Consider the following 56478-nt stretch of genomic DNA (forward strand, 5'->3'; position numbering starts at 1 on the left):
TTGCGGGTCACGCGGGATGATCACGTCGTGGCTGAAAGCCTGAACCATGACCTGGTCTTCGTGACCTTCCTGATAGGTGTTGCCAACGGAGTCGGCGGTGAATGCGCCTGCAGTGATCAGGCCTTGTTTTTCGCCGGTTACCGACATGTACGCTGGTGTAGCCATGGGTGTGCTCCTTGCTGAATAAATAAGAGTGCCCGGGAGGCGAAATCGCCCGGTGGGTGCCTGACAGTTATCAAGGAGCGTGCCAGGTTCGGCGAAGTCCCCGGCGGGCGTTGGGTAAAGCTGCTCTGGCCTGCGAATGTGAGGGTTTTTTACTGGGGAGCGAGGGCAAAAGTGCGCAAGAAGTTGCGCAGTACTGCGCAACTTCTTGCGCACTTGGCTACAGGCCACGTGGCGTATGGTCTGTAGCGCTTCCGATGGGTGTTTTATTATGGGGTGCTGCGCAACTTCTTGCGCAGTATGGCTAAATGATGGCGCTTTCGTTTTCGAGCGCGACGGGTACTCGAAACCGGACTGAAAATCGCGCATTCACGTGAAATCCACATCTGCTGACGTGTCGATAAATGTCAGATTTAAACCAAGCTAGCAATGACCGGCAGCTATGGGTCGATTGCTGCCCGTCACGAAGGGCTGAAAACCACCCAAAGCGGTCCTTCAGTCCAACCATGAAGCGAAGCCCGTTCAAGGTTAGCTTCGTTGCTACTGCGTCATAAGATCCCGTTCGTTCAAAGCGTCGTACTTTCGGATATCGGCTCGCACCAACCCCTGCCATCGGTTTACGAACTGCACGGTGTCTACGGCATTGAGATGAGCGCTGAGGGCGGCTTGATCAGCCCAGCGCTCGGAAAGAATGAGTTTTCCGGATTGTGTGTCTTCTATGGCGGCGTCGTAGGAAATGTTCCCTTTACGTTTTCGTGTGTCGACAGCAAGGGTTTGAAACTCGGTTCGGAATCGCTCGATATGAGCGGACGAGATGTAGAGGTAGCCAGTCACTATGAGCATTTTTGCCATCCTTTCGGTGTAGGCCCCCGACTACCGAATTGCTCGGAAATCGGTGGCAGTGGTCACTCAGACGATAAGCACGATTTTGCCTTGAATGCTGCTTTGTGAAGCTCGGTGGTGCGCATCCGACGCCTGGGCGAGTGCAAACGTACTGTCGATCACCACGCGGACAGTGCCGTCATCCAATAAGCGGCCAGCCTCTGCCAGTTGGGGACCGTTGGAGCGCACCTGCGTTGAGGAAACGGTGATGCCCAGATCAGTTGCTTCTTTATGTCGGCAGAAACCCATGGGGTTGACCAGAAACAGGGCACCGCCTGGTTTGATGACGTTCAGAAAGCGTTCCATATTCGCGCCACCGACGGCATCAATCACCAGATCCACATCCTTTGCGACGTCTTCAACGGCCGTCTTTTTGTAATCGATGAATGCCTCAGCGCCTAGGTCGCGAAGCAGGCTCTCATGCTTACCGGAGGCGACCGCAATCACGCGTGCGCCTTTCCATTTGGCAACTTGCACCGCTAGATGCCCCACGCCACCGCCGGCACCATTTACCAAAACGGTCTTGCCTCGCAGCGGGACTGGCGCGTGTCGGAACGACTGAAATGGATTCGGCTCGTCATGCCCCAGGTCAATCAGAAACTGCCAGGCCGTGAGCAGCGACATGGGCGCACCCGCGGCCTGAACGTGGTTTATGCCGCTGGGTTTCAACGCTAACTCGGTCTCATGGATGCATATGTATTCGGCGTAGGCGCCGCTACCAGTCATCAGATCTCTCGGAAAACGCACCATTGCGTAGACTTCGTCGCCCACGCTGAAGCTGCCAGTTCCGTCGCCAACGGCTACAACCTCCCCGGATACATCTGTGCCCAAAACCAGCGGGAATGTTGGATTTGGCCACCACTCAGGTGGTAAAGCCCTATACCCGTCTCGCAGATAGAAGTCAGGCGGGTTGAGACTGGCTGCATGTACACGTACGAGCACTTCGCCGCGTTGGGCGACAGGTCTGGACGCATCCTCATAACGCAGCACTTCGGGACCGCCAAATTCGTGCAATTGCACCGCTTTCATCATGTCGTTCATCACAACCTCTTTAGTATCGATGGGGATGACTTAAGGTAACTGGCGGCAGCGAGGTTGATAATCAGGTTGGATTTCGTTTCAATGGTGCCATGAAGGAACCAATCGGATTCGAACGACTGAGCGGGATGATTGCATTCGCCCGGGCTGGCTCTCTGGGCAGCTACCGGGCTGCGGCCCGCTCGCTGTCCATTTCACCCTCGGCGATCAGTAAAAGTATCCAGCGGCTGGAACGTCATTTCGGCGTGTCGCTGTTCACCCGCACCACACGCTCGCTGACCCTCACAGTTGAAGGACGCGATATTCATGAGCGTGTGTTGCAGCTGTTGCGCCAGGCAGAAGAGATCGAGCAAGTAGCTAAATCAGCGCGATCCGAGCCTGCTGGCACGTTACGGATTGCGACGTCACTTCCCATCGGGATGCATATTATCGCGCCCGCCATCACCGAGTTTCGTAAACGCCACCCCAAGGTATTGATCGACCTGCGGCTAAGTGACCGGATTGTGGACCTGGTCGAGGAAGGCATTGATCTTGCGGTAAGGATCGGTGAGCTTTCGGACTCATCGCTCTTGTCCCGAAAGCTCTTGCCATACACGCTCTGTTGTTATGCCTCTCCAGACTATCTGGCCAGGTGCGGCACGCCCCGACATCCTGATGAACTGGCCGAGCACGAAACGGTGAACCTGCGTTATCAAAACTCCGGTCAAACCTTACGCTGGCCATTTCGCATCGCCGATAAGGAAATCGAAATAGTGCCGTCATCGCCTGTCGTCGTTGATGCAAGCGAGGCTATTCTGGCAGCGATGGCAGCGGGCGCGGGTATAGGCATAGCCGCGAGTTTCATGGCCGCTGCGAGGGTGAAGCGGCAAGAGTTAGTCCCGATCCTGGCCGAGTTCGCAGTGCAGAGGGACAACATCACGGCTATCTGGCCAGAGAGCCGTCGCACCAATCCAGCTGTGCGCGCTTTTCTCGATATGCTGATCGAACTTCGCTGAGGTCGGTTACGGTTCGGTGTGTCAGCTTGTGATAAAGCTTGTCAGTTCCTCTGGTCTGCCCGTGGGAAAAGCTTCTTTCAAATACTCGAGAAATACAGATACGCGGGCGCTCAATAACCGCCTTGATGGATAGAGCGTCCAAAGCGCGACTTCCGGCCCTTCTACATCCCCCCAGTGCACCATCTGTCCATTGAGCAGATCACCGGCTACCAGCGAAACGGGAAGGCGTGCGACCCCAACGCCTGCTCGGACTGCATCACGGACCATGAACATCGAAGACAGGCTCAGGACGGCTGCCACGTTTATCTGGGACCTGCCACCTGGCGTCGTGATATGCCACACCGGACTTCGGTCGCCTGCCCCTCGAACCACAGACGGTACAGCCACATCACCCTCGGGACGCACGAAGGCAGGACTGGCTACGACGACCAGTCGGTCACGCAGTAAGACGCGACCGATAAGGCTCTCGTCAGGCGCCGGATTGACCCGAATGATCAAGTCATACCCTTCCTCAATCATGTCGACAATGCGGTCCTCCGTGGTGACCTCTAATCGGACCTCCGGATATTTCAGTGCAAAGCCTGCGGCGAGCTTTCCCATCGCCGCCTGGGCAAAAAAGAGAGGCGCACTGATGCGCAGAGTGCCCCGTGGCCGCTCCCCACCTGAAGCGATGGCGGCAACGCTCTCGTCCAGTTCATTTAGCAACGCTGCCGTTCTTTCGAATAATGCTCGCCCTTCCTCTGTGAGCTTGAGTGCGCGCGTCCCGCGCTCGAACAGACGCAGCTCAAGGCTGCGCTCTAAATCTGCGACGCGACGCGACAACGTCGCCTTCGGTCGCCCGCTGGCACGTGCGGCGCGGCCGATCCCTCCATGACGAGCAACAAGATTGAAATCGGCGAGCGCGAGTAGGTCCACGGGTTTACCTATGAGGTGGCGGAGGCAGCGGGCGTTGCACAGACCTCTAGTCGCTTAACCCGACTGCGCGGCATGCTCAACGCTCGAAATTTGCTGTTCCATATGCGGAACACAGTGTGCAAATTTGAGGGCTATCGCAGCATTTTGTAAACACCGATATTAGCGCTGTCGTTCAAATCCCTACGGAGAATAACCATGACCATCCTCGTTACTGGCGCAACCGGCAGAGTCGGCCGCCAAGTTGTTGAACAACTCCTTAAACGTCATGCTGCCGTGCGCGTTCTCGTCCGCGACTCCTCCAAGGCTGACTTTCCGCCGCAGGTTGACGTGGTGCAAGGTGAGATGATGGACATTGACTCGCTGCGCCGCGCCTTCACCGATGTCTCCAGTTTCTTTCTGCTCAATGCGGTGGCTGCGGACGAGTTCACCCAGGCTCTGCTGGCGCTGAACATTGCTCGAGAAACGGGCGTGGAACGGGTCGTCTATCTCTCGGTCATTCATGCCGACCGCTTCGTGAATGTGCCGCACTTCGCGGTCAAGTCCGGTGCCGAACAGATGATCAAACAGATGGGCTTCAGTGCCACCATCCTGCGCCCGGCCTACTTCATCGACAATGAAGTGATGGTCAAGGACGCCATCTTTGAACACGGCATCTACCCGATGCCAATCGGCGGCAAGGGCATTGCCATGGTCGATGCCCGTGACATCGCAGAAGTGGCAGCCATTGAGCTGATGCGCCGCGACCAGGCACCGGGCAAGCTGCCGGTTGAAACCATCAACCTGGTAGGACCCGATACGCTGACCGGTTCAGATGTTGCCGCGATATGGACCGATGTGCTGGCACGTCCGGTCATTTACGGGGGTGACGATCCGAGCGGCTTTGAACAGACCGTGGCCAATTTCATGCCTAAGTGGATGGCCTATGAAATGCGCCTTATGGCCGAGCGTTTTGTCAGCGACGGGATGATCCCCGAGGCTGGCGATGTCCAGCGCCTGACCACGATCCTTGGGCGTGAACTGCATAGCTATCGAGACTTCGCCGCCCGTCTCGCCGGCGCGATCTAACTGAAAGTGCAGGGCGAACGCGGTCACAGAGCCCCTCGTTCCCCTGCACCACAGGCTACCTTTGAAAACAATACAGATTACCGGTTGCTTCAGGCTTTGGTCTGGCCACCGCTAACTACTTCCTCGAACGAGGGTGGAACTAATAAGGTTCATCGCCCAAACGGACCTCGAATCGTCCAGCGTCGAACGCCACCCTCCACGCAGGCAGCCACACGCTAAAACCAAAAAACCGCAGAAAAAACCTGACGGTCATCAATTCGACACCTTCAAGGCACACCATGGTCAACGGGTTACTTCGTGCTTGACCTGGTATCAAATGGAGGGCGCCGTTCATGGGTCATACGATCGCCGCAGCAAAGCAAAAGGATCTGAAAAGACGCGCCACGGTGATCTATCGGCGTGACGAGGAAATACTGTTCGTGCGCAAACGCCACGCGAAATGGAATTTGCCCGGTGGCCGCATCGAAGAAGGTGAGACGCCTCTTCAAGCCGCCCTGCGCGAGATGGTAGAGGAAACTGGACTGACCTTTAATCAGCTCTCCTATATCTCCGAATATGAAGACAGCAGGGTCACTCACTTTTTATTCGAAGCTTCGTTGGCAGGGCAGCCCAAGCCTCGCCCATGCAACGAAATCGATGACTGTCGCTGGTTCTCAACAAAAGACCTGGACAAGCGCAGTGTCCGAGGCTCCGTCAGGACATTGCTCAAGCATTGTCGGCTTGAGCCGGTGGTCGATCGGTCGGCTTAAGTTGATTGAACCGGTAGCTTTGCGACGCGCAGCTTTCTCAACATCGGGCGTTTCTTGTCATGATGGCTTTGCATGCGTTTGAGCAGGTCGTCCAGGGTATTAACGGCCTTGAGGATGAATGGCCCTTTGTTCAGCATCACGCATTCGGCCCGGATGCCCATGGCCGCGTCGGTGATTTCTGCTCGGGTAGGGGCGCCTGTCTTGGCCAGGGACTCAAGAACCTGCGTCGCCCAGATGACGGGGACATGCGCGGCCTCGCATAAGCACAGCATTTCTTCCTGCAGCTCGGCGGTGCGTTCAAATCCGGTTTCAACCGCGAGATCACCGCGGGCAATCATGACACCCAGCCGTGGACTCCTCATTCCGGCAAGCAGTAGCTGCGGAAGATTGTCGAAGCCCTGGCGGGTTTCAATTTTCAACACCACGCCTAAATGCTCGGCATCCAGGCGGTCCAGATGCTGGAAAAGTGCGAGCACATCGTCTGCTCGATTAACGAATGAAAGTTGCACGATGTCGGCGTGCCGGGCGGCAAATTCAAGCGCTGCGACGTCGTCGATACCCAACGCCTTCAGACCAAGATCCGTGTTCGGAAGATTGATGCCTTTGTCAGCCTTGAGCTTCACGCCGCCCGGTGCATGGAGAATTTCAATGTGCAGCGCATGGCTGCTTTTGGATAACACCTCGCCGCCGATTTTTCCATCGTCGAACCATATCGGGTCGCCCGGTTTCGCAGCCTGAAAGACCGCTTCCGATGTGCAGCTGATGTGTGCGTGCGTAATCACATTGCCTGCCTCGTCTAACGTCGCCGGAGCCCCTTCATCAGGGTCCAGGGTGAGCGTCAGAACGTCACCCTCGTGCAGCTTGATGGTCTGAGGCCTTGTGGGCACAGCGATGACTTTCCCCGAGCCCTTGCGACCGGCGGGATTTTGAAGTTTCAACTGCAGACCGGACATCAGATAGGTCGTCTTATCGAGCTCTACCAGAACACCTTGAGCCTGTTTTTCAATGACTCGCAGCGTGCGTCTGGAGAAGCGCGCATCACGGCATTTCAGCTGGTCACCTACCTCGATAGGCTCCAGCCAGTCAGCGGGTAACTGGATGGCATCAGACGCCTGAGCTGAGTCCGACGTCAGGTAAAGTCTTGCAGGTTTCAATACGTTGCCCGTTTCGTCACGGTGCGGCCGGATCTTGAGTATTGGCTTGCCGTCAGCAATAGGGCCGGTACGAAGCTTGGGCCCCGGCAGATCCATTGCCACCTGACAGGGTTTACGTAGCTTGAGGCTGGCCCGGCGCACGTGATCGATCATCGCCAGCCATTGCTCCGGCCCATCGTGCGCGCAGTTGATGCGTTGGCAGTTCATGCCCGCCGCGACCAGGCGTTCGACAAACTCATAATCAATGGCGGCTTCAGTCGGCATGGTGACCATGATGCGAACTGCTCTGTCGTGGTCGTGGCTACCGAAGAGCGCTTCGCCGTGTTCAACCAACGACCTTGTATTTTTCATCGCAGGCGTATTCGGCCCCTCGTTCCCGTTAGTCGCCGCATGTGAGCTCATCCGCTCAAGCACGTTAAGCACGCGGTCTATCGAGCCGAGGACATCGCGTTCGCACCGCCCAAGTGAAGATAAACCCAATGCCGTCAATTGAGCCTGCAATGGGCGAATGTCGTGGCGTCTGAGGGCCAGGTAATCGAGGAGGTTTGCAGCGCTGTCGCGATAGCTTGGATGGATGCGTGACAGATCAAAATGAGCAGCCGCTTCGCTGCCCATCTTTTTTCGCAAAGCCACCAAAGATTTCAGTGCGGCGTGCACTTCATTTTCGGCGTCTGCTAGCTGTCCTGAAGGGAGCGGGGTGGTCATGGCGTGCACTCGAGAGAACGGCGGGGCGCCTGTCTGCAATAGTGGTTCGCGTATATGACGTTTTTTTTACGATGATGGGCCGGGCGTCTGACGTATCTCACTGATGTGTTGCAGCACATTAATGAGCGGGAAAATGTCAGACGCATTGACGCTCAGGAAGAAAAAACTTCCGGCCGTTGCTGCACGGTTCCCACCGACCATTCTGTGCAGGTCCCGCATCCCGCGCATGACCTGCTGCGCGAAAACTAAAATTGCGAAGGTTTAGGAATAAAACCAAGACTTTCGGCATTCGTAGTCTCGACAGAGCTGAAACTTTAGGTTACCGAGCAAAATTGACCGACGTCCGTGTGAACCACAAGCTCCCCGGCTCGACATGAAGTGATACAGGGACTTGTCATGAACAAGGACAAAACAAAGCACCCTTTCGACGATAAATGGAGCCGGAATCTTCCGAATGGCGGCGCCTCTTGGGCTGCGTTTAATCCACCCCCTGAGCCAAAGCCAGTCGCCTACGTTCCAAAAGATGAATGGACCACACCCAAGCCTCGCGACGACCTGGTCTTTGCTAAGTCATGTGTGTCTCAAAACTGGTGCAGCACTGAGCCGGGCACGGCCACCGTCCCCGCCTCAGACTTTGGTAAGGTCATGCTAGTCGCGCCCATGCCTGTACCCTCGTCAATCGAAGCGGTTGGACTCGCGGTAGGCTTCGACGCGGTGCTGGGATCGACGGTTATCCGACTGGCGAGGACGTTGAAACCGACGACCGTATTCTTGTGTTCCCCGCAGACACCGGTCTCAGCTCGCTGTACCTGGTGTTCGCTCGACCTGTTGGCGGCGACCACAGCTATCACCCGCCCCCGAAGGGACTGACCGCCTTCCCTGATGCTGTGAAGGACAAGTCCAAGAACTCTGTAAAGGGCGGGGGCGGCTTGCGTAAACGCTGGAAAGATCGCAAGGGCCGGATCTATGAATGGCACTCTGAGAACGGTAGGGTTGAGCTATACGACAAGCAAGGCAAGCATCTCGGGGAGTTCGACCCCAAGACGGGAGAGCGGACGAAAGACGCTGAGCCAGGCAGAAAGACGCCAAAGTAATCCAGGGGAAAATCATGCACCTATGCATCACAGGTTTTTTAGCAGGCGACAGCGACGATACTTCGCTGAAATACGAGCTGGACGTGCACTCAAGCTTTGAAAAAGCTGTGTTGGAGGTAATGGGGTGGCAAAGCTTTGCAGAAAGCCCAGAAGGAGAATGGTTGCTAACTGGCGATCAGTCCGAGCGAATTGCGACCGTGATTAGTGAGCAGCTACCCCGCGATCTGGATCTCTTCATAGGCGTAGAAGCCTAACCATAAATGCCAGATTGCTCGCGATTCCTCATGAGCAGACTCCTCCACGCTTCAAGCCGCGCTGCGCGCGGCTCTGTCCGGACATTCCCCAAGTATTGTCGGCTGGAGTCGGGCGCTGGATCAGTCACCCTGAATGCCTGGATCAGGAAGAAAAAACTTCCGGACGTTGCTGCACGGTTCCGGTGTATCTGCGCGATTGTTGCCACGCCAGCTGTGCCTGAACATCAGCGGCAGCCTTCAAGACTTTCTGCGCCCAGTGTTCATCTTGCGGATCGACGACAACAACGCGAAAACCGTGATCATGGCCCTCGCTCCGAACGCCCTCGGAATCATCGACATGCAAGTCGATATCGAAGGCTGGCGGAAATTTCGAGGGGGAGTTTGCTAGCCCGTGAGCCTCAAGCGCACGGTTATGCACAACACTGTTGACCACACCGTCAACGTGGATCCCGTACAACATCAGCCAGCGGCGGATGTAAGCCGGCGTTCGCCCGGACGACGTGTAGACCCAGATGCTGCAGCCCTGGCGACGCAACTCTCGAGTCAGCGAGCGGGTGCCGAGACGCAGCGGCTCACCCAGCAAACGGTGAACAAAGGCTGGCAGTCGGCTTGGCTCGACGTCGCAGTGGTCCAGTTGGCAGGCCAGCGTGTCATCGATATCAAACGAAATGCGTACGCGCGGTGTCTGGCGCCTCAGCAGGGCGCGCTGAACGGCTTCGCCGGCACGGCTGAGCGAGGTCTGGAATTTGGCGAACACTGAAAAGTCGTTCATCAATGGCCTCCTTGATAAGCAGCGAGGGGCTCATCTTTGAGAAAAAACTTCATCGGGTCAGGTGCCTGTTCTTCCAGGAAATGTGCATATTTTTTCTTGATCTTGGGCAGCTCGTACAATGCCTTCACCCCGTGCTTGGCGGAGTTGCGTATCACCGATGAAGGGTTGAAGTAGCCCTCGGCGTTCTCCAGGCTCAACACGAACGGCGGCAAACCTGCGCGCATGAGCAAGTAGCTGACGATGAGCGAGCCACTGCGATTATTGCCTTCGATGAACAGTTGCGGCTTGCTAAGGATTCGTACATAGACGCCGGCCGCACGCTTCCAGACGGATTCGCTGTGATACGCGCAGTACCAGTTGTACAAGTCTTTCACCCCGCCCTCGACGTTGTTGAAGAAGTGCTCCTCGGTGGCCACCAGATGCTGAGCATATTCCAGTCGGCGCGCCGGGTCTCGCCCGCACAGCACGGTGGCATTGATCTCCAGCATCAGGTTGAGTTGCTGCAGGTCAAACAGGTCGACGCCACGTGCGACATAGTCGTCAACCAGCGCATAACCTTCCAGCATATTGTGTAGCACCTCGTCGGTCAGGGGATCACGCGGCTCGGTAAAGTGCTGGCTGAGCGCTGCAAAACGGCTCTGCACCTCACGCAATGCGCGTTCAATCGCTGGTAAATCAAGACGACGTGTTGCAGACATTGGCTTTCCTGAATAACGCTGGGTACTAAGGTAATGCGACCGTATGTCCGCCAGAGCCTGCCTGGCGGCATGCGGCCCTGAGCGGATGTGCGTTGATCAGCTGAACTTGCCGCTGATGTAATCGCCGGTCATTTGTTCGCGCGGGTTGTCGAAAATTTGTGCAGTCGGGCCCATCTCGACCAGATAACCAGTGCGCGTGCCCTGGGAAATATCCACCGAGAAAAAGGCCGTCGTGTCAGCGACGCGGATGGCTTGTTGCATGTTGTGCGTGACCAGGGCGATGGTGTAATCCTTTTTCAACTCGACCATCAATTCCTCGACCCGGCGGGTGGCGATCGGGTCGAGTGCCGAGCAGGGCTCATCCAGCAGCAGCACTTCTGGCTCGGTCGCGATGGCGCGGGCGATACACAGCCGTTGTTGCTGGCCGCCGGACAGGGACAGGCCGCTGACCTTGAGCTTGTCCTTGACCTCATCCCACAGCGCGGCGCCTTGCAGGGCGTGCTTGACGCGGTCGCCCAGATCGCCTTTGTAGCGATTGAGGCGCAGGCCGAAGGCGACGTTGTCAAAGATGCTCATCGAGAACGGATTCGGCTGTTGGAACACCATGCCGATGTAGCGGCGCACGACCACGGGATCTACACCCTTGCCATAAACGTCCTGGCCGAGGAAATGCACATGGCCCTCGAAGCGAAAGCCTTTGACCAGGTCATTCATGCGGTTGAGGCTGCGCAGCACGGTGCTTTTGCCGCAGCCCGACGGACCGATGAAACCGGTGATCTTGTTTTTTTCGATCGGCACGTGGCTGTCACGGACCGCCAGGAAATTGCCGTAGAAAATCTTGTCCAGCTTGCAGTCCATGACCACAGGTTCCTGGGTGACAAACGGAGCGGCTATTTGCGCAGATGATACGTTCAAGATTCAGGTGCTCCCGTTATCAATACTTGGGCTTGCCGAAAATACGGCTGACAATGTTCACGACCAATACGATCATCACCAACACCAGCGAGGCCGCCCATGCGAGCTCGAGCTGGTTGTCGAACGGCATACCGGAGAAGTTGTAAATCAGGACGGCAAGCGATGCCGTCGGATTCATGACCTCCAGGCTACCTTCGTGGTAGATCCAGTAATTGCTGAACAACGCGGTAAACAGCAGTGGGGCGGTTTCGCCTGCGGCGCGTGCCACGGCCAACATGACGCCGGTCAGGATGGCCGGCATGCCGGTGGGCAAAACGATTTTCCAGATCACCTGCGAGCGGGTGCAGCCCATGCCGTAGGCGGCGTCCTTCATGACCTTGGGCACCATCCTCATCGACTCTTCAGCGGTGAGCACAACGATCGGCAGCATCAGTACCGCCAGTGCAACGCCACCCGCCGGTGCCGAGTAGGTACCGGTGGTCATCACCACCAGGGCGTAGGCAAAAACCCCGGCCAGAATCGACGGCAGGCCCGTGAGCATCTTGGCGGCAAAGCGTGAAGCGTTGGCCAGTTTGCTGTCCGGCCCGAGTTCGGCCAGGAAGATCGCCGCCATGATGCCGACCGGCACCGCGATGGCTGCCGCGATGCCAACCATGACAAAGGTGCCCGCCATCGCGTTACCGAAACCGCCGCCCGTCTCGAATCCGGTCGGTGGCAGTTGGGTGAAAACTTCCAGGCTCAGGCGAGCACCGCCGCGCGTTATCAGCATGTAGAGCACGGAAATCAACGGCACGCTGGCTAACAGAGCGCCAGCCCAGACCAGCGTGGTCAGCACCAGGCTGCGCAGGGCGCGGCCTTCGAACTTGCGCTGCAGGCTTGGCATGGCGGTGATAGGGGAGGTGAGGTTAGTCATTATTTGGTACCACGTTGGGCATAAACCATGATCATGGAACCGAGGATGTTCACCAGCAGCGTGATCACCATCAGCACCAGCGCGGCGTACATCAACACTTCGATTTCGTTGGGGCCGGCTTCGGGGAAGTTCAGCGCCAGCAGGGCCGCCAGCGTGTTGGCCGGAGCAAACAGAGAAAGCGAAATGTTGTTCGCGTTGCCGACGAGCATGGCCAGGGCCATGGTTTCACCCAGTGCTCGGCCGAGGCCCAGGACCAGGGAGCCGAAGATGCCGGTGGCAGCGGAAGGCACCATGACCTTGAGAATCGCTTCCCAGTGGGTGGTGCCCATGCCATACGCGGCCTGTTTGGTTTTCATCGGTACGCCGGTGAGGGCGTCCTGGGAAACGGCGGCGATGGTCGGCAGAATCATGATGGCCAGTACCAGCGCGGCCGGGAGTAAACCCGGACCGCTCAAGGACGTGCCGAAAAACGGGATCCAGCCCAGTTCAGTGTTCAACCAGGTGGTCAGCGGCCGAATGGCCGGGATCACTACGTAAATCCCCCACAGCCCATAAACGACGCTGGGGATTGCCGCGAGTAATTCAACGATGGTGCGAAAGACGGCTGCCAGTTTCGCGGGCAGGAAATCCTGAGTCAGGAATATCGCCATGCTGACGCCAAAAAAGCCCGCGATCAGCAGCGCGATGAAAGCGCTGTAGAGCGTGCCCCAGATGGCCGGCAGGATGCCGTACTTGCCTTGGTTAACGTCCCAGACGCTGCCGAACAGCACGTCAAAACCGTGCTTTTCCATGCCTGGAAGTGCCTTGCGTCCCACCTCGAACACCAAGGCAAATACCACCGCCAGAATCAGTATCACACCAATTCGCGCAAGCGCACGGAAGGTGCGGTCAACCATGAAATCCTTGGTAGAGGGTGGTTGGCAGGCGGAGTCCGGGTTAACCGGTACGACAAAAGGTTGGTTCATGGGCTAATTCCGGAACAAGGGGGGGAACTCTCCCGGCGGGGCTGACAGCCCACACCGAGAGCGGCCTCACGAGCGTTACTGGATGTTGGCGGAAGCTTTGCGAACCTGGTCGACAACCGACGGCGGCAGAGGGATGTAGCCCATCGAGTCGGCGATTTTCTGACCTTCGGTCAGGCTGTACTCAACCATCTCGCGCATGGCTTTGGCCTTGGCCGGATTTTCATTCTTCTTGCGGAAGATCATCCAGGTGTAGGAAGTGATCGGGTACGACTTGGCACCGTCCGGATCCGGCAACCAGGCCACCAGGCTTTCCGGCATTTTCACCGCGGCCAGAGCCTCGGCACCGCTTTCTGCGTTAGGCACAACGTAGTGGCCGGCCTTGTTCTGCAGCTGGGCGAAGTCAACCTTGGCCAGTTTTGCAAAGCCGTACTCGATGTAGCCGATCGCGCCCGGGGTCTGGCGAACGGTGGCGGTCACACCATCGTTTTTCGGCGATTTGATGAATTTGTCGCTGGCTGGCCAGTTGACGGTGTTGCCTTCACCCAGCGCAGTTTTGAACTCTGGATTGATGGCCGCAACGTGCTTGGTGAACACCGCAGTAGTACCGCTGGAGTCTGCACGCACTACAACCGTGATCGGCATGTCAGGCAGCTTCAGCTCCGGGTTGGCCGCGACGATCTGCGGGTCGTTCCATTTAGTGATCTTGCCAAGGAAGATGTTGGAGTAAACATCGCGCGGCAGTTTCAGCCCTTTAGGGCTGCCTGGCAGGTTGTAGGCCAGGACAATCTCGCCCGCCGTCATTGGCAGCAGTTGCGCGCCTTCGGCAACCTTGGCGATGTCTTCGTCTTTCATCGCCGAGTCACTGGCGGCGAAATCGACGGTTTTGTTCAGGAAGTCCTGCACACCCGCGCCGCTGCCCTTGGATTGGTAATCCACGGTGACGCCAGCGGTTTTCTTGCTGAAATCCTTGAACCAGGTCAGGTAGATCGGGGCCGGAAAACTCGCGCCGGAGCCAGTCAGGCGCACGCTTTCTGCGGCAAAAGACACTGAGGTGGCACAAAGAGAAACCGTAATGGCCAGCGCTGCAGACTTCATCAAACTTTTCATCGAAGGAGTTCCATGTGATAACGGGCTCCCGAACTTTGCAACATTCTTGTTACGGTTTTATGAATGTGAGGTGGCGGCGATCGCCATTACCTTCGATTGTTGACCTTTGCCAGGTTTCAAACAGCAAAGCTCCCAACCAGTTATGGCCAGGGGCGGGGTGGGTCGGCGTCGTGCCGACACTGGCTGAGCGGTCGCTGCCTGGTTCCATGATGGGTGACGATAACTGAACCCGCTCACTCGCCAGGCTTGCTCTCCTGCACAGCGAGTTGCGCCGCATCACATAGCCATTGGCGAAATTGCGCAGCGGCGCCACCGAGCACGACATCCTGAGCTTGCACCAGGTAATAGCCTTTGCCCGTCTGCAAAACAGAATCGAATACCGGCATGAGTCGCCCTCGTTCGACATCTTCCTCGACCAGCCAGGGACTGGTCAGGACCAGCCCTTGGTCGCGACGCGCGGCATCGATTGCCAGCTCGGACTGATCGAACTTCATGCCGTTGCCAAACCCTTCGAAGGTCAATCCCACCGCTGCGAACCACTGAGGCCAGTAGGCGTGAGAGGTCGTATACAGGAATGTTGCAGTTGGCAACGCATCAAAGCTGTCCAGTACTTTCCGCTGAAAGTACGCCGGGCTGCAATAGACCCGCACCGCGTCTGGCAATAACAGCTGCGCCTGTACATCGCGAGCATTGCCATCGAAATGCCGCACCGCCAGATCGCATGTGGCGTCATTGAAATCCACTGGCTCGGTGGAAGCACTCAGATGCAATTGCAGTTCCGGATGGCTCTGGGTGAATGACGGCATCCGTTTGGCAAACCATGAATTGGCAAAGGCGGGTGGGAGGCTTAACCGAACCTGCCGATCACTGAGACTGCGCACGGCCCGGCTCGCTGTTTCCAGCTGTCGTAGTGCCGGTTTCACTTGCTCCCAATAGTTGAGTGCTTCGTTCGTGGGTTGCAGCTTGCGGACGCTGCGCACGAACAATGGTGTTCCCAGCCAGGCCTCCAGTTTTTTGATCTGCTGCCCGACCGCGCCGGGCGTCACGAATAACTGGCTGGCCGCGGTGCTGAAGCTGCCGGTGCGCATCACCGCGTCAAAACAGGCGATAGCTTTGAGGGGGGTATCAGCTCTCATGGCGCAGTTTTTCTCTTCCATAGCGTTAGAACACATCATTTGTAGCGGCTTGCGGACTTTCCCACAATGGATGCAGCGCGTTAAAGCACCCCACTTCCAAAATACGCCGAGGATCTGCCCATGCCCGTTGTACGTGTTACCTGGTTTGACGACAAAACCGCCGAGGACATGCTCTACCCATCATCGAGGGATCATCAGTGAGAACGCCGGTGGATGGTTTTGCGACGGCGATCATGCTGGTGCTGTGCGTTGTGTGGGGCGCTCAGCAGGTGGCGATGAAAGCGGTTGCCGGTGACATTTCGCCGATGATGCAAGTGGCTTTGCGCTCGGGAATCGCTGCCGTGCTGGTGTGGTTCATCGGCCAGTGGCTGATGCGCGAGGCGTGGTTGTCGCGCGTCTGGCATCGCTCCGGGCTGGTGGTGGGTGTTTTATTCGCAGCCGAATTCATGTTTATCGCCGAGGGCCTGCGCTGGACGAGTGCTTCGCACATGGCGGTTTTCCTCTACACGGCACCGTTGTTCGCCGCCATCGGCCTGCACCTGCGCTTGCCAGAAGAACGACTCGCCCCCGTGCAATGGATGGGAATGGCTTTGGCGTTCGCCGGCATTGCCGTCATCTTTCTTGCGCCGGGCGCGAAGGGCGCAGAACAAACCGGCACGGCCAGCACCTTTGGAGATTTGCTGGGGTTGTGCGCGGGCGCCTCGTGGGGGTTTACGACAGTAGCGGTTCGCACCAGCCGGCTAAGTGAAGCACCCGCAACCCAGACCCTTTTCTACCAACTGGCAGGGGCCTTTCTGCTGTTGCTGCCCTTGGCACTTTGGTCGGGCCAAAGCGTGATCCACTTCACCCCTCAAGCACTGGCCAGCATGGCTTTCCAGACCGTCATGGTATCGGTCACCAGCTACCTGATCTGGTTCTGGATGCTGCGCCGCTATCTGGCGGCTCGGCTGGGGGTGATGGCCTTCATGACTCCGCTGTTCGGCGTGGTGATGGGATATCTGTGGCTGGATGACCAGATAAGTCTCGGCTTCCTGCTCGGGGCAGGTCTGAGCGTTGCCGGACTGCTCGTGGTGAATCTCAGCAAAGCCGTCGGCCAGACCCAAGAAAATGTCCGCCGTGTCACATCGTGAAAATCCTCCAGGAGAAGATGCACCCATGAAAACCTTGATCGTATTTGCCCATCCCGAACCGCGTTCTTTCAATGGCGCTTTGAAGGACGTTGCAGCCAGGACACTCAGCAATCTCGGCCATGAGATCCAGGTGAGCGATCTCTACGCGATGGGCTGGAAGGCCGGACTCGATGGCGGCGATTTTACAGGGGAAAGAGCCGACCCAGACTATCTCGATCTATCGCGCGAACAAGAACATGCATTCGCCAATGACAGCCTCAGTAATGACGTCAAGCTGGAGCAAGCGAAGGTTGCCTGGGCGGATCTGGTGATCTTCCAGTTTCCCGTGTGGTGGTTTTCGATGCCAGCCATTCTCAAGGGTTGGGTGGACCGGGTACTGAGCCGCAGCTTTGCGTATTCCTCCGGGCACAAGTACGGATCAGGCTTGCTCAAAGGCAAGCGGGCCATGCTCTGCCTGACGACGGGGACGGCCAGCAGCCTGTATACGCCCAGCGGGGTCGACGGCGACTTGCATCATATTCTTTGGCCTATTCATAACGGCATCCTGGCCTATACCGGTTTTGCCGTCCTGCCGCCGTTCGCCGCCTGGATGCCCGCGCAGGTTTGCGAAACGGAACGTGAGCAATATTTGCGGGCATACGCCGAACGCTTGAGCAACCTTGATCAGGTCCAGCCGCTGTACTTCCATCCCCGTGAAGATTACGACGACAACCAGCAATTGAAGCCGGGTGTCAAGGCTCGCTCAGGCGTGCAGTGGAACCCGCGGGCGGAGCAGACGTTCGAGCAGGCTGCTGCGGCGTATTCCGAGCTGCAGTAATGCGGCTGAGTGTTGAATTAGCGGATCATGATCGTTGTGCATGAGTGGTTTCATCAGTGTGCGGGCTGACCGTCACAACGTAGTGATCTGCCCGTTGCGGTCCAGTTCATACACTTTATTGCCCTGCAATTTTTCCTTCAGCCAGCGCTCGGCCTTGCCCAAGGGCCGTTGGCGCGCCCATAAAAGGTCGACGCCGATCTGCCAGTCGGTGTGCGGGTAGGCCGAGAGTTGCAGCTCCACCAGTTCGCCTTTCGCCAGTTCACGCTGGATAAGTTGCCGGGGCAGGGTGGCCCAGCCGAGCGCGGCGCGGACCATTTCCAGCAGCGCCAGGTAGCTTTCCGCTTGCCACAACTGGGTGGAGCGCAGGTATTCGCTGCTGGGCAATTTGCTCGCGTGGGCGCTGAAGGCCAGGCGTCGATGCACGTGCAGGTCATCGAACGTGACGGTGTCGAGTTGCGCCAGCGGATGGTCGGGGTGACAGACGTGCAGCATGATCAATTTGCCCAATTGCTGAAACGCCAGCTCCTTGGGATAGCCCGGTTGTGAAAACGCCACGCCGAGCACGGCCTCGCCACTGCTTACCAGTTCACTGACGTCGCCGTGCACCGGATGGCGAATGATCAGGTCGACGAAGGGAAACGCCTGCTCGAAGGCCTGAAGCACCGGCATGATCGGCCCGTAAGGCGTTTCAATGGCCAGCGTCAGGCTGGGTTCGACGTTTTCCGACAGGCATTCGGCGTGTGCCTCGAACGTCATGCAGCGCTCGAGTACGGCTTCGGCCTGGATCAGCAATTTGTGGCCGCTGGCGGTGAGGGCAGGGCTGCGGTTGGTGCGGTCGAACAGATCGACGCCCAGGTCGGTCTCGAGGTTGGCAATCGCGGCGCTGATGGTTGATTGCGTCTTGCCCAGTTTACGGCCGGCGGCGGAGAACGATCCGCTTTTGACCACTTGGACAAACATCAACAGTTGATCGAGTGAGAAGCGCATTTGGTGTACCCCCAAGCCTGATGACGAATGCTGGATTGTGCCGCTTCGATGCCATCGAAAAAAGCGATGGTTGCCAATTTGTTTCATCGCTTAAAACGCTCAACTATGGCCTCGCGTCAATCGATCCTCGGGGCCGCATCGACCTTTCCCCGCCTTGAGAATGCCCGCGATCACAACCAATGCCGCACCTTCAGGAGCTTGTGACATGAATACACAACGCATTCATCCGGTGGACGAAATTTTGCCCCTGCGGCAGTTGTTCACGTTCGGCCTGCAGCATGTGCTGGTGATGTACGCGGGGGCAGTGGCCGTGCCGCTGATATTGGGCAGTGCGATGGGGCTGACCTCGGCGCAGATCGTTTTGCTGATCAATGCCAACCTGCTGACGTCCGGCGTGGCGACGTTGATTCAAACGATAGGCTTCTGGAAATTCGGCGCGCGGTTGCCGCTGATTCAGGGCTGCTCGTTCATTGCGCTGGCGCCGATGATCATGATCAGCAAGGAGTTCGGGCTCAGTCAGATCTTCGGTGCGGTGATTGCCGCAGGCTTCATTACTATTGCACTTGCACCGGTGTTCAGCCGCCTGCTGCGATTCTTTCCGCCGGTGGTCATTGGCAGTCTGATCACCATCATCGGTATCTCGCTGATGCCGGCCGCCGCGATCTGGCTGGGCGGCGGCAATCCCGACGCGGTAGATTTCGGCAGCCCCGCCAATCTGTTGCTGGGCCTGGCCACCGTCAGTGTCACGCTGGTGGTCTACGCCAAGTGCAGAGGCTTCCTCGGCAACCTCAGTGTGCTCATCGGTTTGTTCGTCGGCAGCTTGATCGCTGCAGCCTGTGGCATGACTCAATTCAGTCGGGTGAGTGAAGCGGCGTGGTTTGAACTGAGCGCGCCGATGGCATTCGGTGCGCCGGAATTTTCTCTGGTGCCGATTCTGATCATGACCCTGGCGATGCTGGTGATCATGGCCGAGACCACCGGCAACTGCCTGGCCATCGGCAAACTAACCGGCAAGCCGACCACCCAACAAACCCTCGGCAATGCCTTCCGCGCTGACGGTCTGTCGACCATGCTCGGTGGCTTTTTCAACAGTTTTCCGTACAACGCGTTTACTCAAAACACCGGTTTGATTGCGCTCTCCAACGTCAAAAGCCGCTTCGTCGTGGCCGCTGCCGGGGCAATCATGGTGCTGATGGGGTTGTTCCCAAAGCTCGGCGCATTGATCGCGGCGGTGCCCACTCCGGTGTTGGGTGGTTGCGCAATCGTGATGTTCGGCATGACCACGGTGGCCGGGATTCAGGAACTGTCGCGGGTGCAATTCGAAGGCACGCGCAACGGCATCATCGTCGCGGTCTCGGTCAGTGTCGGCGTGCTGCCGATGTCCTTCCCTGCGTTGTTCGAACACGTCGGGCCCACGCTGAAACTGGTGCTGGACAGCGGGATTTTTCTCGGTGCAATCACCGCCATTTTGCTCAACGTACTGCTCAACAATAAAAAAATATCGACCGACAACAACGTCGGCGCCTCATCGGCTGAACTGGCCGATTGATCTGTTGTTTTTCCACTGCCCAGGAGTTATCCCATGAATCAATTCACTCAACTCATCCCGGCCGGGGTCAGCGAACAGGACCTGGCGTTGCTGCGCCAGACCATCGCATTGTCGCAGGCTTCGAAAGAGCGCGGCCGACATCCGTTCGCCGCGTTGGTGGCTGACCGCAACGGCAAGGTGATTGTCGAAGCGGGGAACAATTCGATGCCGCCGGAGGGCGATCCTACGCAGCACGCCGAACTGCTCGCAGCGGCTGCCGCTGCCAAACGGTTATCTCCTGAAGAGCTCGAACTGTGCACGCTGTACACCAGCGCCGAGCCCTGCTGCATGTGTGCCGGCGCGGTGTATTGGACCGGGATCGGCCGAGTCGTTTACGCATTGTCAGAACATGCATTATTGGGACTGACGGGGGACCATCCGGAGAACCCGACGTTTGCCTTGCCGTGCAGGGAAGTGTTTGCCAAGGGCCAGCGCAAGGTCAGTGTGTTGGGGCCGATGCTGGAAGAGGAGGCTAGCGAACCGCATAAAGGGTTTTGGTTGTAAAGGAGGGAGAAGCAGGCACTCCAACAGAGCCCTGAACTATCAGGTTGCCATGTCCTGAAATCATCCAGCTGTCGTACCTTCGGAACATCGACAGCCGGGAGGTCGGTATGGGAAATGGTCATGGCAAAGGGGTCGTTGTCTTTGGTGCAGGCATCGTGGGCGCGTCATTTCAGCTACAGCCTGCACTCCTCTGACCGACTTCCGGGACTTGCAGACTGGGCGTTCGTCAATATTTGTTAATTTATCAAACACATAGTCAGAAATAATTCAGCAATGGCGTGCTTGAACCCTAGGCTTGAACTCTCAGAACAACCAAAAACAGAGAGAGTCCGAGATGTATTTACGCCGCTCCCCAATTGCTGCCAGCCTGATTGGCGCAAGCCTGATAGTCAGTTCTGCAGCTTACGCAGACACCCTGACCCGCGACAACGGCGCCGCCGTCGGCGATAACCAGAACTCCCAGACCGCAGGACCAACAGGCCCGATCCTGTTGCAAGATGTGCAATTGCTGCAGAAACTCCAGCGCTTCGATCGTGAACGCATTCCGGAGCGTGTAGTGCATGCGCGCGGTACTGGCGTGCATGGCGAATTTGTTGCTTCCGACGACGCCTCTGATCTGAGCAAGGCCAAGGTCTTCCGCAAAGGCGAGCACACCCCGGTATTCGTGCGGTTTTCAGCCGTCGTCCACGGCAATCACTCCCCTGAAACCCTGCGTGATCCCCGCGGCTTTGCCACCAAGTTCTACACTGCCGACGGCAATTGGGACCTGGTCGGTAATAACTTCCCGACGTTTTTCATCCGCGACGCGATCAAGTTCCCGGACATGGTCCACGCTTTCAAGCCTGACCCGCGCACCAACCTGGATGACGATTCGCGACGTTTCGACTTCTTCTCCCACGTCCCGGAAGCCACGCGCACGTTGACTTTGCTGTACTCCAACGAAGGCACACCAGCCAGCTATCGCACGATGGACGGCAACGGCGTGCACGCCTACAAACTGGTGAACGCCAAGGGCGAAGTCAACTATGTGAAGTTTCACTGGAAAAGCCTGCAGGGCCTGAAAAACCTGGATCCAAAGCAGGTGGCTGAAGTGCAGTCCAAGGATTACAGTCACCTGACCAACGATCTGGTTGCTGCCATCAATAAGGGCGAGTTTCCCAAGTGGGACCTGTACGTTCAGGTGGTCAAGCCTGACGACTTGGCAAAGTTCGACTTTGACCCGCTGGACGCCACCAAAATCTGGCCAGGTATTCCCGAGCGCAAAATCGGCCAGATGGTCTTGAACAAAAACGTGGGCAACTTCTTCCAGGAAACCGAGCAGGTCGCCATGGCACCCGCCAACGTCGTGCCGGGTATTGAGCCCTCGGAAGATCGCCTGCTGCAAGGCCGGGTATTTTCCTACGCTGACACGCAGCTCTATCGCGTGGGCACTAACGTGCTGAGCCTTCCCATCAACGCTCCTCGGGTCAAGGTCAACAACGGCAATCAGGACGGCACGCTCAATACCGGGCACACCACGACCGGCGTGAACTACGAGCCAAGCCGACTCAATCCGCGTCCAGCGGTTGAAGAGGCGCGCTACAGCCAACTGCCATTGTCCGGCAGCACACAACAGGCGAAGACCCAGCGCGAGCAAAACTTCAAGCAGGCGGGCGACTTGTATCGTTCCTACAGCGAGAAGGACCGCAAGGACCTGATTCAGAGCTTTGGTGAATCGCTGGCGACCACCGATACCGAAAGCAAAAACATCATGCTGTCGTTCCTCTACAAGGCAGATCCGGAATACGGCACTGGCGTAGCCGAGGTTGCCAAGGGCGATCTGGCCAAGGTCAAGCAACTGGCCGCTGCACTGAAGGACTGACCGACCACCCCGGCCCGTTTGCACGGCGGGTCGGGGCATTTGGAGGACATCACATGCGCAGAACCCTTTATGCTTTGCTGCTGTGTGTCACTGCGGGCACGGCCCACGCCAGCCCGTCAGAGACCCGCAACGCCGCCGATACCCAGGCACAACTTAGGGAGCTGTTTTTCCAGGCCGCCCGAGACGGCCGCCAAGACATGCTCAACGAGTTCATCAATGCCAGGTTCGATCTGAACGTTCAGGACGAAAAAGGCTATACCGCACTGATTCTCGCCGCTTACCACGGCCAACAACCTACCGTAACCCGACTGCTAAACGCTGGTGCGGATCCCTGCGCCAAAGATCTAAGGGGCAACACGGCATTGATGGGGGCGATTTTCAAAGGCGAACTCAGCATCGCTCGGCAACTGGTCGCCGCTGACTGCGCGCCCGATCAACGCAATAACGCTGGTCAGACGGCCGCCATGTACGCGGCGCTGTTCCACCGCAAAGATATTCTTGAATCACTGGTAGCCAAAGGCGCGGATCTCAATGCAACGGACGCCATGGGCAACCGGGTGCAAAGCCTGGAGCGCGGCGAATTCCAGCCGTTGCCGACGACCAGGTGACTTATGAGCAGCGCATCCTGTAGACGTCTATCAAGTCACGAGGCACTTCGGGTTAGCGGTAGACCATCACGGCTTCCACACCGCCTTATTAACTCCGAATCCACACCAACCACCTCGTAGCCCAATCTGGGGCAGTGCTTGTGAAGATTAGAGATGGGACTATCGCCTCGATAGGTGACGGGGAGGAGAGGGATGGATTGACATATCGAGAAATGTCGATATCATCGGCGCATGGAATTACTCGAAATATTTAAAGCGCTCTCGAACCGTACACGACTCGAAATCCTGAAAGGCCTGAAGGATCCCGCCAAGCACTTTCCGCCGCAGGATGAAGGTGACGTTCATACGGTGGGGGTCTGCGTCAGCAGCATTCAGGAAGGCGTCGGGCTTTCGCAGTCGACCGTGTCCGATTATCTTGCGACGCTGCAACGAGTGGGCCTGGTCGAAGTCCGGCGCATCGGTCAGTGGACCTACTACAAGCGCAATGAAGCAGCTATCAAGATGCTGGCGGAGATAATAGGCAAAGAGTTGTAGGATTTTTTTAACACGTGATATCGACAAATCCCGATATCCCTGTTTATCGAAATGAGGTATTACTATCGGTATGGAGCAACACGCAAGGCAAGTCGCATCAGGTTCACCCATCACCGCTCAGCGTTCTCGCCGCGGGGGAGGACCGTAAAAATTTTTTAACCAATGATATCGAGAAATCTCGATATCCCTTTTTACCGAAATGAGGATTGAAAAATGAAAGCATTATTGCTCAAGTCATTTGGCGGGCCGGAATCGTTCGAACTCAGCGAGGTGCCCACACCCGTTCCGCAAGCGGGGCAGGTCCTGGTCCGGGTACATGCAACCTCCATCAACCCCTTGGATTTCCAGGTGCGACGTGGCGATTATCCAGACCTGGTGCAATTGCCGACCATTACAGGCCACGACGTTTCCGGAGTTGTTGAAGCCGTCGGGCCGGGTGGGACGTCCTTCGCGCCTGGAGACGAAGTCTGGTACACACCGCAAATATTCGACGGGCCAGGAAGTTATGCCGAGTACCACGTTGCTCACGAAAGCATTGTCGCAAGAAAGCCTGCCTCGCTCAGCCATCTTGAGGCGGCAAGCCTGACCTTGGTCGGCGGTACGGCGTGGGAAGCACTGGTGGTCCGCGCGGCCCTCAGAGTGGGAGAAAGCATCCTGATACATGGCGGCGCGGGAGGCGTCGGTCATGTCGCGATTCAAATGGCAAAAGCCATTGGCGCAAGGGTGTTCACGACCGTGCGTGAAGCAAACTTCGAGTTCGCAAAAAGCTTGGGTGCCGACGTGATGATCGACTATGAAAAAGAAGATTATGTCGACGTCATCATGCGGGAGACGGCTGGCCGCGGAGTCGATGTCGTGTTCGATACCATCGGTGGCAACACCTTGTCGCGCAGCCCCGATGCACTCGCACAACTTGGCCGGGTTGTCTCGATTGTGGACATCGCACAGCCGCAAAACGTCGTTCAGGCCTGGGGCAAGAACGCCAGTTATCACTTCGTCTTCACCAGACAAAACCGCGGCAAGCTGGATGAGTTGAGCGCCTTGATAGAGCGCGGCCAGCTGCGGCCGCATGTTGGCGCCGTTTATTCGCTTGCCGACATTCCGCTCGCCCATGCTCGCCTGGAAAGTCGCGATAACGGGCTCCAGGGAAAAATCGCCATTTCAGTTGCGCCATAGGCACCTGTTGCACGTGCATATTTTCTAACCGCAAAAGTCATTAAGAGGCATGCCATGATTTACGAAATCGCTGTGCTCCCTGTGCGCGAAGAACACTTCACACATTTTAGAAGTGCATTTGCCAAAGTTGCTCCATTGCTCAGCCGTGCAAAGGGTTATCGCGGTCATGTGCTCGCGCAAGGTATCGAAACTCCACACCGGTTCAACCTGATCGTGCGCTGGCAATCACTTGAAGATCACACGCCGGGCTTCGAAGAAAGTGAAGACCATCGGCTATTCATGGAGGGCTTGCAGGATTATTTTTCGGAAGAACCGACGGTGTATCACCTTGAGGGTCCAGCTTTCGCTATGGGCGAACATGATGCACCTGACAGTGCTATTGGCTTCGGCAACACCGGCAGTAAAAGTTCGTAGCTTTGGTTTTATTTAGCTCACAGCAGCTTTGGGTGCAGATGTACCGTGCACCTGTCACCCAGAGCTGTTCAATCAGGGAGGGATGGAGAAAGAGGAAAGCTACGACGCCATAGAAGGGGTTAACACAAGATAAAAGTGCGCAAAGAGCAGGTCGCGCATGGCGACGGACCTCTTGTTCGCCACGTGCGGGGAATGCACGCAGGCGCTTTGCTAAGGGCAAGCGGGTGAAGGTTGCGGGGAGTCAAGCGGATGAGTTCTGGTTCATTGAGCAGCAGTCGACGCTGTTGCCTTGCGCAATGTTCGGGCGCAGGCATACAGGTAGCGCAAGGTCGGTTTGCAGCTGTCGAAGAACAACGTTTGCCAGGAATATTCCAGCATTTTCCGATACACGCCGATGACCTCGGCATGTTCGGCTCTGCGGGAAAACGCATTGAGAAAGTCGGTGTGATTACCCAGCACGAAATCAATCCGTTGTTGCTTGCTCAGCTGTTCGCCGTAGCGGTCAAGATACACTTCGATGAACTTTATCTTGTTTTGATAATACTTCTTCGGTTGCGCGGTCATGTTGCCGCTATTCACCGTGCGCTCCAATAGCACTTGCGGCACTGTGTGGATCTCCCAGTGTTCGGCGATGCGCGTCCACATGTAACGATCTTCAGAGTAACGCAGGCTGGCATCGAAGCCGCCGAGTTGCATGATCACGTCGCGCTTGACCAGCGCGGTGGATACGCCATTAACAACGTTGGCGTAGATGAAATCGAAGAAATGCCGGCCGTTCTTGCGAATGTTGTCCAACTGCCGCCGACCGTCGCTGTAGTTGACCTGCGCGTAGCAATCGATCAATCCCACCGGCCGTCCTTGACGAGTGAGTTCGTCATACAGGGCCAGTTGCAGCTCCAGCTTTTGCGGGAGCCACTGGTCATCGGCATCCAGCATTGCCACAAAAGTCTCTTCAGCATGCCGCAGCCCGTGGTTGCGGGCGCTGGACTGGCCTTCGTTGGCTTGCTGCAACAGCGTCAGGCGAAACGGCGCCACAAAGTCTCTTACACGCTGCGGCCCGTCATCGGTGGAACCGTCGTCGATGACAATGACGTGATCCGGCAGTCGGGTTTGATCGATCAGGGACGCCAGTGTCTGCTCAATGCTGGCGGCGCCGTTGTACATCGGGATCACGACGCAGACGGTAGGCGATAAAGGGGCGGCTTGGTCTGACATGGGTTACTCCTTTTATTACGCCATGGCTAGATCGCGTTGAAACGACCTGTCAGATGACTGAAGCAGGGTGGCCTGTCGGAAATGTCAGGGGTAGTCGGAGAGAGTTTGGCTAAAGGGGGAGTACCCGGACAAAGCTACCGCATGGTCCTTGCTGGGGATCTTGTAGATAACGGTTTACGGAGGTCGCTCTGGGGAAGAGCGTTGAATCGGCAATTCCCACGCATGTGATTGCTGGATTGACTGTTTTAGTTATTGACCAGTCTTAATGAACTGTCAAACGGGGCTTGTCAAAAAAATGCCTTTTATCCAGATTTAGCCGAGCTATACGAAACCAACTGATTGTTTTAACAAATAAAATTAGTAGTTAATAAATTCTAACTTTTCTCGAAGATTAGAGTCTTGCGGGAGCACAGTGGGCTCTCCGTCACGTGCAGTCACGAATGAACGCGACTGGCATCAAATCACCACGCGCGTTTGCCGAAAAAAACTTTCACTGCCAGTTTTCATCTGCTCGCGGATAAGTTGCGCCAGTACTTGTACTTGTTCGGAGAAGCCATGGCGCGGCCTGTGCACGAGCCCGATGTCACGTTGGTTGATTTTCCGGCCTACGATGATCCCATCCTCCGGCAAAGCCAAACACGCTGGATCGATGTCGGCGGGACGCCTAAGCTCGAAACATCGCGTTTCGCGCGATCATCAGTCAGGCGCTGCTGCGCTGTACCCCAACAAAAACGATTATTGGAGTTCCGATGAGCCTCTCGCCTTTCCACCTCGCAATCCCCGTTTACGACCTGGCCGCAGCCCGCACCTTTTACGGCGAGGTTTTCGGTCTGGAGGAGGGCCGGTCCAGCAATCAATGGGTCGACTTTAACTTCTACGGTCACCAACTGGTGATCCATGAGCATCCCAAAACCGCCTCGCAAGAAAGCGTTCACAGTAACGCCGTGGATGGACACGACGTGCCTGTTCCGCATTTCGGGATCATCCTCGGTTGGGAAGAGTGGGAAGCACTCGCAGAGCGGTTGAAGTCTTTAGATACCAGATTTGTGATTGAACCTTACATCCGCTTCCAGGGACAGGTGGGTGAACAAGCCACAATGTTCCTGTTCGATCCGTGCGGTAACGCCCTCGAATTCAAGGCTTTCAAGGATATGAGCCAGGTCTTCGCCAAATGACAACAACCCATGGCACAACCCTGTTGTGCCATTTTTTCCAAGTCAGCTGGAAGCTCATGACTCTCGCAACCGCCAGTAGGCGCAGCTTTTCATTCCAGCAGGAAGGCCAGACGTGAAACTTGTTCCCTTGGTATCTAGCTTCACGGCGTCAGCGGCAGCCTCTGCCGAACCACTCCGCGCGCGTCATCTCCCAGATCTCCTTGAGCATCGGCCCCGAGACAAACTGGCCCTCCCGCGTCTCGATCATTCGCATGCCTTCGTGCAGAGAGACCTTGCGCGATGTTTGGTTTTCCACCGCCTTCGGCACTTGCATGACCGGGCGCGCCAGCTCTTCAAACCAGTAGGCATTGATCACTTCACAGGCTTCACGGATGTAGCCTTTTCCCTGCCATTGCGGCGCCAGCCAAAAGCCTCGGTTGTTGCCGGGCTGATCGTACAAACTGATGCTGCCGATGCTTTGCGTCGGTGCCTCGCGCAGACGAATCATCCAGTGCCACTCGCGTCCCGCCGCGATGCCCGGCAATGCGATGTCACGCACGTAAGTCAACGCGCCGTCAGCCGGGTAGGGCCATGGCACACGGCTGTCGAGGTAGCGGACCACTTCCCAGTGCGCGAACAGTTGCTGGATATCGGGTGCGTCGGTTAGTTGTAGCGGGGTGAGAAGCAAGCGGGGGGTGGTAAATGTCGGAGTGCTGTCCATTGCAAGAGATCCCTCTAAGAGTGGCAGAGGGTAATGTCGCAGAACGCGGTGGGTGGTGTCGAATGGCCGCTGACTACTCCGCAGTCCAGCTAACAATTTGGTCACCCTAATCCTGTAGACAAAGCGGTGGCCTAACGCTAATCCTCATGCCAGATCTCCTCTGCGGACGTTTACGGTGATTATCGTTGACCGCGTCCGGCTGCTGAGACTTAATTGAGCCTGAATTCCGCGTTGAAAATTCAATAGCGTTGTCGGCAGATTATGGAAAGTGAGCCGTTATGATTCCAGGGTATCGAATCCGCATTTACTGTTTCATCGGTGCGCTGGTGTTCCTGCTCGCCTCTTGGGCGCTAGTGGAGGAGATATTCAACGCGCTGACCATTTGGCAATTTGATGCGATCACAGGCCTGCGTCACCACAGGATCACCGAGCATTCCGTCTTTGACGAGCAGCCATGGCGCTTCAGTTTGTATTTACTGCAGATCATCGCGCTGTTCATCGTATCCAGCGGCGCTGGACTTTTCCTGTCATGGGGCGTTCTTCGCGGCAGACGGGCATTCAAACGTTGGGCTGCGAAATTTTAGAAGTTTCCTCTAGCCATTAGCGGCTCGCCTATTGAAACAAACTACCGAGTTGTATCGCTGTGGGCCCCGCCGTAGCGGGGGAGCCATTCGCGCTGTGTTGCGTCCTGTGCAGTTGTGGCCCAAGCGTGCAACATCAGTCGCGATTGCGGTATTGCACGGGCACCCATTCATACTTGCCGGCTTCGCGCCGAATGTGACCTATGCCCGGAAATGGCAAGTGCGCGACCGCTGACAAACGCTGTTCATTTGCGGCGGTCTCGAACTGGTCCAGCCGCTGGGCGCGAGCAGTGTTCTGGTCGACGTCGAAGGTGATAGTCACCTCTGGGCGCGCGAACTGGATGAGGCCGACGTGCATGATATCGCCCCAGAAATCGATACTCTCGCCTTCGCTTTCAACCCGAAAAAAGCTGTGGCCCGGGGTATGTCCCGGCGTGGGAATGGCCGTGATGCCCGTAATGATTTCCGATTGGGCAGCGAATGTCTTCAGTTTGCCTGCACGCTGGTAGGGGCCAACGGTCTTCAACGCTTCTTCCAGATGCGCCGGCTTCAAGCCCTTTTCCAGATTGGCGCGATCCAGAAAGAAATCGACGTCGGCCTGACCGACGTGGATGGTCGCATTGGGAAACATCATTTGCCCGCTGCGCGTCAGGCCGCCGGAGTGATCGGTATGGATGTGGGTGATCAGCACATCGCTGATCTGTGCCGGCTGATAACCCGCGGCAGCGAGGCTGTCGGGAAGCTTTCCACCCACCTTGCCAAACAACTCACCAGCGCCGGTATCGACCAGTATCACGCGCGAGCCCGTATCGATAAGGTAAGCATTGATAGACGTCTCCAGCGGGTTGCGAGCAAACCCGCGTTGCAGCAGTGCGTCGATCTGCTTTGGACTGATGCCTCTGAGCAGTGGATGCAGATCCAGTGGCAGCGTCCCGTCGCTCAGAGCGGTAATGCGGAACTTGCCCAGGTTGAAGGCGTAGATGCCTGCGAGTGCTGGTTTAGGTGTCGAACCAGCCGCTACGGTCGATGTCTGTGACGATTGCCCTGCAACGGAAGACAGCGGATAGGTTGCACCGGTAAACAGGGCAGCTGTCAGTGTGGCCGCGAGATAGAGCCGCGCATGGTTACGCATCATGAGTTCCTGGGCTGGTGCGATCATGGGTGATCGCTGGGATAAGGGTAGATCAAGCGCATTACGTAACGAACTGTGCTCGCCCTTTTTAGGGGCCATTGTTGCCGATAAACATTCTTTAGCACTCGGCGCTTTAAAGCGCACGCTTCGCGCGTAAACGGGCAACGCCTTCAGCCATGACCACTAGCGAAATACCCAAGAGAGCGATGTCCTTGATCAGGAATGTGCCGAGGGCGTTCAGCCAGGGAAAGCTGCCGGATGCCTGTTCCCATACCGGGAGTGCCATCATGGTCGAGACAGTCGTAAGAAACGTCAGGGTGCCGAGAAGACCGCCGACGACAGCGGCGCGCGCTGACCAGACTGACGCGACGAGCAAGGCAGCGGTGATCATCTCGACAACACCCAGCAGGTAAGACGTGCCCACTTCCCCAAAAACCAGATAGAGCCAAGCGAGCCAAGGTGTGCCGTTTATCAAGGGTTTGAGCGCTTCTACCTCGATTTGGGTGAATTTCAGCACGCCGATCATCAGCAAGGGCAATACCACCCCCGCTAGCGCAACTGCTCGGGCGGCTGTGACGAACGTGGTGTTTGCCGACGGGTTGACGTTCTGCATGGTGTTCTCCTGATTTCCGCTGTGGGTTACCAGCACGAAGTGGCCGGTGTCCTAGAGGCGAGGCATGAAACTCTCGCGTAACCTCTGAAGTGCGCATTTGAAGGTTACAGAGTATTTTGGTAACCTGTCAAATAACTTTTAAGGGGTTACAAACACCATGAATCCTGACCGTACTTCGTTTCACGCGCTCTTCCTTGGCGACAACCTCGCACTGGATTTCATCAATACCGAATACGGAGTAGATGACCGACATCAGGACTGCCTTACCGATGAACAAAGCGTGGAGGGCTGGCTGGAGATGGCTGGGCTTTTGCCGGAAGGAACCGTCCAGACAAATGCATGTGGACTGCTGGATTCAGCACTCAAGCTTCGCGAGTGTTTACGGGTGGTGGTGCGCGCTGCGATGAATGGCGTTCCTGCAGATCTCGGCGTGATCAACCAGGTGCTTGAAGAGGGTCGCCCTGCCAGGGTGCTGGCATGGGATGAAGAAGTGCGGGCGTACCGAGTGGCGGTTTACCCGCGGGACAGGAGCCCGGCAAGCCTGCTCGCACCTGTGGCCGAGTCTTTGGTGGGGCTGGTCACCGGCGATAAGTTTCAGTTCGTCCGCCAATGCGAGGCCCAGGACTGCGAGCTGTTGTTCCACGATCTGACCAAATCCCACCGCCGCCGCTGGTGCAGCATGGCGACCTGCGGCAACCGCATGAAGGTGGCAGCATTTCGCTCCAGAAAAAAATCCTGAACAGTGCGCCGAGCAACTACCTGGGTGCCGGCTCAAGTGAGTGCCGCCAAGGGGAAAAGCCGCCGTTCCAATTCTTTCGTGCCCCCAGGTGCACCCACCCTCGGCCGACGGTACTCAAGCCCGCGCCACCACGGCCGATAACAACTATGTCGACGGCTCCCAGCCTCGCCTGCTGTTTTGAGTCAATCCAGGTAATCGTCTATGGCTTCGCCCCTTTACCGCCTACTGATGTCCAGCGTGCTCACGCTGCTGGCTGCCTGCGAGTTAGCGCCGGCCGCCTACGCCGAGCCTGCACTGCGGATCGTCACGGAAGAGTTGCCACCCTATAACATGACGCAGAATGGCCAGGTGACTGGCATGAGCACCGAGGTGGTTCAGGCCGTGCTCAAGGAGATTGGCGTTGAAGCGTCGATCCAGCCTATGCCCTGGGCGCGTGCGTATGAGCTGGCACTCAATGAAAGCAATGTGCTGATTTATTCGATCGCTCGCACGCCTGCACGCGAGCAGCTTTTTCAATGGGTAGGGGCGATTGCGCCGACTCAGTGGTACATCTTTTCACTGGCTGAGCGGCCGGTAAAACTCAACACGTTGAGCGATGCTCGCGGTCATCAGATCGCCACGGTCAATCAGGATGTGGGCGAGCAATATCTGATTTCGAAAGGTTTTCGTATCGGTGAGGAACTGCAGTCGAGCACCAAGTACGAACACAATTACCGCAAGCTCAAGGTCGATCACGTCGAGCTGTGGATTTCCAACGAGCTTAACGCGCTGTACCTGACCCGCCAGAATGGCGAGGACCCGGACAAGGTGCTGATCCGTTCCCTGCCGCTTCCGGACCTCACCAGTGAGGAGGGCTTGAGCATGGCGTTCAGCCGCAATACCCCAGTTCAGACCGTTGAGAAATTCCGTTCAGGCCTGGCAACCATCCGGCGCAATGGCGTTTATGACGCCATTATGCGCAAGTGGTTATGACCGGGTGGACAATCTCGAGCGCACATCTGAAGAAACTTCAGCCCAGGAAACCAAGGCAATGAAGTTCAGTTCGCTAGGGCGTCGCCTGGTCATGGCGACGCTTTTGTTTTGTCTGCTTTTTACGTTGGCGATGGTCTCGTTGCGCACATGGATCGCTTGGGAAAGCAATCTGGCGGACATGAATTCGGAGCTCGTCCTGATCGATCAGGTGTTCCAGAACACTTTGTCGCATGCCATCTGGGAAATGGACCGTGAATCGCTGAACAAGCAGCTCGCCAGCGTCGCCAGCGCCGCGCCCGTCGGGCGTGTGGTGCTGAACATCCCGCGGCCCGGTCAATCAGCTGAAGTCATTGAACTGAAGAAGTACGCCGACGCTTCGTCGGACAAGGCGCCGGTGTTGCATCGCCAGCTCGTTGCGCAGCCTTACGCGGGAGCTCACGAAATTGTCGGCGAGCTAACAATCGAAGGTGACGCCAATTTGCTTCGGGAGCGTCTTTGGGGCGAAGCGCGCGGCATCGTTATCACTCAGGTGATTCAGTCGTTGCTGCTGGCCGGGCTGATCATGACCATGTTCAATCGTTTGGTGACCGTGCATGTCGTCCACATTGCACGGCATCTGGGCGAGCTTGCGCCACAGTCCCTCGGCAATCACCTCAGGCTGCATCGCTCGGTGCGGCGTCAGGACGAGCTGGGCCTGCTCGAATTCCAGGTGAATGAGCTTCAGGACAATCTTCACGCCCATTTGGAGCGCCAGCGTTCGGATGAACTGGCCATTGCCTCCAGCCGCGATCATCTGGCCGAACTGGTCGAAGCGCGTACCGCGCAATTGAAGGCCGCTAATCAGTCTCTCGAAGCCTTGTCGCGTCACGATGCGCTGACCGGGCTGGCCAACCGTCGCTATTTCGACGAACTGAAGGATGTGGAATTCCGCCGTGCCATGCGTCACAAAACACCGCTGGCGGTGCTCATGTGTGACGTCGATTTCTTCAAGTTTTACAACGACACCTACGGCCACATGCAGGGTGACGAGTGCCTCAAACAGGTCGCGGAAACCCTGAGGGGGGTCTTCGGACGCTCGGGTGAACTGGCTGCCCGAGTCGGCGGCGAGGAATTCGTAGTGGTCTTGCCGAACATCAATGCCGAGCAGGCCTGCAACGCTGCACAACGACTGTGCGCAAGCCTGGCTGCGCGCGAATTGCCACACAGTGGCTCGACGGTATCGCCCTTTGTCACTCTGAGTATCGGGGTCGCCGAGCTGGACCCGCAGACCATGGATCATTTCGACCAATTGTTGCAACGCGCCGATCAGGCGTTGTACCGGGCCAAGTCTCAAGGACGCAATCGCGTCGCCTTATAAACCACTGTGGCCACGAGGTCTGTATGCATTTTCGTATGACGTTTTGCGCATGCCTGTTGCTGGCTGTGGTCAGCGTGCAATCCCGTGCTGAGGGGATTGAAGTGGTGACCGAGGACTCGATGTACGCTTTCCCTCGTGACGGCAAGGTCGTCGGGCCGGGGACGCGCATCGTCGAAGAAACCTTGCGTGGCGCTGCACTGACTGACTATCGCCTCTCGCTTTACCCGTGGGCACGGGCCTACGAAAAAGCCTTGCATGAGCCGAACGTGTTGATTTATCCGCTCACGAGAACCGCGATTCGCGAAGACTTGTTCAAGTGGGTGGGCGAGATCGACCGGGTTGCGATCAAGTTCTACAAATTGCGCGGGCGCACCGATATCACGCTGAACAGCCTTGAAGATGGCAAACGCTACACGGTCGGGGTGGTGCGGAACGATACCAAGCAGACTTTCCTGGAGCATCAAGGATTCACGCGGCTGGTTGTTTCAACTGATAATCACGCTAACTTTCAGAAATTGCTCAATCAGCAAGTCCTGCTGCTACCGATGTCGGAGAACTCGGCACGGCTGGAAAGTGCGGCCGCGCAGGTGGATTTCAGCTTGCTGGAGGACGTCTATTCGATTGATGACCAGCCTGCCAGGATCTACATGGCGTTCAGTCGAGACACATCGGACGAAATCGTCGAGAAGGCCCGGCGCTCATTCGAGCAGCTGGAAGCTTCAGGGGCAGTGGCGCGAATAATGAGCGAAGATCAGCCTTCCAGATAACGGGCAGGATCACTGTTAATAGGCCAAGCCCAACCAGTATGGAGAGCGGTATGTTGCAAAGCGACTTCGTCGAGCGGGAAAGTGCGGTTTTGGCGTTGTCCATGGTCGGCGACCTGAGCATGGGCCAGCCGTTCGATCAGTCGCGGCGTACCGCGCGCTTGGTGCAATTGCTCGCACGCACATGCGACGGTGACGGCGAGCACATAGAGGTCGGGCGACAAGTTGCGCTGCTGCGCTGGTCGGGATGCACCGCCAATGCGGAAGGTTTCACGCGTCTGCTGGGGGACGACGTCGAAGGGCGTAACGCGATGCTCAGTCACACGTTGGGCGCTGCGGGCCTGCGAGCGATGCGCAGGTCCACTCCATTGGCGCAGGTGCACTGCGAGGTTTCCGGGGATATCGCGCGGACGTTAGGTCTTGGGGCAGGCGTCGAGTCTGGCCTGCGCAACGTATTTGAGCAGTTCGACGGCGGGGGCAGGCCTTCCGGGCTGAGTCACCCTGAAGTGCCTGAAGTGGTTTATCAGGTGTTGCTGGCCGGCGATCTGGAAATCCTCTCGCGTGTTCACGGACTGGAGGCCGCTCTGGAGTGGATCGCCAGCATGCGTGATCAACGTTATCCCGCCGCGCTGGCCGGGGAACTCTTGCGACATGCCGGCGACTGGCTGGAACAGCTGCGCCTGCCGCCGGAAGTGCCTGCGAGCTCGCGTTCAGACCAGGCCGATGTGCCGCTGACGCTGGTCGGTGATGTGATCGATCTCAAGTTGCCCTGGCTTGCAGGCTATTCGCGGCGTTCGGCCAGCCTGGTGCGGGCAGCCGCGCAGCTTTCGGATTTATCGCAAGCGTCGACTGACCAATTGGGGCAAGCGGCGCTGATCCACGGCATTGGTAAGGCCGCGGTGCCCAATCGCATCTGGAACACGCCGGGCGCGCTCCTGGAGGGCGATCGGGAACAAGCGCGTCTTGTGCCTTATTGGACTTCGCGCGCCTGCAGCCAGATTCCCGCCCTTGCCGAGTCGGGTCAATTGGCGGCGCACGCCTATGAACGGCTGGATGGCAGCGGCTCCTTCCGTAATCTGAGCGCCAGTTCGCTGAAGGCGGAGCATCGCTTGCTGGCCGCTGCGCTGGCTTGGGAGGCACTGCGCAGCCAGCGACCTTGGCGACCGGCGTTCAGTGAGGATGAGACGACGCGCCTGCTGCTCGATGAGGCCGATAAGGGCCGGTTCGATTCGCGCGCGTGTCAGGCCGTGATTGCGGCGGCGCGTGGTGAAGCGTTGGTGCCGGCCTCGAAAGGCAGCGGCAGTTTGCTCAGCGAGCGGGAAACCGAAATTCTTCGCTGCATCAGTCAGGGAGGCAGCAACAAGGAAGTTGCCCGTCAGCTGCACATTAGCCCCAGCACCGTGCGTACTCATGTGGAAAGTGTGTTCCGCAAACTGCAATGTTCGACCCGGGCGGCGGCGACGCTCAAGGCGCTGACCTTAGGCCTGATTTAAGCGCTGAACCTTGCCATCGAACCGGTGAAACACAATCACCAGTTTCCATTGCAGATCCGCTGAGGGTTTCCAGCAGACATTTTTTCACCTGGCTCGGACAAACGACCGATACCCACACCCGCAGGTCTCGCCGAAACTGATCACACCCACACAGGAGATCGCATCATGTTCAAACCCAAAGCTCTCGCCCTCGCTCTCGCCATGACCGCCGCGGTTTTTTCCGGCGCCAGTTCAGCTGCTTCCCCGCAACCCTCGGTAGTGATTGTGCATGGTGCGTTCGCCGACGGCTCCGACTGGGGCAAAGTCGTTCCGCTGCTGCAGGCCGAAGGTATCAAGGTGACGGTGGTACAGAACCCGTTGACATCGCTGGCCGATGATGTGGCAGCCACTCAGCGTGTTTTGAACAACCAGGATAACGACGTCGTGCTGGTCGGACATTCTTGGGGCGGGACTGTGATCAGTCAGGCCGGCACCGACAAGAAAGTGCGCAGCCTGGTTTACGTTGCCGCGTTTGCTCCCGATGCTGGTCAGGCCACCAAGGATTTGGGCAAGGAGTACCCTGCGCCGTCCGGCGTGAAAGAGATCGCTGCCGACAAAAACGGCTTTCTCTACATGACGCCTCAGGGCATGGCCAGCGGTTTTGCTCAAGACCTTCCCCCCGAGCAAACCGCAGTGATGGCGGCGACGCAGGGCCCGATCCGTGCCTCGGCGTTTGACGACAAAACCAGCGTCGCTGCCTGGAAAGGCAAACCATCATCGTACGTCGTCGCTCGTGAAGACCGCATGATCCAGCCTGATCTGCAACGAGCATTTGCCAGGAAAATCGGCGCCGAGATGACCGAAGTCGACGCCAGCCACGTGCCCCAGCAGTCGCGCCCGGCGGATGTGGCGAAGGTCATTATCCAGGCGGTTCGCAAGGCTCAGTAACCGCACAGGCAGTACCAGCGCCAGCGGCCGTTGGTACTGCGCTCCCGCACGCGACGATCGCTCGCAGCGAAAAAAACCGAATCCCAAGGCTTCTGCCTCACGGGCAGCGGCCGGCTGGATGACGCGCGGCCAGCGGCTCCCTGTGGCCGTGAAACAGAACTGAACTTTCATGGCTCGGATACTTCTCACTGCAGACAAACTCAAGCAGCAACCAACACTGGTTTGCTCGATAGATCCGCGCCGAGAACCTGAGCATGAAAGTGACTTCCGCAACATCCAGTGTCCCACTGCGTCGAGCCATCACCGGGTCGATGCTGTTTTTGTTCATTCTCGGCGACGTGCTCGGCGCCGGTGTTTACGCACTGGCGGGCACCATTGCCGGGGAAGTGGGCGGCGCCATCTGGATACCGCTGTTGATCGCCTTGTTCTTCGCGATGCTGACGGCGGGCTCTTATGCCGAACTGGTGACGAAGTACCCGCATGCCGGTGCCGCTTCGGTCTTCGCCGAGAAAGCCTTCAAGTCCCCGATGATTTCCTTCCTGGTCGGCTTTTGCATGCTGGCAGCTGCGGTGACCAGCGCTGCGGGCCTGTCGCTGGCCTTCGCCGGTGACTACCTTGCAGCGTTTATCAGCGTTCCACCTCACCTGGCCGCGCTGGCGTTTCTGGTGGTGATCGCGCTGCTGAATGCCAGGGGAATCAAAGAATCCCTCGGCGCGAATCTGCTCATGACCGTGGTCGAATTGTCCGGGCTGATTCTGGTGATCGTCGCCGCTGCCTGGTATTTCCAGACGGGCGAAGCCGACCTCGGACGTAGCCTGGAATTCAAGCCCGGGGTCAGCCCCACGCTGGCGGTGCTGGGTGCCGCTCTGTTGGCTTTTTACTCTTTTGTGGGCTTCGAAACCTCAGCCAATCTGGCGGAGGAAATCGTCGATGTGCGCAGGGTTTATCCGCGCGCCTTGTTCGCCGCGCTGCTAACGGCAGGTGTCGTGTACATGGCGGTCGGCATTGCCGCGTCTGCCGTTCTGCCGATGGATAAACTGGTGCAGACCTCGGCTCCCTTGCTCGAAGTCGTTCGCGCATCGGGGCTGAATATCCCGCCGCGTTTGTTTGCTTTCATCGCCCTGGTCGCCGTCGCCAATGGCGCGCTGCTGACCATGATCATGGCGAGTCGGCTGACCTATGGCATGGCATGTCTGGGACTGTTACCAAGTCCGCTGGCGAAAGTGCTGCCAAACAGGCAGACGCCGTGGGTCGCGATTATCGTTACCACCGTGGTCGCCATCGCATTGACGCTCACTGGAACGCTCGCGACCCTGGCCGAGACCGTCGTGTTGCTTTTGCTCTTCGTTTTCATGAGCACAAATGTCGCGGTGCTGGTGCTGCGTCGCGACACTGTTGAAGAAGCGCATTTTCGCGTGCCGACCTGGGTGCCGGTGCTGGCGATCATTTCCTGCCTTTTGTTGCTCAGCCAGCAAAGCCTGGAAACCTGGCTGCGGGGCGGCGGGTTGATCGTGGTCGGCACGCTGCTCTATGCGTTTTCTCGCGTGGCCATGCGGGCTGCCGTCGAGCCCAATCAGAAGGCCTGATGCCGTTCGGCAACCTGGCTCGCTTCATCGCCCCACGTGCGGTTGACCCGTTGCCCACGGACAACCGCCGGCCGCTTGGCAATCTCTTGCGCCCAGCGTTGCAAATGAACGTATTCGCTGGCTGACAGAAACTCGGCGGCCGAATAGACATTGTTGCGCACCAGTTCGCCGTACCACGGCCAGACGGCGATGTCGGCGATGGAATAGCTGTCGCCGGCGAGGTACGGACTTTCACTCAGACGCCGATCCAGCACGTCCAGTTGCCGTTTGGCTTCCATGGTAAATCGGTTGATCGGGTACTCGAATTTCTCCGGTGCATACGCATAGAAGTGGCCGAAACCACCGCCCAGGTAGGGCGCGGCGCCCATCTGCCAGAACAGCCAGTTGAGGGTTTCCGTGCGCCCGGCGAGATCGGTCGGCAACAACTCACCGAATTTCTCCGCCAGGTACAGCAGGATGGCGCCGGACTCGAACACGCGGATCGGCGGTTGCACGCTGTGATCCATCAGGGCCGGAATCTTCGAATTCGGATTGATCTCGACAAAACCACTGGAGAACTGATCACCCTCGCCGATGCGGATCAGCCAGGCGTCGTATTCGGCACCGGCATGCCCCAGCGCCAGCAGCTCTTCAAGCAGGATGGTCACCTTCACGCCGTTGGGCGTCGCCAGCGAATAGAGCTGCAAGGGGTGCTTGCCTACCGGCAGCGTTTTGTCGTGAGTCGGCCCGGCAGTCGGGCGATTGATGTTGGCGAACTGGCCACCGGATGATGCGTCGTTCGACCAGATTTTCGGAGGAATATAGGGTGAATCAGTCACGGGACGAACCTCATTAAACTGAAAAGGGGAGGGGTGCGCTTTCACATTAACTTGGCTGTGGCATTTTCTACATAACGTTCAAAGGTACGCGACCAATTTCAGCGCCTTGGGATACTTGTAAATGAGAATACGTATCAGAAGCTAATGATATGGGATACCATGCGCCGCGATTACTGGCACGTATGCCGTCCCATATGGCTTTTTTCTCAAGGTTTGCTCGATGCGTCGTACTCTGGTTTCCATTTGTGTGCTTCAGGCGTTTTCCGCTCCAGCCTGGGCGGAGCAGGCAACAATCACGACAAACAGTCTGGAGTTGCAGGCTACTGACATCGTTGGAACGTCCGATTATGAAACGGCACAAGGGCCCGTGCAGGGCTACCGGGCGACGCGCTCCGCCAGTGCGACGCGAACAGACACCTCGATCCACGAAACGCCGCAGTCCATTAGTGTCGTGACCAAGGACGCCGTAGAAGATATCGGCGCCACTCGCCTGCAAGACGCGCTGGATTATGCCGGCGGAGTGGGCCGGGCGAACAACTTCGGCGGCCAGGGGCTCACCACGTTTACCGTGCGCGGATTTACCACCGGCGAGTTCTATCGCAACGGGTTCCCGATCAATCGCGGATATCCGAACATGCCGGACGCGAACACCATCGAGCGCCTGGAAGTGTTGCGCGGCCCGGCGACCACTCTGTATGGGCGCGGCGATCCCGGCGGCACATTCAACGTTGTCTCCAAGCAACCTCTGGCCGAGCGCACCGTAACGCTGGGCAGTCAGCTCGACGATCAGGGCATGCGCCGCGGCACGCTGGATGCCTCCGGTCCGCTCGACGAAGAAGGCCGTCTGGCCTATCGCCTGAACGTGGTGGGAGAGGGCGGCGACACCTTTCGCGATCACGTCGAAACCGAACGCTACGGTGTGACACCGGTGATTTCATGGCAGGCGAGCGATGCCACCAAGGTGATCTTCGAAGGCGACTTCATGCGCAACAATCACCCGCTGGATCGCGGCGTGACGCGTTATCCGAATCAGATTGGCACTGCGTCCCGGGACACGTTCTTCGGTGAAAAAGACGCCGGCAAACTGCACAACGACAACAACATGGCGCAGTTGCGCTTCGAGCATTTTCTGAGTGACAACTGGACCTTGGGCGGCGGTTTTCAGTGGCTGGATGGCAGCTTGCAAGGCAACGCCATCGAAGCCAACGGCATGGCGGCGGACGGGCGCACGCTGGGACGCAACTTCAACTACCGCAAACTGGAATGGACGGACAAGGACACCCAACTGAACCTCACCGGGCGTTTCTCCACCGGCGGTTTCGACCACACTTTGTTGACCGGTATCGAGTACGAGGATTACGACTACAAGTCCATCATCCAGCGCTCCAGTGGGGCGGTCGACGCTTACCCGATCGATATATTCAATCCCGTTTATGGTCAGCCACGGCCGGCCTTGACCCGCACGCCGACCCACGACAAGGAAAACCTCAAGACGTACGCGGCCTTCGTGCAGGATCAAGTGGCATTGACCGAGCGCTTGAAGGTCCTGGCGGGCGCCCGTTTCGAACGTTTCGAGCATGATTATGAAACCTTCGTGCCGGGCGGCAGAAGCTGGCAGGCCAGCGACAATGCGATGACGCCGCGTATTGGCGTGCTGTATGACCTCACCGATAGCGTGGCGGTGTACGCCAACACCGCGCGCTCGTTCAAACCCAATACCGGGGCCAGTCGGCAGGGTGGCGGCTTTGCGCCGGAGAAAGGCAAGTCCTATGAAATGGGCATCAAGTGGGAGGCACTGGATCGTCAATTGAGCGTGGACGCAGCCCTTTATCAGATTGAAAAACGCAACGTCCTGACAACGGATCCCGTGGACTCGACGTTCAGCGTGGCAGCGGGCGAAGTGCGCAGCCGTGGCTTTGATCTGAACGTAGCAGGCAATCTGACCCCAGAGTGGCGAATGATCGGTGGCTACGCCTATGTCGACGCCGAAGTGACCAAAGACAGCGTCCTGCAGTCGGGCACCCGGTTGATGAACATTCCGAAGAATAGCTTCAGCCTGCTCAACGTCTATGAGTTTCAGGACGGTCATCTGAAAGGCCTGGGCCTGGGGGTGGGTGGCAAGTACGTCGATGAACGTGCGGGCCAGACCGCCAATACCGCGTTTTCGATGGGCAGTTACACCGTTATGGACCTGCTCGGTTTCTACAAGGTCAACGACAACGTCAGGCTCAATCTTGATGTGAAGAACCTGTTTGATCGCGATTATCAAGAGGGTGCGTTTGGCAACATCTACGCCTACCCGGGTGAGCCGAGGACGGTTCAGGTGGGTATTTCTTATAAGTTGTAGGTGACCGACAGGCGCTCGTGAGCCCTTCAAGACCTTCTGCGGCGTCTGCATCTCTGGTGCAGACAGACCGCAATCGCCAGCAAGCCCGCTCCAGGCGCGTTTGCGGCCCTGATGGCAGGGGCCGCAGACCGGCCATCGCCCCAAGTCGAACCCTGACGCGTCCTTCACCAATGCGTCACATTGTGTGTCTAGCGTTCAAGCATCGCCCCCGCGTACCTGCCGAGCATGCTGTCCGGTAGACAGAGATCCGCGCCGGCCATCGTCCGTTTATTGGAGAGCCGTCTTGGAAATCAACATTTTCAGAGATTTGCTGGTGCCCGTGATAGGCGGTCTGGGCATATTCATGCTCGGACTGGAATTCATGTCCGACGGGATAAACAATCTGGCGGCCAATCGCATGCGCGCCTGGCTGGCGAAATTGGCGGGCACCCCGGCGAAGGGGCTGGCGGCCGGCACGATGATTACTGGCGTGCTGCAGTCAAGCACCGCGATGACCGTCATGGTGGTCGGCCTGGTCAATGCCGGGGTCGTGGGGCTGCGACCTGCGATCAGCGTCATCATGGGGGCCAATATCGGAACCACGCTGGGCAATGGCTTGATCGCCATGCCGCTGGGGCCATTGGGGTTGATTTTTGCCGGGCTGTTCGCCCTGGTTTATGTCTTCAGCAAAAGCGAAAAGACCCGAAACATCGCGCTTGCCGTGATTGGCTTTTCGCTGATCTTCTATGGGCTGAACCTGTTAACCGGTGGCCTCAAACCGTTGCGCGATCTACCCGAAGTGATGTCGGTCATTTCCAGTCTGCAGGCCGACAGCTTTGGCGGTCTGGCGATCTGCGTACTGACGGCCGCAGGTATCACCGCAATGATCCACTCGTCGTCCGCCACCATCGGCATCGTGATGGGGCTGGGAGCGGCGGGGGTCCTGGACTGGCAGACCGCCGTGGCTTTTTCCCTGGGCGCCGACCTGGGCACCACTGTCACGTCCTGGCTGGCCTCACTTAATTTATCCAAGAACGCCAAACGCGCGGCCTACGCGCACATCTCATTCAATGTGATCGGCGTGGCCGCGATGTTTCCGCTGTTCTTTATGTCGATGGATTTGCTGCAGTGGCTGATGAGCCTGGTTGGCATGGACGTGACCAAGTCGGTGATGGTCGATGGCAAGGAGAGCTTCCCGCTGGTGCCGGTGGCCGTAGGGGTGTACTCCATCGGTTTCAACCTGTTCAACACGGCGCTGATGTTCCCGTTCATAGGCGTCTTCGACCGCGTCTTGTCTCGTATTGGTGCCGGTCGCAGCGATGTCGAGGACTACGCGATGCCGCGCTATCTGGACCGTGCAGCGCTGAGCAACCTCAGCACCGGTGTGGCGGCCGTGAGCAAAGAACTGGCGCGGCATACTCAAGGCACTGGCCTGCTGTTGGCCGCAGCCCGGGGCGATCACGAGACAGTGAAAAACTCCACCGAGCATGAGCACGCTCTCGATTCTTTGAGTCAGGAGATCCGCGGCTACACCGCACAAATGTTCAAGAACGACCTGAGCGAACGCCAGACCAACCTGCTGGCGAGCCTGATCGAGGAACAGGATTTCAGCGCGAGCCTGACCGAGACCTTGTCGCAAATTACCCGCCGGGTTCAGCGCCAGGTGTTCTCTGCCAACGGCCAGGCCATCGTCGCGGCTGTCTTGGATATCGTCGAGCCTGCGGTGAAAAACGGTCCGCAAGGCGTTTATCTGCCACAAGCCCACAGCAAACAATTGCTGGAACTGCGCGAACGTTGCTTGCAGCCAGAACTGAAACTCGGATGGGATGAACGGGGTGCCATTCTGGCCCTGCTGGGCAGTGCAGAACGCGCGCTCAATCTGGTTCAGCGCATCGATGACGAGCGCCTTTCAGTGTCGCGAGAACTGGGTCATGACGAAGCAGTGCAAGATGCCGACTCTGAACCGGGCGGCGCATTTCCCAAGCCTGCATGAGGCCTGTGCATGCGTCCTGGCCACGCACATTGACGAGGCGTGGCCAGGTTACGCTACTGTAGAACCCACTAAATCTTGTGGTGGATCTCCAGCATTCTGAACGTCACTTTTCCGCCTTCGGTGGGGTAGCCGGTGTTGTCCTGCACATACGCACCCGCTTTGAAATACAGCGGTTTGGTCTTCCAGCTCGGATCGACTTTGGATCTCCAGTTGTACCCCGCCGCGCTGATGCCCAGTGCGCCCCCCGGGCTCAGGTGAATCTGGTAGGTAAAGTTCTGGTTGAGCGCAACACCCTTCACCAGCGTGATGACCTGGCCCTCTTCATCGTCAGGATGCAGGCGCACCTTGGCGACAATGTTCCCCGTTAACGACTTCTCCTTGTACTGGTATTCCAGCTTCACCATGGGGCTGTTGCTGTCCTTGTTATGGATCTGGCCAATCACGATTTTGCCAGAGCTGGGGACCTGATTGATCGAAAGTTTCGCCCGCAGAATGTTATCCGCCGCCGAGTACGTCCAGTTGCGCAGCGTCCCGTCAGTATTGGTTTCCCGCAACTCGCTACGCGGGTAACTCGCGTTGGCCGTTTTGGAACCTGTCACAGGCGCCCAAAAGGAAAGGGTTGCGGCGTCGGAACTGAAATATTCGTCTTTGAAACCTTGCGCCAGTCGGGGCGTTTCTATGGTGGCCGGTGGGCTGCCTACAGGGATGCTTAAATTCCAGTTTCCGAGGTCGATCATGGCGATATTCCTATAGGGCGAAGAATGTTGCGGCCACAGTCACGCTCGAACCGTATTTAGGCGGTGTCGGTTGGTCTTGCTGACGGTGGAATCCGTATGGCGGATGTTTGACGTCAAATGATCGTCAAGAGGAGCCATTGCAGCCTTCATGCCTGAAAGTGCTACCGTTGGTCGGCCTTGTCGCCTGGAATTGAACCTTCCCTCTCGAGCGAGATCGAATCGCGCCGCCACGCACCAGCCGCTGGCGCGAGCGCACAGCGGGTCGCCGGGCACCACCTCAACGGTTTGTACCGAACGTAAGTGCCACAGACGCGAACTACTTGAGCAGCACGGGGGAGAGGTAATGCAGAACAATGCTCTCGCAAAGATATCGGCGAGCATTAAAGCTTGCCGATAAAGAGGTCTATTCCGCGCTATTGAAATTATCGTGAATGAATATATTCACGCCTTTGTGCGCGGCTAATATTCAACGCGTTGGAATATGTTGCTCATGACAAGGGGGCAGGTGATGAATAAATTAATACTTTGCTTGTTAATGGTGCTGTTTATAACGGGCTGCGCTTCTTCTGGTCATCAAGCTGCGGCCGACGCGCACGCGGTTGCGCCACCGAACGCCAAACAATTGAGCGCAGGCGAAATCAACTCGACGGTGATAGGTCGTGAGCATTCGAGTGTGACGGCTACAGGTTATTCCTTTACCGAAACACTCAACCCTGACGGGACTGCTGAGATAAAGATTTCCAGTGAAGCCCTGCAAAAAGGGTCATGGGTCATGACCGAGGACATTATCTGCGTGAGCTATCAGAAATATGGCAAGGAGTGCAACAAAGTGCTCAGTGATGGCGCCTCAATCTGGTTCGTTGATAGCACGACCAATAAGACCAATAACAAATTTTCTGTCAAATAGGATGCTGGCGTGGTTTGTTCACTATTACTGCTGACCACGCAGTGATGAGAGTTGGCAGGTAGGCCTGAGGACGGCTTGAATCAACTGTCGGACGAGTTGACCGTACCCTCAACGGACTCCTCAGCCAGCTTCAGCCGGTCAGCCTTGCTGATGTATTTGGACTTGCTCGCCGGTGCCAATTTGGCACTGGCCTTTTTGGCGTGCGCCTTTAATAACTGCTGTATTTTTTTACGACGATTCATAGCGCTCTACCCAATTTGTAAGCGCTTGCATGATATCAGCTCGCACAGCAACGCAGCCGCGCAAATACTCGGCCATGCAGCAATCTCAGTGCATATTCAGGGACGCGAAGCCACCTCGTCCAGGTGGTGCAGCAAACTCAGCGGATCTTCATAAACCCTCAGCGCTCCAGCTCGCTCAAGCTCACCGCGGTCATAGCCACCGGAAAGCAAACCAATGCCGGTCGCTTTACACCGCCTCGCGGCCAGCATGTCCCACACCGCATCGCCGATGACCAGGCATTCTTCTATTGCTACATCCATTTTCTGTGCGGCCGCGAGGAAGAGGTCCGGGTCTGGCTTGCCGTACTTGACGTCATCGCGGGTGATGAGATTGATGTCTTTGGCATTGAGCTTCAAGGCCTTCAAGTTGATGCTCGCAGTGTCGACGCCTCCGCTGGTCGCAATGCACCACTGCACGCCTTCCTCGGTCAGCGTGTTCAGCAGCTCAACTGCACCGGGCAGCGCGATGATCTGACCCTGTAAAGCCTCATAGGCCTGCGCATGTTTATCGCTCAGCTTCTTCGCTTGTTCCGGACTGATCGTCAGCCCGGTTTCGCGGGACAGCGTCTTGAGCATCAACCCGCCGCTCATGCCTATTTTCCGGTGAATGCGCCACATCGCGAGCGGAATATTTTCCGAATCGAGTGCTTCTTTCCAGGCCGCGACGTTCTGATAGACGCTGTCAGTCAGCGTGCCGTCGAGGTCAAATATGATTGAGGTTTGCGGTCGCATGTAGTACTCCAGTATTCAAATGTCATCCCTGGCTATTTCCATTCCAGACAATCGTGTGGCCGGCTACTTACGGACCGGAGCTCTTTCCAGGTCAGCAGGGCCGGGTGTGACCCGCGCTCCATCACCTTCAGATTCCTCGCGACTCACGCGCTCGTCGTCGGTCAGGCCGACGTCTGTCTCATTCGATCCGTCACGGTCGGACAGGTCGTTAGGCAGGATGGTGCCTACCCCGAAGATAATCGCTGCCATGTAAACCTTCAGTCCTCTGCAGGCTTGTCTGCAATCATGTTCAAAGCCTGCGAAGGCTCTATCCATCACTTTGTTGAAGTGATCTTGAACTGACACTGTTCTGTTATCCGGTTGCAATCTCGTCACTCCTCTGGTTTGTGCGACCTCATAAGAGGTCGCTGAACACAAATCAGGCATCTTTGCCTTGCACGTAACCTGAACCCAGATCCGCGCCTGTCACCGGTTCACTGAGTGGGTCAGATGCAGTGCGAATCTTCATCGCTTCCAAAACAGATTCATCGTCTTGGGAAAGATTCACAGAAGCTGATCCGTCACCGCCGTCAACGGCAGGCTCAGGACTCTCGACATATTCCCAACCGGCACCCTCGTTCCAAGGGCCGCGGACATTGGGTTCGCCCGACATGTTGAAGTATTTATGGGTAAACGCCGGATCGCCGGGCAGCTTGCCTTGCGGGAAGTTCGGTTGAATGGCGTGCAGCGCTTTTTCAAATGACTTCTGGTGCGCGATTTCTCGCGTCATCAAGAAGCCCAGTGCTTCTTTCACGCCGGGATCATCGGTCACGTTGATCAAGCGTTCATACAAGATTTTTGCCCGTGCTTCTGCAGCGATATTTGAACGAAAGTCTGCAGTAGGTTCAGAAATCGAGTCGACGTAAGCCGCCGTCCATGGGACGCCTGCGGAGTTGACCAGTGGTGCGCCTGCACCGTAAAGAAGGCTGGTTATGTGCGAGTCGTTACCGGCGCCGTTAATTGCCCGGTACAGTTCACCTTCCTCTTGCACACCTTCCGCCAACTGCCCTTTGGCACCTCGGTTGAGCATCACGATAATCGAACCGACAATTTCAAGGTGGCTCAATTCTTCGGTGGCAATATCCATCAACAGGTCTTTGCGACCAGGATCTTCTTCCGCCAATGCCTGAGTGAAATAGCGAGCTGCCGCTGCCAGTTCACCATTGGCACCGCCAAATTGCTCAAGCAGCAGGTTTGCCAGCCCCGGGTTGGGTTGCGCAACTCGCACGGTGTACTGAAGGCGTTTGTTATGTAAAAACATTGGGTCATTCCTCATGCAGGCTAAATGCGCAATCACCACTGCGGGTGTTAGCGCGTGCATAAGTTGTGAGGTACAGAAATCGGCGGAATTTCGTTTATTAGTGCCGGTCGAGACGGACGGTACCAACCTTTTAGTTCAAGAAATCTGCGCGAAACCAGCGGCCACGTAGTCGACATCGTCAGCTGGAGCGACCGTTGCTGAAGACATGCGTGGCGTCTCCGGCAACGGTTCGTAGCGTATTACCGACTCAAAATTTGTATTTGGCCGTCAGCATGTAGCTGCGTGGCGTGCCGTAATTGTCGGTAGAGCCCCAAGTGGTGTTGTAGCCGATCGAGGAGTAGTAGACCCGGTCGAACACATTGTTGGCGTTGACTTGCAGGTCGAGGTGTTTGTTGACTTCGTAGCCTGCCATCAAGTCCGTAACGGCGTAGCTGCCCTGCTCGAGGCGATAGCTGCCAGCGGTGAGCGGCACGTCGTTGTACATCCGGCTCTGCCAATAGACGTTGCCGCCAACCCGGAATTTTTCCAGTGGCCCCTGCAGGCGATACACCGTCGAGACTTTGAAAAGATGCTCAGGCGTGTCGGTGTCGAAACGCTGATTCTTGTTTTCCGGGTTTTCGTCTTTGATGTAGTGCGCGCGGGTGTAGGTGTAGCCGGCACCCACTTGCCAGTTCTCGCTGAGGGCGCCTTGCAGTTCCAGGTCCAGGCCTTGGCTGCGGACTTTGCCGGAGGTCTCGTAGCAGGTCATGACCGGGCAACCGAGCTGACTGTCTGCAAGCGAAGCGCGGTTTTTCTGGTCGATCTGGAACACCGCGAGGCTGGCGTTGAGTGCGCCGTCGAAGTACTCGCCTTTGATGCCGACTTCATAGTTCTCGCCGACAATCGGCTCCAGCAGTTTGCCGGAAATGTCCTTTGAAGTTTGTGGGGTGAAGATGTCGGTGTAACTGGCGTAAACGGAGTGGTGGTCGTCGAGTTTGTAGATCAGGCCGGCGTAACGCGTCAGGTTGCGGGTGACTTTGAAGTCGCCGTCGCCGGAGCGGTCGTCGTAGTCGTACCAGTCCAGGCGGCTGCCGAGGATCAGCGTCAGCGGATCGGCCAGGCTCAGACGGGTAGTGAGGTAAACCGCATCCTGAGTGGTGACGTTGTGGGTTTTGCCGCTACGCACAAAGTCCGGCTTCGGCGCACCGATCGGCCACGCCGTGGTGTACGGGCTGTACTCTTTGGTGGTGGCATCGTAAGCGCGGTTGCTGGCGCCGACGACCACTTCGTGGGTGCGGCCGAAAGCTTCGACCGGGCCGCTGGCATAGACGTCCAGCGCGTTTTGTTTGTCGGTGTGATGCGATTGATAGGCCGTGGTTTCCAGCGGTCCGGCGTATCGTGACTGGTAAGTGCCGGAGAATTCACCGTCCAGTGTCGAAGCCGAGGCCGCGGCGTGCAGCTTCCAGTCGTTGTTGAAACGATGCTCCACTTCACCGAACACGGTATCGATCTGCAGCTTCTTGTTTTCCCAATCCGTGCCCGGGTAGGTGGAGCGGGGCAGGTCCAGGTGGTGGCCGTCGGTGCCAATCGGCAAGCCGCCCCAGAAATAGTTGGTCTGCTCGTTCTGGCGCGAAAAGCCCAGGGTTGCCATGGTGCTGTCGCTCAGATCGGCTTCGCCGATGGCGTAGAACAGACCGTGATCGTTTTCTTCCTTGTCGCGAAAACTGTCGGCGCCCTGATAGGAACCCACCACCCGACCGCGCAACGTGCCACTTTCGTTCAGTGGGCTCGACGCATCGAACACACCGCGATAATCATCCCAGCTGCCGGCGGCGCCCGTGAGGATCACTTGCTGGTCGGCCGTGGGGCGTTTGCGCACCATGTTGATGGCGGCGGAAGGGTTGCCGGCGCCGGTTACCAGACCGGTTGCGCCGCGAATGATTTCGACGCGGTCAAACATTGCCAGGTTCGGCTGTACGGGCATCGTGTAGGGCTGGTAAGAGCTGGGCAGCCCGTCATACATGATGTTGTCGATGTCGAAACCGCGCGAGCTGTACGTCTGTCGACCCGGTCCACTCGCCTGGCTGAGGAACAGCCCCGGCGTGCCCCTCACCACATCATTGATGCTGGTCATCGCCTGATCGTCCATGCGCTGACGCGTAATCACGGTCACCGCTTGAGGCGTTTCGCGCATGGTCAGTGGCAGCTTGGTAGCGGTCTGCATGGGGCCTGTGGTGTAGGAACCGGTATCTTCGGTGGTGCTGCCCAAGCCGGTGGCGCTGATTTCGGTCGCGCCCAGCTCCAGAGTGCTGGATGGAGCGTCTTTAACAGCGGGCGGCGTCTCATCGGCTGAAGCCAGCGGAATGCTTGCCATGCCGATGGCCAATGCCAACAGACTGGGAGAGAGGTTGCAACGGCGGTTTGTGGTGTAGAACGACATCAATCTGATTCCCCAAGCGATACCAAAACGAATCGAATGCAAGCGCATCTAATAATAATTCGCATTAGTGTCTCAGATCGTTACACCTGAAGAAAGATAGACGAGTCAGTTAGTTAACAAAATTTTCACATGCGCAGGGGCGCCACTTGCGTGCGCTTCATGCGGCGGGAGAACTATGGACGTCAGGATGGAAGGATTGAGGCTGCAGCGATTAAACGCTGATCAAGCGCTGTCGCTGCATGATTCCGGGGGCTTCTCGCACAGCGCACATCATGTAAAAGAGGCAGCGATATCATCCAGCGCTTTTCCTGGATTGATTTCCCGACAGGCATTACCACACCCTGGCGCGTGAACGAACGCCGTGCCCTTTTCAGCCTCCTTCTGTTCTGCCTGGCACGCTCTGCAAGTGATAGAGCCGTTGACAAGCCTCCATTGCGCGTTCCACTCAATCAGCTGTTCCGTGGATGTCATCGTCCGGTACTCCAATCGAAGCTGGGCCGAGTGCTAACGTGTTTCCCGCCCTCGGCAGTGTAATCACCACTCATACGTCGTGGCGCCATAAGTCAACAACGGCAGCGTCACAATGAACTCGCTACCTTTTCCGGCTCCTTCACTCCTACAGATAACCTCACCGTCGTGGGCTTCGACGAGCTGTCGGGTGACCGCCAAGCCCAGTCCGAGTCCTGATCTGTTGACTGCCTGGGCGGTGACATCCCGGACGAACGGATCAAAGATCGTGGGCAGTATCTCTGGAGATATGCCGATGCCACTGTCAGTAATGCGAATACTGACCGTCCCGGCATCCGCCGTGACCTTCAGATCAACAGAGCCTCGCTCCGGGGTGTACTTGGCGGCGTTAGTCAGAACGTTGTTGAGGATCTGATTCAGGCGAATTGGATCGCCTTTCACCAAGAGGACGCATTTGGGCAGGTCTACGCTGAAATTCAGGTTCTGCGCCGCCATCATCGGCATGCACGCGGTGGCGGCCTCGCGGATGACTTGCACTACATCGACATCACGGCAATGGATGTTCAGCTTGCCCGTACTGGCCCGCGAGACATCCAGCAAATCTTCGATCATTCGCGAAATGTGCTGAACCTTCCCTTCAATCAGCGCGCGCATCCCGGGCAGGTCTCCGCTTGGAAGGCGGGTCATGCGTTCGGCAATCATGCTGATCGGGGTCAGTGGATTGCGAAGTTCATGGGCAACCATCGCGAGAATGCTCTTTTGTTGAACAACAGCCAGCTCCGCCGAGGCCTGCATTTGCTGGGCCCTTAATGCGGCGGTGGTCAATTCTTGATTAGCTTTTCGCAGCTCCTGTACAACCGATAAGTCTGGCTGCACGGGAGGGGAGGCTTCGGACTGGCCAAGGATGCGCAGCACCAGTTGTTGATTGGCTTCAATCAGGTTTTCCAGGTGCTGGCTGTCGCTGAGCAGCTTACGAGCCTCATCCAGTTCGCTTTGCAGCGATGAGAGGGTGGCGCGTCTATCCTCGACCTGTTGGCCGAGCAGATGCAGCTCAAGAGCAGCCTTGGCGAGCTCCGTCTCGTTGTTGCCATCCGCCTTAATCATGAATTGAATCGACCATAGCCACCTCAGGGTTTGTCGTGCACCAATCGTTGTCTGGTAGGTCGACCACCGAGCAGGCCTTCTTGTTCAGGAAGTCTGTCGCCAATTTGCAATCCGTTGCTATCAATGTTGTAAACCCGCAACTCATCGGAATGCGCACTAGCGCGCACCTTGACCACCGCCATGATGCGAAGCAGTCGGCTTTCCACCTCGATATAGCGCTGTACGATGATGGCATCGGTCAGGAAGGCGGTGCCATAAGGACTGAATCGCAAATCGTTATAGCGATCTTCCAGCTCCGAGGTCATTAGCACGGTGGCCCCGGCGCTGGTCAACGTGCTCACCATCCACGCCAATGATTGACGGAAGTCTTCTTGGAAAGTGGGCGCAAGTGCCAGTTCGAACCCGGAGAGCGAGTCAATGACGACTCGTGTGGCGTTCAGTCGCTTGATCTCTTTCAACAGCATATGGACGATTTCAGCGATCGACAGGTCTGGCGCATGGCTGTCTATCAGCGCTACATGGCCATCTGCAATCAATTTTTTGAAGGTGGCATTCCGCAAGTGATCGGGACGCTGCTCAAAAACGGCGACAACACCCGTCTCGCCGTTTTTTGCACCTTCTTCGAGGAAGGAAGCAGCCAGTATGCTTTTGCCCGAACCGGAAGGCCCTGCAACCAGCAGCGAATAACCCCGCGGCAGCCCGCCACCGAGCATTTCATCGAGGCGGGGCACACCCATCTTCAACCGCGCGGAGGACTCCGTCGTATGCAGTTCAACGGCGTTCTGACCCGGCATGACGGCCGGCGAGAACACCTTGATCCCTGAGGTTTCAATCCGGAACGTATGCAGACCGGGCACCGTAGGCTGGCCGCGCATCTTCATGATTTCCATTTTGCGCACCATCGAGTTGCGATAGACACTCTGCCTCAGCCAGATCAAGCCGTCAGCCACGGTGAAGATCGGGTTGGTATCGGTTTCGGTGAAGTATTCGCCGATCAGGAATGTCGTTGCCTGCCAGGTGGTCATCAGCATGCCCAGTTGCTGCACGAACTGAGGCAAGTTGTTGTTCGGGTTGGTCTGGGTCTGGCTGGCCAGGACCACAGAACGGAATGAATCGACAAACACCAGGGACGGCGAATGGGCTTCCACTTCGCTGACGATGCGCCGCAACACTTCATCCAGATTACCGGCGAGGGTATCGTCGACCAGATTGATGTAACGAATCGATTTGTTGATCGCTTCATCATCAAAAAAGTCGAACTGCTGCTGATATCGCAGCATTTTCAATGGCGGTTCACCCAGTACGGTGAAGAACAATGCTGGGCGCTCAGGGGTCGCCAGGGAAAACATCATCTGATGCGCCAGGGTGGTTTTGCCACAGCCCGGTGGCCCAGCGATGAGATTGAAGGAAAACTCCGGTAATCCGCCACCCAATACGTCGTCCAGCCCAGGGACGCCGGTGGCCAGGCGGTTGATTGTCACTTTCGTGGTCATGACGAAATATCCTGCGCAGGGGTGTCGCTTGAAGAAGTGTGCAACACACTACGGAGCAATTTGGCCGTCAGTGACGGCCCTATCAAAGTGGTTAGCAATTGGTACAGAGAGGTAAGAAGGTTCTCCCCCAGGTAAAGCGCATTGACTGCGCTTTGCTTCAGGAGAACTATTTTGAGTTCCGCCAGGGTCATGGCCGGCAGAAGGGAATCATACATACCAGCCAGACGCGGATTTTTACTGCAGACGATAAAGCTGCGACGAAAAAGAGCCACAACCCCTCGCTCGCCAATAATCGGCGCAAGGGCTGCGTTCATGTCTTGCAGCGTAGCAACGACGGCGTTAGCAATCTTTGCGATGTCAGAGGTGTCACCTATCCGCTGCGTAAGGGCAGTGGCTATCTGACGACCCTCTTCGCTTTCCGTAGGCATGGGGGAAGGACTTCTGATGGTGTCCCGCAATGGTACACCGTCAGCGAACTTTCTGAGGGGTATTGCTTGAAGGGGCGCCGGCCGAGCATCTCCAGCGCACCTTGGTCAGCTTTAAGTCATAGGCCCGGCGAGAAATCAGCGCACCAGACAAGGCTGCTTGTTGTTGAAGCTCCAGCCTGGAATCAAGAACTGCATCGCTACACTGTCATCGCGAGCGCCGAGTCCCATGCCTTTGTACAACTCGTGTGCCTTCGCCACGGCGTCCATGTCGATGTCTACGCCCAGACCGTGTTTGGTTGGCACTTTGACGTAACCCCCTTCGATTTTCAGCGGTTCCATGGTCAGGTGCTGGCCGTCCTGCCAGATCCAGTGCGTGTCGATCGCGGTGATTTCGCCCGGTGCAGCGGCCGCCACTTGAGTGAACATCGCCAGGGAAATATCGAAGTGGTTGTTGGAGTGAGAGCCCCAGGTCAGGCCCCATTCATGACACATCTGAGCCACCCGGACTGAGCCCTGCATCGTCCAGAAGTGCGGATCGGCAAGCGGGATGTCGACCGATTGCAGCTGGATGGCGTGGCCCATTTCGCGCCAGTCGGTAGCGATCATGTTGGTCGCGGTTTTCAGGCCAGTGGCGCGACGGAATTCGGCCATGACTTCACGACCCGAATAGCCGTTTTCGGCACCGCACGGATCTTCGGCGTAGGCGAGTACGTGATGCTGGTCACGGCACAAGCGGATGGCTTCTTTCAGCGACCATGCGCCATTGGGATCGAGCGTAATGCGCGCATCGGGAAAACGTTCGGCCAGTGCGGTAACGGCTTCGATTTCTGCATCGCCGCTCAGCACGCCGCCTTTGAGTTTGAAATCGTTGAAGCCATATTTTGCTTTTGCCGCTTCGGCCAGGCGCACCACGGCTTCAGCGGTCATGGCTTTCTCGTGACGCAGGCGGAACCAGTCGTTATCTGCATCCGACTCGTTGCGGTAGGCCAGATCCGTGACATCGCGATCCCCGATGTAAAACAGATAACCGAGCATTTTTACTGCATCACGTTGCTGCCCTTCGCCCAGCAGTGCAGCGACCGGAACCTCCAGGAATTGCCCCAGCAGATCGAGCAGGGCAGCTTCCATCGCAGTCACGGCGTGAATGGTGATGCGCAGATCGAAGGTTTGCAGTCCGCGACCGGCGGCGTCACGCGATGCAAAGGTGGTGCGCATCTGGTTGAGGATGCGCTGGTACTGACCGATCGGCTGGCCGATCACCAGCCCGCGCGCGTCTTCGAGGGTTTCGCGAATGCGCTCGCCACCCGGGACTTCACCCACGCCGGTATTGCCGGCGCTGTCTTTGAGAATGACGATGTTGCGGGTGAAGAACGGCCCGTGTGCGCCGCTCAGGTTCAGCAACATGCTGTCGTGGCCGGCGACCGGGATGACTTGAAAACTGGTGATAACAGGTGACTTGGAGCTGTTGGCGGCGTGTTCAGCGTTCATGGCAAATTCCTGCAAATGAGTTCATTCAGCGATCGATGAAAAATCAGTGGGTTTTGCTGACGGTCACTGTGGGTGCTGCGGCGATCGGCGGGGTTAATAGGGACGACGATTTCGGCGAGGTCCTGGCGAAAAACACCAGGATCGCGGCCAGTATCGACGTGCCGGCCAGGCCGTAGAGACCGCCCTGAATCGAGCCGGTGGTCTGCTCGAGAAAACCGAAAGTCGTCGGTGCGACGAAGCCGCCGAGGTTGCCGACCGAGTTGATCAAGGCGATCACTGCCGCAGCAATCCGTGCATCCAGGTAGCCTTGAGGAATCGGCCAGAACAGCGACGATGCCGATTTGAAGCCGATGGCGGCGAAGCAAATGGCCACGAAGGCGAAGATCGGCCCGCCGGTGGTCGAGAGGAACATGCCGGCAGCGGCGATTAACAAGGCAGTGGCAACCCAGGCCTGCTGGAATTTGAACTTGCCGGACAACGCCGCGAAGCTGTACATCGCAATGATGGAAATCAGCCACGGAATCGAGTTGAAAAAGCCGACCTGGATGTCGCTCAGGTCGCCCATTTTCTTGATGATGCTCGGCAGCCAGAACGTCGCGGCATAGATCGTCAACTGAATGCAGAAGTACAGCGCGCAGAACAGCACGATCTGCCGATCTCTGAGCAACTTGCCGATCGTGGGTTTGACCGTGGTCAGCGCTTCACGCGCACGCTGTTCCTGGTCGATGGCGTCTACCAGCGCATCCTGCTCTTCGCGGCTCAGCCACTTGGCGTCATGAGGTTTGGAGTCGAGCCAGAACCACACGAAGAAGCCCAGAAACACCGAGGCCAGACCTTCGATGGCGAACATCCACTGCCAGCCCTTGAAGCCGAAGCCGTCGATCTGCAGCAGAACACCCGACAGCGGGCCGGAAATCAGCGATGCAATGGCCGAGCCGCTGAGGAAAATCGCGATGGCTTTACCGCGCTCCACGCCTGGCAACCAGCGGGTGAAATAGTAGATCACGCCAGGGAAGAAGCCGGCTTCAGCAACGCCGAGCAGGAAGCGCAGGATGTAGAAATGGGTTTCGTTCTGGATGAACGCCATCATCGTGGCGACGATGCCCCAGGTGAACATGATGCGGGTCAGCCAGATTCGAGCGCCGACTTTTTGCAGCAGCATGTTGGACGGTACTTCGAAGAGGGCGTAGCCGATGAAGAACAGGCCTGCGCCCAGCCCGTACGCGGCTGCACCGATACCGAGGTCATGTTCCATGTGCGTGCGCACGAAACCGATATTGACCCGGTCGATGTAGTTGAGGATGAACATGATGACGAAAAGCGGGAGTACGTGTCTCTTCACTTTACGGACGGCGTGAGCCAGGACTGAATCTTCTGCCGGTGCGACAGACGCATTGCTTGAATTGGTCACAATTCAAAACTCCCACTGATTATTTTTATGCGGGTTTATGGTGTCAGTCATCATACAAGTAGATTTTTTGCCCTGCAACGGCGGTAAGCCGTGTTTCTTTGCATAAGGGGCTGGGGTATGTGGCGATAATGGTTATTTATGCCAGTGTTTATTGGGTGTAATACAGGGGGGGCTTGCCAGG

The 56478-nt window shown here is 57.4% G+C and carries 55 protein-coding genes; 26 read left to right on the top strand and 29 right to left on the bottom strand.

Translation table 11 applies throughout. The annotated features are described in order from the left end of the window. The 3 genes from tssD to DU29_RS0119315 all read right to left on the bottom strand — a co-directional run. The coding region (tssD, locus tag DU29_RS1000000131660) for a type VI secretion system tube protein TssD (protein WP_033050698.1) at positions 1-165 on the bottom strand (165 nt) is incomplete at its 3' end. A 537-nt stretch (positions 166-702) separates the two neighbouring features. Continuing rightward, on the bottom strand, positions 703-1005 hold the full coding sequence (locus DU29_RS0119310) for a putative quinol monooxygenase (protein WP_028623155.1): 303 nt from the start codon (positions 1003-1005) through the stop codon (positions 703-705). A 66-nt stretch (positions 1006-1071) separates the two neighbouring features. After that, positions 1072-2085, bottom strand: coding sequence for an NADP-dependent oxidoreductase (locus DU29_RS0119315; RefSeq protein ID WP_028623156.1), 1014 nt, complete (start codon positions 2083-2085; stop codon positions 1072-1074). A 125-nt stretch (positions 2086-2210) separates the two neighbouring features. Here DU29_RS0119315 and DU29_RS0119320 point away from each other — a divergent pair, with 125 nt between their 5' ends. Further along, positions 2211-3077, top strand: coding sequence for a LysR substrate-binding domain-containing protein (locus tag DU29_RS0119320; protein ID WP_236645629.1), 867 nt, complete (start codon positions 2211-2213; stop codon positions 3075-3077). Positions 3078-3098: 21 nt separating this feature from the next. On the opposite strand, the gene DU29_RS0119325 is transcribed toward DU29_RS0119320, so the two are convergent. After that, positions 3099-3992, bottom strand: coding sequence for a LysR family transcriptional regulator (locus tag DU29_RS0119325; protein ID WP_028623158.1), 894 nt, complete (start codon positions 3990-3992; stop codon positions 3099-3101). Between the two features lie 195 nt (positions 3993-4187). Between DU29_RS0119325 and DU29_RS0119330 the strand changes: the two genes are divergently transcribed. Further along, positions 4188-5057: an SDR family oxidoreductase gene (locus DU29_RS0119330; RefSeq protein WP_028623159.1), complete on the top strand. Its 870-nt coding sequence runs from the start codon at positions 4188-4190 to the stop codon at positions 5055-5057. Positions 5058-5389: 332 nt separating this feature from the next. After that, entirely contained in the window at positions 5390-5806 is a 417-nt protein-coding gene (locus DU29_RS0119335) for an NUDIX hydrolase (protein WP_050483138.1), read from the top strand. Here DU29_RS0119335 and DU29_RS01000000130195 read toward each other — a convergent pair. Further along, complete coding sequence (locus tag DU29_RS01000000130195; protein ID WP_033050701.1) at positions 5803-7665, bottom strand: pyruvate kinase; 1863 nt, start codon at positions 7663-7665, stop codon at positions 5803-5805. The two genes, DU29_RS0119335 and DU29_RS01000000130195, sit on opposite strands and share 4 nt — an antisense overlap. A 722-nt stretch (positions 7666-8387) precedes the next feature. On the opposite strand from DU29_RS01000000130195, the gene DU29_RS0119345 reads away from it, so the two are divergent. Together DU29_RS0119345 and DU29_RS0119350 are read left to right on the top strand one after the other, a co-directional pair. Beyond that, the gene (locus DU29_RS0119345) at positions 8388-8759 is read left to right on the top strand and encodes a colicin E3/pyocin S6 family cytotoxin (RefSeq protein ID WP_081832514.1); all 372 of its coding nucleotides are present in this window, start codon (positions 8388-8390) and stop codon (positions 8757-8759) included. Between the two features lie 14 nt (positions 8760-8773). Further along, on the top strand, positions 8774-9013 hold the full coding sequence (locus tag DU29_RS0119350; RefSeq protein ID WP_028623162.1) for a pyocin S6 family toxin immunity protein: 240 nt from the start codon (positions 8774-8776) through the stop codon (positions 9011-9013). Between the two features lie 142 nt (positions 9014-9155). Here the strand turns inward: DU29_RS0119350 and DU29_RS0119355 are convergent, their stop codons facing one another. From DU29_RS0119355 to DU29_RS0119385, 7 genes are all read right to left on the bottom strand, one after another. Next, complete coding sequence (locus DU29_RS0119355; protein ID WP_028623163.1) at positions 9156-9785, bottom strand: hypothetical protein; 630 nt, start codon at positions 9783-9785, stop codon at positions 9156-9158. Further along, positions 9785-10483: a hypothetical protein gene (locus tag DU29_RS0119360; protein ID WP_028623164.1), complete on the bottom strand. Its 699-nt coding sequence runs from the start codon at positions 10481-10483 to the stop codon at positions 9785-9787. Before DU29_RS0119360 ends, DU29_RS0119355 begins: the two co-directional genes overlap by 1 nt. A 96-nt stretch (positions 10484-10579) precedes the next feature. Further along, on the bottom strand, positions 10580-11341 hold the full coding sequence (gene pstB, locus DU29_RS0119365; RefSeq protein WP_050483139.1) for a phosphate ABC transporter ATP-binding protein PstB: 762 nt from the start codon (positions 11339-11341) through the stop codon (positions 10580-10582). A 76-nt stretch (positions 11342-11417) separates the two neighbouring features. Continuing rightward, complete coding sequence (pstA, locus tag DU29_RS0119370) at positions 11418-12311, bottom strand: phosphate ABC transporter permease PstA (RefSeq protein ID WP_028623166.1); 894 nt, start codon at positions 12309-12311, stop codon at positions 11418-11420. Further along, complete coding sequence (pstC, locus tag DU29_RS0119375) at positions 12311-13276, bottom strand: phosphate ABC transporter permease subunit PstC (protein WP_028623167.1); 966 nt, start codon at positions 13274-13276, stop codon at positions 12311-12313. The genes pstA and pstC overlap by 1 nt, the downstream gene beginning before the upstream one ends. Before the next feature lie 75 nt (positions 13277-13351). Beyond that, positions 13352-14383 carry a phosphate ABC transporter substrate-binding protein PstS gene (pstS, locus tag DU29_RS0119380; RefSeq protein WP_028623168.1) on the bottom strand — a complete coding sequence of 344 codons (1032 nt, stop codon included), beginning with the start codon at positions 14381-14383 and terminating at the stop codon, positions 13352-13354. A gap of 233 nt (positions 14384-14616) precedes the next feature. Beyond that, the gene (locus DU29_RS0119385) at positions 14617-15519 is read right to left on the bottom strand and encodes a LysR substrate-binding domain-containing protein (protein WP_033050711.1); all 903 of its coding nucleotides are present in this window, start codon (positions 15517-15519) and stop codon (positions 14617-14619) included. 233 nt (positions 15520-15752) lie between these two features. On the opposite strand from DU29_RS0119385, the gene DU29_RS0119390 reads away from it, so the two are divergent. Together DU29_RS0119390 and DU29_RS0119395 are read left to right on the top strand one after the other, a co-directional pair. Further along, entirely contained in the window at positions 15753-16649 is an 897-nt protein-coding gene (locus DU29_RS0119390) for a DMT family transporter (RefSeq protein ID WP_050483145.1), read from the top strand. Between the two features lie 25 nt (positions 16650-16674). Beyond that, positions 16675-17466 (top strand): NAD(P)H-dependent oxidoreductase, encoded by a 792-nt coding sequence (locus DU29_RS0119395; protein ID WP_028623171.1) that lies wholly within the window; start codon positions 16675-16677, stop codon positions 17464-17466. Between the two features lie 72 nt (positions 17467-17538). On the opposite strand, the gene DU29_RS0119400 is transcribed toward DU29_RS0119395, so the two are convergent. After that, positions 17539-18453, bottom strand: coding sequence for a LysR family transcriptional regulator (locus tag DU29_RS0119400; RefSeq protein ID WP_028623172.1), 915 nt, complete (start codon positions 18451-18453; stop codon positions 17539-17541). A 205-nt stretch (positions 18454-18658) separates the two neighbouring features. Between DU29_RS0119400 and DU29_RS0119405 the strand changes: the two genes are divergently transcribed. From DU29_RS0119405 to DU29_RS0119435, 7 genes are all read left to right on the top strand, one after another. Next, a complete protein-coding gene (locus DU29_RS0119405; RefSeq protein ID WP_028623173.1) occupies positions 18659-20002 on the top strand; it encodes a nucleobase:cation symporter-2 family protein in 1344 nt (447 codons plus the stop codon). 33 nt (positions 20003-20035) lie between these two features. Next, a complete protein-coding gene (locus DU29_RS0119410) occupies positions 20036-20545 on the top strand; it encodes a nucleoside deaminase (protein WP_028623174.1) in 510 nt (169 codons plus the stop codon). Between the two features lie 334 nt (positions 20546-20879). Further along, the gene (gene katB, locus DU29_RS0119415) at positions 20880-22406 is read left to right on the top strand and encodes a catalase KatB (protein ID WP_081832516.1); all 1527 of its coding nucleotides are present in this window, start codon (positions 20880-20882) and stop codon (positions 22404-22406) included. Positions 22407-22459: 53 nt separating this feature from the next. Further along, the gene (locus DU29_RS0119420) at positions 22460-23014 is read left to right on the top strand and encodes an ankyrin repeat domain-containing protein (RefSeq protein WP_028623176.1); all 555 of its coding nucleotides are present in this window, start codon (positions 22460-22462) and stop codon (positions 23012-23014) included. A 231-nt stretch (positions 23015-23245) separates the two neighbouring features. Further along, entirely contained in the window at positions 23246-23548 is a 303-nt protein-coding gene (locus DU29_RS0119425) for an ArsR/SmtB family transcription factor (protein WP_028623177.1), read from the top strand. Between the two features lie 213 nt (positions 23549-23761). Then, complete coding sequence (locus tag DU29_RS0119430) at positions 23762-24724, top strand: zinc-dependent alcohol dehydrogenase family protein (protein ID WP_028623178.1); 963 nt, start codon at positions 23762-23764, stop codon at positions 24722-24724. Between the two features lie 54 nt (positions 24725-24778). Next, positions 24779-25138: an antibiotic biosynthesis monooxygenase family protein gene (locus tag DU29_RS0119435; RefSeq protein ID WP_028623179.1), complete on the top strand. Its 360-nt coding sequence runs from the start codon at positions 24779-24781 to the stop codon at positions 25136-25138. A gap of 261 nt (positions 25139-25399) precedes the next feature. On the opposite strand, the gene DU29_RS0119440 is transcribed toward DU29_RS0119435, so the two are convergent. Further along, on the bottom strand, positions 25400-26353 hold the full coding sequence (locus DU29_RS0119440; protein WP_028623180.1) for a glycosyltransferase family 2 protein: 954 nt from the start codon (positions 26351-26353) through the stop codon (positions 25400-25402). Positions 26354-27102: 749 nt separating this feature from the next. Here DU29_RS0119440 and DU29_RS0119450 point away from each other — a divergent pair. After that, positions 27103-27528, top strand: coding sequence for a VOC family protein (locus tag DU29_RS0119450; RefSeq protein ID WP_028623182.1), 426 nt, complete (start codon positions 27103-27105; stop codon positions 27526-27528). A gap of 148 nt (positions 27529-27676) precedes the next feature. On the opposite strand, the gene DU29_RS0119455 is transcribed toward DU29_RS0119450, so the two are convergent. After that, positions 27677-28228, bottom strand: a complete 552-nt coding sequence (locus tag DU29_RS0119455) for a GNAT family N-acetyltransferase (RefSeq protein WP_028623183.1) — start codon at positions 28226-28228, stop codon at positions 27677-27679. A gap of 278 nt (positions 28229-28506) precedes the next feature. Here DU29_RS0119455 and DU29_RS0119460 point away from each other — a divergent pair, with 278 nt between their 5' ends. After that, a complete protein-coding gene (locus tag DU29_RS0119460) occupies positions 28507-28812 on the top strand; it encodes a hypothetical protein (RefSeq protein ID WP_028623184.1) in 306 nt (101 codons plus the stop codon). A 133-nt stretch (positions 28813-28945) separates the two neighbouring features. On the opposite strand, the gene DU29_RS0119465 is transcribed toward DU29_RS0119460, so the two are convergent. Both DU29_RS0119465 and DU29_RS01000000130200 read right to left on the bottom strand, forming a co-directional pair. Next, a complete protein-coding gene (locus DU29_RS0119465) occupies positions 28946-29968 on the bottom strand; it encodes an MBL fold metallo-hydrolase (RefSeq protein WP_236645630.1) in 1023 nt (340 codons plus the stop codon). Between the two features lie 106 nt (positions 29969-30074). Further along, positions 30075-30554 (bottom strand): DUF417 family protein, encoded by a 480-nt coding sequence (locus DU29_RS01000000130200; protein WP_050483140.1) that lies wholly within the window; start codon positions 30552-30554, stop codon positions 30075-30077. Between the two features lie 157 nt (positions 30555-30711). Here DU29_RS01000000130200 and DU29_RS0119475 point away from each other — a divergent pair, with 157 nt between their 5' ends. The 7 genes from DU29_RS0119475 (at position 30712) to DU29_RS01000000130205 (ending at position 38392) form a co-directional block, all read left to right on the top strand. Next, positions 30712-31293, top strand: coding sequence for a CGNR zinc finger domain-containing protein (locus DU29_RS0119475; RefSeq protein WP_028623186.1), 582 nt, complete (start codon positions 30712-30714; stop codon positions 31291-31293). Positions 31294-31494: 201 nt separating this feature from the next. Next, entirely contained in the window at positions 31495-32265 is a 771-nt protein-coding gene (locus DU29_RS0119480; protein ID WP_028623187.1) for a substrate-binding periplasmic protein, read from the top strand. Between the two features lie 58 nt (positions 32266-32323). Next, on the top strand, positions 32324-33622 hold the full coding sequence (locus tag DU29_RS0119485; protein ID WP_050483141.1) for a diguanylate cyclase: 1299 nt from the start codon (positions 32324-32326) through the stop codon (positions 33620-33622). 23 nt (positions 33623-33645) lie between these two features. Further along, entirely contained in the window at positions 33646-34389 is a 744-nt protein-coding gene (locus tag DU29_RS0119490) for a substrate-binding periplasmic protein (protein ID WP_028623189.1), read from the top strand. Positions 34390-34439: 50 nt separating this feature from the next. After that, the gene (locus DU29_RS0119495) at positions 34440-35879 is read left to right on the top strand and encodes an HD domain-containing phosphohydrolase (RefSeq protein WP_028623190.1); all 1440 of its coding nucleotides are present in this window, start codon (positions 34440-34442) and stop codon (positions 35877-35879) included. Between the two features lie 165 nt (positions 35880-36044). Then, the gene (locus DU29_RS0119500; protein WP_028623191.1) at positions 36045-36806 is read left to right on the top strand and encodes an alpha/beta hydrolase; all 762 of its coding nucleotides are present in this window, start codon (positions 36045-36047) and stop codon (positions 36804-36806) included. Between the two features lie 254 nt (positions 36807-37060). Then, on the top strand, positions 37061-38392 hold the full coding sequence (locus DU29_RS01000000130205) for an APC family permease (protein ID WP_033050703.1): 1332 nt from the start codon (positions 37061-37063) through the stop codon (positions 38390-38392). On the opposite strand, the gene yghU is transcribed toward DU29_RS01000000130205, so the two are convergent. Next, on the bottom strand, positions 38380-39210 hold the full coding sequence (gene yghU, locus DU29_RS0119510; RefSeq protein WP_028623192.1) for a glutathione-dependent disulfide-bond oxidoreductase: 831 nt from the start codon (positions 39208-39210) through the stop codon (positions 38380-38382). The two genes, DU29_RS01000000130205 and yghU, sit on opposite strands and share 13 nt — an antisense overlap. 220 nt (positions 39211-39430) lie before the next feature. On the opposite strand from yghU, the gene DU29_RS0119515 reads away from it, so the two are divergent. Together DU29_RS0119515 and DU29_RS01000000130210 are read left to right on the top strand one after the other, a co-directional pair. Next, positions 39431-41557, top strand: a complete 2127-nt coding sequence (locus DU29_RS0119515; protein WP_028623193.1) for a TonB-dependent siderophore receptor — start codon at positions 39431-39433, stop codon at positions 41555-41557. 283 nt (positions 41558-41840) lie between these two features. Beyond that, positions 41841-43529, top strand: a complete 1689-nt coding sequence (locus DU29_RS01000000130210) for a Na/Pi cotransporter family protein (protein ID WP_050483142.1) — start codon at positions 41841-41843, stop codon at positions 43527-43529. Between the two features lie 68 nt (positions 43530-43597). Here DU29_RS01000000130210 and DU29_RS0119525 read toward each other — a convergent pair whose 3' ends face one another. After that, entirely contained in the window at positions 43598-44266 is a 669-nt protein-coding gene (locus DU29_RS0119525; protein WP_028623194.1) for a polysaccharide lyase family 7 protein, read from the bottom strand. A 508-nt stretch (positions 44267-44774) separates the two neighbouring features. On the opposite strand from DU29_RS0119525, the gene DU29_RS0119530 reads away from it, so the two are divergent. Next, positions 44775-45173: a hypothetical protein gene (locus tag DU29_RS0119530; RefSeq protein WP_152635565.1), complete on the top strand. Its 399-nt coding sequence runs from the start codon at positions 44775-44777 to the stop codon at positions 45171-45173. Positions 45174-45253: 80 nt separating this feature from the next. On the opposite strand, the gene DU29_RS1000000131665 is transcribed toward DU29_RS0119530, so the two are convergent. The 10 genes from DU29_RS1000000131665 to DU29_RS0119585 form a co-directional block, all read right to left on the bottom strand. Then, entirely contained in the window at positions 45254-45415 is a 162-nt protein-coding gene (locus DU29_RS1000000131665) for a DUF2986 domain-containing protein (RefSeq protein WP_081832518.1), read from the bottom strand. A gap of 96 nt (positions 45416-45511) precedes the next feature. Beyond that, positions 45512-46186 carry an HAD family hydrolase gene (locus DU29_RS0119540; RefSeq protein WP_028623196.1) on the bottom strand — a complete coding sequence of 225 codons (675 nt, stop codon included), beginning with the start codon at positions 46184-46186 and terminating at the stop codon, positions 45512-45514. 63 nt (positions 46187-46249) lie between these two features. Beyond that, positions 46250-46435, bottom strand: a complete 186-nt coding sequence (locus DU29_RS1000000132490; RefSeq protein WP_152635566.1) for a hypothetical protein — start codon at positions 46433-46435, stop codon at positions 46250-46252. A gap of 169 nt (positions 46436-46604) precedes the next feature. Beyond that, on the bottom strand, positions 46605-47486 hold the full coding sequence (locus tag DU29_RS0119550; RefSeq protein WP_028623197.1) for a manganese catalase family protein: 882 nt from the start codon (positions 47484-47486) through the stop codon (positions 46605-46607). Between the two features lie 247 nt (positions 47487-47733). Then, positions 47734-49905, bottom strand: a complete 2172-nt coding sequence (locus DU29_RS0119555; RefSeq protein WP_028623198.1) for a TonB-dependent siderophore receptor — start codon at positions 49903-49905, stop codon at positions 47734-47736. Positions 49906-50439: 534 nt separating this feature from the next. Then, on the bottom strand, positions 50440-51477 hold the full coding sequence (locus DU29_RS0119565) for a sensor histidine kinase (protein WP_028623200.1): 1038 nt from the start codon (positions 51475-51477) through the stop codon (positions 50440-50442). 23 nt (positions 51478-51500) lie between these two features. Then, the gene (locus DU29_RS0119570; RefSeq protein ID WP_028623201.1) at positions 51501-52970 is read right to left on the bottom strand and encodes an ATPase domain-containing protein; all 1470 of its coding nucleotides are present in this window, start codon (positions 52968-52970) and stop codon (positions 51501-51503) included. Continuing rightward, the gene (locus tag DU29_RS0119575) at positions 52967-53398 is read right to left on the bottom strand and encodes a hypothetical protein (RefSeq protein WP_028623202.1); all 432 of its coding nucleotides are present in this window, start codon (positions 53396-53398) and stop codon (positions 52967-52969) included. The genes DU29_RS0119570 and DU29_RS0119575 overlap by 4 nt, the downstream gene beginning before the upstream one ends. 135 nt (positions 53399-53533) lie before the next feature. Beyond that, positions 53534-54886: a glucarate dehydratase gene (gene gudD, locus DU29_RS0119580; protein ID WP_028623203.1), complete on the bottom strand. Its 1353-nt coding sequence runs from the start codon at positions 54884-54886 to the stop codon at positions 53534-53536. Between the two features lie 43 nt (positions 54887-54929). After that, positions 54930-56297 carry an MFS transporter gene (locus tag DU29_RS0119585; RefSeq protein ID WP_028623204.1) on the bottom strand — a complete coding sequence of 456 codons (1368 nt, stop codon included), beginning with the start codon at positions 56295-56297 and terminating at the stop codon, positions 54930-54932. Positions 56298-56478 lie beyond the last annotated feature (181 nt).

The organism is Pseudomonas sp. Ant30-3, from assembly GCF_000690905.1.
Taxonomy (GTDB): Bacteria; Pseudomonadota; Gammaproteobacteria; order Pseudomonadales; family Pseudomonadaceae; genus Aquipseudomonas.

What these genes read in the sequence shown, in the direction of transcription:
- pstC (WP_028623167.1), bottom strand. Translation starts at nt 13,276, where the DNA reads ATGAACCAACCTTTTGTCGTACCGGTTAACCCGGACTCCGCCTGCCAA.
- DU29_RS1000000131665 (WP_081832518.1), bottom strand. Translation starts at nt 45,415, where the DNA reads ATGAATCGTCGTAAAAAAATACAGCAGTTATTAAAGGCGCACGCCAAA.
- DU29_RS0119480 (WP_028623187.1), top strand. Translation starts at nt 31,495, where the DNA reads ATGGCTTCGCCCCTTTACCGCCTACTGATGTCCAGCGTGCTCACGCTG.
- pstB (WP_050483139.1), bottom strand. Translation starts at nt 11,341, where the DNA reads ATGGACTGCAAGCTGGACAAGATTTTCTACGGCAATTTCCTGGCGGTC.
- DU29_RS0119555 (WP_028623198.1), bottom strand. Translation starts at nt 49,905, where the DNA reads ATGTCGTTCTACACCACAAACCGCCGTTGCAACCTCTCTCCCAGTCTG.
- DU29_RS01000000130195 (WP_033050701.1), bottom strand. Translation starts at nt 7,665, where the DNA reads ATGACCACCCCGCTCCCTTCAGGACAGCTAGCAGACGCCGAAAATGAA.
- pstS (WP_028623168.1), bottom strand. Translation starts at nt 14,383, where the DNA reads ATGAAAAGTTTGATGAAGTCTGCAGCGCTGGCCATTACGGTTTCTCTT.
- DU29_RS0119425 (WP_028623177.1), top strand. Translation starts at nt 23,246, where the DNA reads ATGGAATTACTCGAAATATTTAAAGCGCTCTCGAACCGTACACGACTC.
- DU29_RS0119400 (WP_028623172.1), bottom strand. Translation starts at nt 18,453, where the DNA reads ATGCGCTTCTCACTCGATCAACTGTTGATGTTTGTCCAAGTGGTCAAA.
- DU29_RS0119320 (WP_236645629.1), top strand. Translation starts at nt 2,211, where the DNA reads ATGATTGCATTCGCCCGGGCTGGCTCTCTGGGCAGCTACCGGGCTGCG.
- gudD (WP_028623203.1), bottom strand. Translation starts at nt 54,886, where the DNA reads ATGAACGCTGAACACGCCGCCAACAGCTCCAAGTCACCTGTTATCACC.
- DU29_RS0119420 (WP_028623176.1), top strand. Translation starts at nt 22,460, where the DNA reads ATGCGCAGAACCCTTTATGCTTTGCTGCTGTGTGTCACTGCGGGCACG.
- DU29_RS0119455 (WP_028623183.1), bottom strand. Translation starts at nt 28,228, where the DNA reads ATGGACAGCACTCCGACATTTACCACCCCCCGCTTGCTTCTCACCCCG.
- DU29_RS0119550 (WP_028623197.1), bottom strand. Translation starts at nt 47,486, where the DNA reads ATGTTTTTACATAACAAACGCCTTCAGTACACCGTGCGAGTTGCGCAA.
- DU29_RS0119315 (WP_028623156.1), bottom strand. Translation starts at nt 2,085, where the DNA reads ATGAACGACATGATGAAAGCGGTGCAATTGCACGAATTTGGCGGTCCC.
- DU29_RS0119475 (WP_028623186.1), top strand. Translation starts at nt 30,712, where the DNA reads ATGAATCCTGACCGTACTTCGTTTCACGCGCTCTTCCTTGGCGACAAC.
- katB (WP_081832516.1), top strand. Translation starts at nt 20,880, where the DNA reads ATGTATTTACGCCGCTCCCCAATTGCTGCCAGCCTGATTGGCGCAAGC.
- DU29_RS0119540 (WP_028623196.1), bottom strand. Translation starts at nt 46,186, where the DNA reads ATGCGACCGCAAACCTCAATCATATTTGACCTCGACGGCACGCTGACT.
- DU29_RS0119385 (WP_033050711.1), bottom strand. Translation starts at nt 15,519, where the DNA reads ATGAGAGCTGATACCCCCCTCAAAGCTATCGCCTGTTTTGACGCGGTG.
- DU29_RS0119495 (WP_028623190.1), top strand. Translation starts at nt 34,440, where the DNA reads ATGTTGCAAAGCGACTTCGTCGAGCGGGAAAGTGCGGTTTTGGCGTTG.
- DU29_RS0119460 (WP_028623184.1), top strand. Translation starts at nt 28,507, where the DNA reads ATGATTCCAGGGTATCGAATCCGCATTTACTGTTTCATCGGTGCGCTG.
- DU29_RS0119525 (WP_028623194.1), bottom strand. Translation starts at nt 44,266, where the DNA reads ATGATCGACCTCGGAAACTGGAATTTAAGCATCCCTGTAGGCAGCCCA.
- DU29_RS0119435 (WP_028623179.1), top strand. Translation starts at nt 24,779, where the DNA reads ATGATTTACGAAATCGCTGTGCTCCCTGTGCGCGAAGAACACTTCACA.
- DU29_RS0119405 (WP_028623173.1), top strand. Translation starts at nt 18,659, where the DNA reads ATGAATACACAACGCATTCATCCGGTGGACGAAATTTTGCCCCTGCGG.
- DU29_RS0119350 (WP_028623162.1), top strand. Translation starts at nt 8,774, where the DNA reads ATGCACCTATGCATCACAGGTTTTTTAGCAGGCGACAGCGACGATACT.
- DU29_RS0119330 (WP_028623159.1), top strand. Translation starts at nt 4,188, where the DNA reads ATGACCATCCTCGTTACTGGCGCAACCGGCAGAGTCGGCCGCCAAGTT.
- DU29_RS0119530 (WP_152635565.1), top strand. Translation starts at nt 44,775, where the DNA reads ATGAATAAATTAATACTTTGCTTGTTAATGGTGCTGTTTATAACGGGC.
- DU29_RS0119430 (WP_028623178.1), top strand. Translation starts at nt 23,762, where the DNA reads ATGAAAGCATTATTGCTCAAGTCATTTGGCGGGCCGGAATCGTTCGAA.
- DU29_RS0119490 (WP_028623189.1), top strand. Translation starts at nt 33,646, where the DNA reads ATGCATTTTCGTATGACGTTTTGCGCATGCCTGTTGCTGGCTGTGGTC.
- pstA (WP_028623166.1), bottom strand. Translation starts at nt 12,311, where the DNA reads ATGACTAACCTCACCTCCCCTATCACCGCCATGCCAAGCCTGCAGCGC.
- DU29_RS0119575 (WP_028623202.1), bottom strand. Translation starts at nt 53,398, where the DNA reads ATGCCTACGGAAAGCGAAGAGGGTCGTCAGATAGCCACTGCCCTTACG.
- DU29_RS0119500 (WP_028623191.1), top strand. Translation starts at nt 36,045, where the DNA reads ATGTTCAAACCCAAAGCTCTCGCCCTCGCTCTCGCCATGACCGCCGCG.
- DU29_RS0119450 (WP_028623182.1), top strand. Translation starts at nt 27,103, where the DNA reads ATGAGCCTCTCGCCTTTCCACCTCGCAATCCCCGTTTACGACCTGGCC.
- DU29_RS0119355 (WP_028623163.1), bottom strand. Translation starts at nt 9,785, where the DNA reads ATGAACGACTTTTCAGTGTTCGCCAAATTCCAGACCTCGCTCAGCCGT.
- DU29_RS1000000132490 (WP_152635566.1), bottom strand. Translation starts at nt 46,435, where the DNA reads ATGGCAGCGATTATCTTCGGGGTAGGCACCATCCTGCCTAACGACCTG.
- DU29_RS0119335 (WP_050483138.1), top strand. Translation starts at nt 5,390, where the DNA reads ATGGGTCATACGATCGCCGCAGCAAAGCAAAAGGATCTGAAAAGACGC.
- DU29_RS0119395 (WP_028623171.1), top strand. Translation starts at nt 16,675, where the DNA reads ATGAAAACCTTGATCGTATTTGCCCATCCCGAACCGCGTTCTTTCAAT.
- DU29_RS0119410 (WP_028623174.1), top strand. Translation starts at nt 20,036, where the DNA reads ATGAATCAATTCACTCAACTCATCCCGGCCGGGGTCAGCGAACAGGAC.
- DU29_RS0119485 (WP_050483141.1), top strand. Translation starts at nt 32,324, where the DNA reads ATGAAGTTCAGTTCGCTAGGGCGTCGCCTGGTCATGGCGACGCTTTTG.
- DU29_RS0119310 (WP_028623155.1), bottom strand. Translation starts at nt 1,005, where the DNA reads ATGCTCATAGTGACTGGCTACCTCTACATCTCGTCCGCTCATATCGAG.
- DU29_RS0119390 (WP_050483145.1), top strand. Translation starts at nt 15,753, where the DNA reads ATGCTGGTGCTGTGCGTTGTGTGGGGCGCTCAGCAGGTGGCGATGAAA.
- DU29_RS01000000130205 (WP_033050703.1), top strand. Translation starts at nt 37,061, where the DNA reads ATGAAAGTGACTTCCGCAACATCCAGTGTCCCACTGCGTCGAGCCATC.
- DU29_RS0119570 (WP_028623201.1), bottom strand. Translation starts at nt 52,970, where the DNA reads ATGACCACGAAAGTGACAATCAACCGCCTGGCCACCGGCGTCCCTGGG.
- DU29_RS0119515 (WP_028623193.1), top strand. Translation starts at nt 39,431, where the DNA reads ATGCGTCGTACTCTGGTTTCCATTTGTGTGCTTCAGGCGTTTTCCGCT.
- DU29_RS0119465 (WP_236645630.1), bottom strand. Translation starts at nt 29,968, where the DNA reads ATGATCGCACCAGCCCAGGAACTCATGATGCGTAACCATGCGCGGCTC.
- DU29_RS0119440 (WP_028623180.1), bottom strand. Translation starts at nt 26,353, where the DNA reads ATGTCAGACCAAGCCGCCCCTTTATCGCCTACCGTCTGCGTCGTGATC.
- DU29_RS0119565 (WP_028623200.1), bottom strand. Translation starts at nt 51,477, where the DNA reads ATGATTAAGGCGGATGGCAACAACGAGACGGAGCTCGCCAAGGCTGCT.
- DU29_RS0119360 (WP_028623164.1), bottom strand. Translation starts at nt 10,483, where the DNA reads ATGTCTGCAACACGTCGTCTTGATTTACCAGCGATTGAACGCGCATTG.
- DU29_RS01000000130200 (WP_050483140.1), bottom strand. Translation starts at nt 30,554, where the DNA reads ATGCAGAACGTCAACCCGTCGGCAAACACCACGTTCGTCACAGCCGCC.